General features: G+C 63.9%; 57 protein-coding genes (2 of these 57 only partly in view). 21 read left to right on the forward strand and 36 right to left on the reverse strand.

The annotated features are described in order from the left end of the window. Positions 1-145: the 5' portion of a hypothetical protein gene (locus AC1RT2_RS27240; RefSeq protein WP_493107026.1), read on the reverse strand. It extends 92 nt beyond the left edge of the window; the window shows 145 of its 237 coding nt (coding positions 1-145); its start codon is at positions 143-145; its stop codon lies off the left edge, out of view. A 97-nt stretch (positions 146-242) separates the two neighbouring features. Between AC1RT2_RS27240 and AC1RT2_RS27245 the strand changes: the two genes are divergently transcribed. After that, positions 243-854 carry a TetR/AcrR family transcriptional regulator gene (locus AC1RT2_RS27245; protein WP_493107028.1) on the forward strand — a complete coding sequence of 204 codons (612 nt, stop codon included), beginning with the start codon at positions 243-245 and terminating at the stop codon, positions 852-854. 7 nt (positions 855-861) lie between these two features. Here the strand turns inward: AC1RT2_RS27245 and AC1RT2_RS27250 are convergent, their stop codons facing one another. After that, complete coding sequence (locus AC1RT2_RS27250; RefSeq protein ID WP_493107030.1) at positions 862-1734, reverse strand: methylated-DNA--[protein]-cysteine S-methyltransferase; 873 nt, start codon at positions 1732-1734, stop codon at positions 862-864. Positions 1735-1803: 69 nt separating this feature from the next. Continuing rightward, the gene (locus AC1RT2_RS27255; RefSeq protein WP_444800147.1) at positions 1804-2304 is read right to left on the reverse strand and encodes a DUF2244 domain-containing protein; all 501 of its coding nucleotides are present in this window, start codon (positions 2302-2304) and stop codon (positions 1804-1806) included. A 75-nt stretch (positions 2305-2379) separates the two neighbouring features. Here AC1RT2_RS27255 and nth point away from each other — a divergent pair, with 75 nt between their 5' ends. Continuing rightward, positions 2380-3144 carry an endonuclease III gene (gene nth, locus AC1RT2_RS27260; protein WP_493107032.1) on the forward strand — a complete coding sequence of 255 codons (765 nt, stop codon included), beginning with the start codon at positions 2380-2382 and terminating at the stop codon, positions 3142-3144. Here nth and AC1RT2_RS27265 read toward each other — a convergent pair. Beyond that, on the reverse strand, positions 3134-3709 hold the full coding sequence (locus tag AC1RT2_RS27265) for a TetR/AcrR family transcriptional regulator (protein ID WP_493107034.1): 576 nt from the start codon (positions 3707-3709) through the stop codon (positions 3134-3136). The genes nth and AC1RT2_RS27265 overlap by 11 nt on opposite strands. A gap of 84 nt (positions 3710-3793) precedes the next feature. Between AC1RT2_RS27265 and AC1RT2_RS27270 the strand changes: the two genes are divergently transcribed. Next, complete coding sequence (locus AC1RT2_RS27270; RefSeq protein WP_493107036.1) at positions 3794-4219, forward strand: VOC family protein; 426 nt, start codon at positions 3794-3796, stop codon at positions 4217-4219. Here AC1RT2_RS27270 and AC1RT2_RS27275 read toward each other — a convergent pair. Continuing rightward, the gene (locus AC1RT2_RS27275; protein WP_493107038.1) at positions 4202-4927 is read right to left on the reverse strand and encodes a sulfate transporter family protein; all 726 of its coding nucleotides are present in this window, start codon (positions 4925-4927) and stop codon (positions 4202-4204) included. The two genes, AC1RT2_RS27270 and AC1RT2_RS27275, sit on opposite strands and share 18 nt — an antisense overlap. A 259-nt stretch (positions 4928-5186) precedes the next feature. On the opposite strand from AC1RT2_RS27275, the gene AC1RT2_RS27280 reads away from it, so the two are divergent. Then, positions 5187-7217, forward strand: coding sequence for a HAMP domain-containing methyl-accepting chemotaxis protein (locus AC1RT2_RS27280; protein ID WP_493107040.1), 2031 nt, complete (start codon positions 5187-5189; stop codon positions 7215-7217). Between the two features lie 19 nt (positions 7218-7236). On the opposite strand, the gene AC1RT2_RS27285 is transcribed toward AC1RT2_RS27280, so the two are convergent. Next, positions 7237-8298 carry a lysine-2,3-aminomutase-like protein gene (locus AC1RT2_RS27285; RefSeq protein WP_493107042.1) on the reverse strand — a complete coding sequence of 354 codons (1062 nt, stop codon included), beginning with the start codon at positions 8296-8298 and terminating at the stop codon, positions 7237-7239. Beyond that, positions 8295-9359, reverse strand: coding sequence for an EF-P lysine aminoacylase EpmA (epmA, locus tag AC1RT2_RS27290; RefSeq protein WP_493107044.1), 1065 nt, complete (start codon positions 9357-9359; stop codon positions 8295-8297). Before epmA ends, AC1RT2_RS27285 begins: the two co-directional genes overlap by 4 nt. Before the next feature lie 151 nt (positions 9360-9510). Between epmA and efp the strand changes: the two genes are divergently transcribed. After that, entirely contained in the window at positions 9511-10080 is a 570-nt protein-coding gene (gene efp / locus AC1RT2_RS27295) for an elongation factor P (RefSeq protein WP_069060425.1), read from the forward strand. A 124-nt stretch (positions 10081-10204) separates the two neighbouring features. After that, positions 10205-11197, forward strand: a complete 993-nt coding sequence (locus tag AC1RT2_RS27300; protein WP_493107046.1) for an adenosine kinase — start codon at positions 10205-10207, stop codon at positions 11195-11197. Here AC1RT2_RS27300 and AC1RT2_RS27305 read toward each other — a convergent pair. Beyond that, positions 11190-11729 (reverse strand): SH3 domain-containing protein, encoded by a 540-nt coding sequence (locus AC1RT2_RS27305; protein WP_493107048.1) that lies wholly within the window; start codon positions 11727-11729, stop codon positions 11190-11192. The two genes, AC1RT2_RS27300 and AC1RT2_RS27305, sit on opposite strands and share 8 nt — an antisense overlap. A gap of 180 nt (positions 11730-11909) precedes the next feature. Here AC1RT2_RS27305 and AC1RT2_RS27310 point away from each other — a divergent pair, with 180 nt between their 5' ends. Continuing rightward, entirely contained in the window at positions 11910-12914 is a 1005-nt protein-coding gene (locus tag AC1RT2_RS27310; RefSeq protein ID WP_069060422.1) for a 2-hydroxyacid dehydrogenase, read from the forward strand. Here the strand turns inward: AC1RT2_RS27310 and AC1RT2_RS27315 are convergent. Genes AC1RT2_RS27315 through recF form a run of 3 tightly spaced genes read right to left on the reverse strand, consistent with a single transcriptional unit; the run spans position 12911 to position 15269 of the window. Continuing rightward, a complete protein-coding gene (locus AC1RT2_RS27315) occupies positions 12911-13384 on the reverse strand; it encodes a GNAT family N-acetyltransferase (RefSeq protein ID WP_493107050.1) in 474 nt (157 codons plus the stop codon). The two genes, AC1RT2_RS27310 and AC1RT2_RS27315, sit on opposite strands and share 4 nt — an antisense overlap. Beyond that, entirely contained in the window at positions 13381-14148 is a 768-nt protein-coding gene (gene moeB / locus AC1RT2_RS27320) for a molybdopterin-synthase adenylyltransferase MoeB (RefSeq protein WP_493107052.1), read from the reverse strand. The genes AC1RT2_RS27315 and moeB overlap by 4 nt, the downstream gene beginning before the upstream one ends. Next, the gene (gene recF, locus AC1RT2_RS27325; RefSeq protein ID WP_493107054.1) at positions 14145-15269 is read right to left on the reverse strand and encodes a DNA replication/repair protein RecF; all 1125 of its coding nucleotides are present in this window, start codon (positions 15267-15269) and stop codon (positions 14145-14147) included. Before recF ends, moeB begins: the two co-directional genes overlap by 4 nt. A 251-nt stretch (positions 15270-15520) precedes the next feature. On the opposite strand from recF, the gene AC1RT2_RS27330 reads away from it, so the two are divergent. Further along, a complete protein-coding gene (locus AC1RT2_RS27330; protein WP_493107056.1) occupies positions 15521-16198 on the forward strand; it encodes an HAD family hydrolase in 678 nt (225 codons plus the stop codon). A gap of 25 nt (positions 16199-16223) precedes the next feature. Here AC1RT2_RS27330 and AC1RT2_RS27335 read toward each other — a convergent pair whose 3' ends face one another. The 6 genes from AC1RT2_RS27335 to mepA form a co-directional block, all read right to left on the reverse strand. After that, a complete protein-coding gene (locus AC1RT2_RS27335; RefSeq protein ID WP_069060419.1) occupies positions 16224-16859 on the reverse strand; it encodes a 2,3-bisphosphoglycerate-dependent phosphoglycerate mutase in 636 nt (211 codons plus the stop codon). 26 nt (positions 16860-16885) lie between these two features. After that, entirely contained in the window at positions 16886-17704 is an 819-nt protein-coding gene (gene dapB, locus AC1RT2_RS27340) for a 4-hydroxy-tetrahydrodipicolinate reductase (RefSeq protein ID WP_493107058.1), read from the reverse strand. A 98-nt stretch (positions 17705-17802) separates the two neighbouring features. Beyond that, positions 17803-19596, reverse strand: coding sequence for an ABC transporter ATP-binding protein (locus AC1RT2_RS27345; protein WP_493107060.1), 1794 nt, complete (start codon positions 19594-19596; stop codon positions 17803-17805). A 114-nt stretch (positions 19597-19710) separates the two neighbouring features. Next, positions 19711-20736: a glucokinase gene (locus AC1RT2_RS27350; protein WP_493107062.1), complete on the reverse strand. Its 1026-nt coding sequence runs from the start codon at positions 20734-20736 to the stop codon at positions 19711-19713. Positions 20737-20800: 64 nt separating this feature from the next. Next, positions 20801-21181, reverse strand: a complete 381-nt coding sequence (locus tag AC1RT2_RS27355; RefSeq protein ID WP_069060415.1) for a methylglyoxal synthase — start codon at positions 21179-21181, stop codon at positions 20801-20803. 83 nt (positions 21182-21264) lie between these two features. Further along, positions 21265-22332, reverse strand: a complete 1068-nt coding sequence (gene mepA / locus AC1RT2_RS27360) for a penicillin-insensitive murein endopeptidase (RefSeq protein WP_493107065.1) — start codon at positions 22330-22332, stop codon at positions 21265-21267. Between the two features lie 180 nt (positions 22333-22512). Here mepA and AC1RT2_RS27365 point away from each other — a divergent pair, with 180 nt between their 5' ends. The 5 genes from AC1RT2_RS27365 (at position 22513) to AC1RT2_RS27385 (ending at position 29425) form a co-directional block, all read left to right on the forward strand. After that, on the forward strand, positions 22513-24363 hold the full coding sequence (locus AC1RT2_RS27365) for an extracellular solute-binding protein (RefSeq protein ID WP_493107067.1): 1851 nt from the start codon (positions 22513-22515) through the stop codon (positions 24361-24363). A 244-nt stretch (positions 24364-24607) separates the two neighbouring features. Continuing rightward, positions 24608-25684, forward strand: coding sequence for a microcin C ABC transporter permease YejB (locus AC1RT2_RS27370; protein WP_493107069.1), 1077 nt, complete (start codon positions 24608-24610; stop codon positions 25682-25684). Next, positions 25684-26823 carry an ABC transporter permease gene (locus AC1RT2_RS27375; protein ID WP_493107071.1) on the forward strand — a complete coding sequence of 380 codons (1140 nt, stop codon included), beginning with the start codon at positions 25684-25686 and terminating at the stop codon, positions 26821-26823. Before AC1RT2_RS27370 ends, AC1RT2_RS27375 begins: the two co-directional genes overlap by 1 nt. Then, positions 26820-28454 carry an ABC transporter ATP-binding protein gene (locus tag AC1RT2_RS27380; RefSeq protein WP_493107073.1) on the forward strand — a complete coding sequence of 545 codons (1635 nt, stop codon included), beginning with the start codon at positions 26820-26822 and terminating at the stop codon, positions 28452-28454. The genes AC1RT2_RS27375 and AC1RT2_RS27380 overlap by 4 nt, the downstream gene beginning before the upstream one ends. Positions 28455-28465: 11 nt before the next feature. Further along, a complete protein-coding gene (locus AC1RT2_RS27385; RefSeq protein ID WP_493107075.1) occupies positions 28466-29425 on the forward strand; it encodes a 2-hydroxyacid dehydrogenase in 960 nt (319 codons plus the stop codon). 49 nt (positions 29426-29474) lie between these two features. On the opposite strand, the gene AC1RT2_RS27390 is transcribed toward AC1RT2_RS27385, so the two are convergent. The 3 genes from AC1RT2_RS27390 to AC1RT2_RS27400 all read right to left on the reverse strand — a co-directional run bounded on the left by AC1RT2_RS27390 (position 29475) and on the right by AC1RT2_RS27400 (position 32218). Then, on the reverse strand, positions 29475-30329 hold the full coding sequence (locus AC1RT2_RS27390; protein ID WP_493107077.1) for a C40 family peptidase: 855 nt from the start codon (positions 30327-30329) through the stop codon (positions 29475-29477). A gap of 22 nt (positions 30330-30351) precedes the next feature. Beyond that, positions 30352-30702, reverse strand: coding sequence for a MarR family transcriptional regulator (locus AC1RT2_RS27395; protein ID WP_160857971.1), 351 nt, complete (start codon positions 30700-30702; stop codon positions 30352-30354). Between the two features lie 124 nt (positions 30703-30826). Then, entirely contained in the window at positions 30827-32218 is a 1392-nt protein-coding gene (locus tag AC1RT2_RS27400) for a leucyl aminopeptidase family protein (protein WP_493107079.1), read from the reverse strand. Positions 32219-32376: 158 nt separating this feature from the next. Here AC1RT2_RS27400 and AC1RT2_RS27405 point away from each other — a divergent pair, with 158 nt between their 5' ends. Continuing rightward, the gene (locus AC1RT2_RS27405; protein ID WP_493107081.1) at positions 32377-33192 is read left to right on the forward strand and encodes a tetratricopeptide repeat protein; all 816 of its coding nucleotides are present in this window, start codon (positions 32377-32379) and stop codon (positions 33190-33192) included. A gap of 78 nt (positions 33193-33270) precedes the next feature. Here the strand turns inward: AC1RT2_RS27405 and AC1RT2_RS27410 are convergent, their stop codons facing one another. The 9 genes from AC1RT2_RS27410 to AC1RT2_RS27450 form a co-directional block, all read right to left on the reverse strand. Continuing rightward, positions 33271-34197 carry a type II secretion system F family protein gene (locus tag AC1RT2_RS27410; protein ID WP_493107176.1) on the reverse strand — a complete coding sequence of 309 codons (927 nt, stop codon included), beginning with the start codon at positions 34195-34197 and terminating at the stop codon, positions 33271-33273. 67 nt (positions 34198-34264) lie between these two features. After that, positions 34265-35275, reverse strand: a complete 1011-nt coding sequence (locus tag AC1RT2_RS27415; protein WP_493107082.1) for a type II secretion system F family protein — start codon at positions 35273-35275, stop codon at positions 34265-34267. An 18-nt stretch (positions 35276-35293) separates the two neighbouring features. Then, positions 35294-36766, reverse strand: a complete 1473-nt coding sequence (locus tag AC1RT2_RS27420; protein WP_493107083.1) for a TadA family conjugal transfer-associated ATPase — start codon at positions 36764-36766, stop codon at positions 35294-35296. Between the two features lie 27 nt (positions 36767-36793). After that, the gene (locus tag AC1RT2_RS27425; RefSeq protein WP_493107085.1) at positions 36794-38077 is read right to left on the reverse strand and encodes a CpaE/TadZ family protein; all 1284 of its coding nucleotides are present in this window, start codon (positions 38075-38077) and stop codon (positions 36794-36796) included. Positions 38078-38135: 58 nt separating this feature from the next. Beyond that, positions 38136-38807 carry a CpaD family pilus assembly protein gene (locus AC1RT2_RS27430; RefSeq protein ID WP_493107087.1) on the reverse strand — a complete coding sequence of 224 codons (672 nt, stop codon included), beginning with the start codon at positions 38805-38807 and terminating at the stop codon, positions 38136-38138. A 59-nt stretch (positions 38808-38866) separates the two neighbouring features. Further along, positions 38867-40393 carry a type II and III secretion system protein family protein gene (locus AC1RT2_RS27435; RefSeq protein WP_493107089.1) on the reverse strand — a complete coding sequence of 509 codons (1527 nt, stop codon included), beginning with the start codon at positions 40391-40393 and terminating at the stop codon, positions 38867-38869. 85 nt (positions 40394-40478) lie between these two features. Beyond that, positions 40479-41288, reverse strand: a complete 810-nt coding sequence (gene cpaB / locus AC1RT2_RS27440) for a Flp pilus assembly protein CpaB (RefSeq protein WP_493107091.1) — start codon at positions 41286-41288, stop codon at positions 40479-40481. A 190-nt stretch (positions 41289-41478) separates the two neighbouring features. After that, positions 41479-41991 (reverse strand): A24 family peptidase, encoded by a 513-nt coding sequence (locus AC1RT2_RS27445; protein WP_493107093.1) that lies wholly within the window; start codon positions 41989-41991, stop codon positions 41479-41481. Positions 41992-42089: 98 nt separating this feature from the next. Further along, positions 42090-42272 carry a Flp family type IVb pilin gene (locus AC1RT2_RS27450; protein ID WP_493107095.1) on the reverse strand — a complete coding sequence of 61 codons (183 nt, stop codon included), beginning with the start codon at positions 42270-42272 and terminating at the stop codon, positions 42090-42092. 427 nt (positions 42273-42699) lie between these two features. On the opposite strand from AC1RT2_RS27450, the gene AC1RT2_RS27455 reads away from it, so the two are divergent. The 7 genes from AC1RT2_RS27455 (at position 42700) to AC1RT2_RS27485 (ending at position 48141) form a co-directional block, all read left to right on the forward strand. Continuing rightward, a complete protein-coding gene (locus AC1RT2_RS27455; RefSeq protein ID WP_150130056.1) occupies positions 42700-43029 on the forward strand; it encodes a pilus assembly protein N-terminal domain-containing protein in 330 nt (109 codons plus the stop codon). A 123-nt stretch (positions 43030-43152) separates the two neighbouring features. Beyond that, on the forward strand, positions 43153-43764 hold the full coding sequence (locus AC1RT2_RS27460) for a TadE/TadG family type IV pilus assembly protein (RefSeq protein ID WP_493107097.1): 612 nt from the start codon (positions 43153-43155) through the stop codon (positions 43762-43764). Continuing rightward, positions 43764-44369 carry a TadE/TadG family type IV pilus assembly protein gene (locus AC1RT2_RS27465; RefSeq protein WP_493107099.1) on the forward strand — a complete coding sequence of 202 codons (606 nt, stop codon included), beginning with the start codon at positions 43764-43766 and terminating at the stop codon, positions 44367-44369. The genes AC1RT2_RS27460 and AC1RT2_RS27465 overlap by 1 nt, the downstream gene beginning before the upstream one ends. Before the next feature lie 101 nt (positions 44370-44470). Beyond that, entirely contained in the window at positions 44471-45700 is a 1230-nt protein-coding gene (locus AC1RT2_RS27470) for a phosphopentomutase (RefSeq protein WP_493107101.1), read from the forward strand. Positions 45701-45708: 8 nt separating this feature from the next. Next, complete coding sequence (locus tag AC1RT2_RS27475) at positions 45709-46665, forward strand: adenosine deaminase (RefSeq protein WP_493107178.1); 957 nt, start codon at positions 45709-45711, stop codon at positions 46663-46665. A 105-nt stretch (positions 46666-46770) separates the two neighbouring features. After that, positions 46771-47400 carry a uracil phosphoribosyltransferase gene (upp, locus tag AC1RT2_RS27480; RefSeq protein WP_069060394.1) on the forward strand — a complete coding sequence of 210 codons (630 nt, stop codon included), beginning with the start codon at positions 46771-46773 and terminating at the stop codon, positions 47398-47400. A 204-nt stretch (positions 47401-47604) separates the two neighbouring features. Continuing rightward, positions 47605-48141: a TIGR02281 family clan AA aspartic protease gene (locus AC1RT2_RS27485; protein ID WP_493107103.1), complete on the forward strand. Its 537-nt coding sequence runs from the start codon at positions 47605-47607 to the stop codon at positions 48139-48141. Here AC1RT2_RS27485 and deoA read toward each other — a convergent pair. The 7 genes in view from deoA to AC1RT2_RS27520 are tightly spaced (at most 3 nt apart) and all read right to left on the reverse strand, a layout consistent with a single transcriptional unit that may run on beyond the window. Beyond that, a complete protein-coding gene (gene deoA, locus AC1RT2_RS27490; protein ID WP_493107105.1) occupies positions 48131-49444 on the reverse strand; it encodes a thymidine phosphorylase in 1314 nt (437 codons plus the stop codon). The genes AC1RT2_RS27485 and deoA overlap by 11 nt on opposite strands. After that, entirely contained in the window at positions 49445-50203 is a 759-nt protein-coding gene (deoC, locus tag AC1RT2_RS27495) for a deoxyribose-phosphate aldolase (RefSeq protein WP_493107107.1), read from the reverse strand. Then, on the reverse strand, positions 50196-51008 hold the full coding sequence (locus AC1RT2_RS27500; protein WP_493107109.1) for a purine-nucleoside phosphorylase: 813 nt from the start codon (positions 51006-51008) through the stop codon (positions 50196-50198). The genes deoC and AC1RT2_RS27500 overlap by 8 nt, the downstream gene beginning before the upstream one ends. Beyond that, complete coding sequence (locus AC1RT2_RS27505; protein ID WP_493107111.1) at positions 51005-51397, reverse strand: cytidine deaminase; 393 nt, start codon at positions 51395-51397, stop codon at positions 51005-51007. The genes AC1RT2_RS27500 and AC1RT2_RS27505 overlap by 4 nt, the downstream gene beginning before the upstream one ends. Position 51398: 1 nt before the next feature. Continuing rightward, positions 51399-52370, reverse strand: a complete 972-nt coding sequence (locus tag AC1RT2_RS27510; RefSeq protein ID WP_493107113.1) for an ABC transporter permease — start codon at positions 52368-52370, stop codon at positions 51399-51401. 3 nt (positions 52371-52373) lie between these two features. Continuing rightward, positions 52374-53507, reverse strand: a complete 1134-nt coding sequence (locus tag AC1RT2_RS27515; protein ID WP_069060387.1) for an ABC transporter permease — start codon at positions 53505-53507, stop codon at positions 52374-52376. Further along, positions 53504-54721, reverse strand: partial view of an ABC transporter ATP-binding protein gene (locus AC1RT2_RS27520; RefSeq protein WP_493107115.1) — the 3' portion only. Its footprint extends 318 nt past the window's final position; the window shows 1218 of its 1536 coding nt (coding positions 319-1536); its start codon lies beyond the right edge, outside the window; the stop codon is at positions 53504-53506. The genes AC1RT2_RS27515 and AC1RT2_RS27520 overlap by 4 nt, the downstream gene beginning before the upstream one ends.

The raw sequence follows: 54721 nt of genomic DNA on the forward strand, positions 1-54721 counted from the left end.
CCGCCGTGCGCTGCCAGATCGTCCAGCCTTCGGTGAGCGGCAGGACGATATAGAGGATCGTGGTGATCAGGGGGTAGACGGGCACCAGCATGGCAAGTGCGAGGTGGAGTTTCGAAAGTTTGCGGTTGGAAGTCGAAGCGGTCATGGGAGGAGCCTTTATAGAACGGAACGTTTCGTTTATATAGAAACGAAACGTTCCGTTCAAGTGCTCGGCGTGCTAAAGCAATGAAAAAGGAAATGTCATGACCGAGGCAGACAGCAAGCCGGCACGCCGTTCGATCGGCGCCACGCGCAATCCGGACAGCCAGGCGGCCATTCTCGCGGCGGCCGAGGCCGTGCTGGTGGAAAACGGGCTCGGTGGCTTCTCCATCGAGGCGGTGGCGCGTCGCGCCCGCGCCGGCAAGCCGACGATCTATCGCTGGTGGCCCTCGCAGGCCGCGCTGCTGCTTGACGTCTATCACAGCCAGAAGCGCATCAATTTCATCTTCCCCGACAAAGGCAACGTGCGCGAAGACCTGCGCGCCTATCTTTCCGGCCTCATGCAGACGTGGCGGGAAGGTGCCAGCGGCGAACTTTTCCGCAGCGTGGTGGCCAAGGCCCAGGGCGAGCCTGCCGCGCTCGCAGCCCTTTCCGCCTACATGGCGGACCGTCGCAGCCAGAGCGGCAGGATCATCGAGAAGGCGCAGGCGCGCGGCGAGGTGCGTCCGGACGTGCAGCCCGAACTGATCACCGAAATCCTGTCGAGCTTCGCCTGGGGCCGTTTGCTGACCGAGCGGCTTGATGTCTCTGACGCGGAAATCGATGCCGTGGTCGATGCGGTTCTCCACGGCATTGTCGCGAAGCCGGTCGCCTGAGCCGGCGTCAGGCCTTGCCCGATTCCCAGCCCAGCATGGCGCGCTTGCGCGTCAGGCCCCAATGGTAACCGGTAAGCGCGCCACTCTTGCCGAGCGCCCGGTGGCAGGGCACCACGAAGGAAATGGGGTTTCGCCCGACGGCGGCACCCACGGCGCGCGAGGCGGTCGGCTGGCCGAGTTTTTCGGCGATCGACGAATAGGTGACGGCACAGCCCATCGGAATGCGCAACAGCGCCTCCCAGACGCGGACCTGAAAGTCCGAGCCGATCAAAACGACGCGCAACGGTTCTTCCGCATTCCAGCGCTCCGGATCGAAGATACGCTCCGCATAGGGGGCAGTTGCCTCGCTGTCCTCGGCATAGATGGCGTTCGGCCAGCGCGAGGACATGTCCTCGAAGGCGTCCATGCCGTTCGCCTCGTCGGTGAAGGCGAGGCCGGCAAGGCCGCGATCGGTGATCATGACGAGCGCGCCGCCGAAGGGCGAGGGGTGCAGGCCGTAGCGGATCGTCAGCCCCGCTCCGCGCGCCTTCCATTCGCCGGGCGACATGGCCTCGTGCGTGACGAACAGATCGTGCAACCGGCTCGGGCCGGAGAGACCGACCTCGAAACTCGTTTCGAGCAGCGGCAGGTCCTCCTGGCGCAGCAGGCGCTTGGCGTGGTCGAGCGTCACGGCCTGCAGGAACGCCTTCGGCGACAGCCCGGCCCAGCGGGTAAAGGTCTTCTGCAATTGCGTCGGCGACTGGTCGAGCCGGCCGGCGATGTCTTCCAGGCCCGGCTGATCGCGATAGTCCTCGGTGATCATTTCGATGACCCGGCGGACGGTCGCATAGTCGTCGCCCTCGGGCGTGATGTCGGTTTGCAAAGTCGCGGCAATGTTCATTGGTCTTCTCCTGTGCCGCCAGAAAAGCACGCCTGGGGCATGCTCGCCACCCGATTCCTGCCGGACTCGCTAGTAGCCGCGTTTGACCCGGGCAAGCGCGCCGGAAAAGGCGGAGGCGAAGCGTTCGCGATCGTCAAGGGGCAGGAATGTACCGACATCGGTCTCGCGGCCGTCGCCGCTGACATGCATGGCGGTGATGCCGATCTTCGGCTTGCGCGAGACAAGGAAGCGCGCCCAGAACGGATTGAAGACGTGTTCGGTCTCGCGGCCCGACGGGCTGATCTTGCGGATCGAGATGTTGGTGCGCGAGAGCGACACGACCTCGCGCGCCTTTGCCGCCCGGTTGTTCAGCCAGAAGGCACCGAAGAGGATGCCGAAATCGAGGCCGAAGAACAGCATGACGGGCCAGGCGCCGGAAATCAGGAAGACGGCCATATGGGCAAGGGTGAGCGCGCCCGCGATGATGAAGAATATGCGGTGTCCATTCCGCCCCAGCGAGCGGTAGGGGTGGAGTTCCGCGGAGAAGACCGGCAGGTCGTTCATCGTCATGTCGGCGTTGCCTTGCGTCATGACTGACGATTATAGAGCATGTTGCGCAAAAATGTGCAGCGGTTTTGCGATAACAACATGCGGCGATAGAGCATCATGGAAAACGGGACGATCAAAAAGAAGCCGAGCTCCGCCTCGCCCCGGCGCAAGGCGCCAGCGCGGCAGAAGAGCCTCTATTCGCAGGACGAGCTGAAGGAGATTTTCCGGCGCTTCTCCATCCAGCGGCCGGAGCCGAAGGGCGAGCTGGAACACGTCAATCCCTTCACGCTGGTGGTCGCCGTGGCGCTCTCCGCGCAGGCGACGGATGCCGGCGTCAACAAGGCGACGCGCGCGCTCTTTGCCATTGCCGACACGCCGGAAAAGATGCTGGCGCTCGGCGAAGAGAAGGTTCGCGACTACATCAAGACGATCGGGCTCTACCGCAACAAGGCGAAGAACGTCATCGCGCTCAGCCAGATGCTGATCGAGCGCTTCGGCGGCGAGGTGCCGCGCACGCGCGAAGAGCTCATTATGTTGCCGGGCGTCGGCCGCAAGACGGCGAATGTCGTGCTCTCTATGGCCTTCGGGCAGGCGACGATGGCAGTCGACACGCATATCTTCCGCATCGCCAACCGCCTGCTGCTGGCGCCCGGGAAAACGCCGGACGAGGTGGAGGATCGGCTGATCCGCATCATCCCGGACGAATATCTCTATCATGCGCACCACTGGCTGATCCTGCACGGGCGCTACTGTTGCAAGGCGCGCAGGCCGGAATGCGAGCACTGCGTCATCGCCGATCTCTGTCGATCGCCGGAAAAGTCCTGCGACGTGCCGGCGCCCCTGGTGGAACTGCCGGCGCAGCTCTACGGCCCTACGCCCTGACGAGGCCGTCGAGCAGGTCGGCGATCGCGCTTTGATAGATCGTGCGGTCGGCGCCCGTCTCGATGGCGATCGCCGCGCGGTCGAAGGCGGCGGAGAGCATTTCCGTCAGCGCCTGGAGCGTTGCGGTATTCGCCCCTGCTCCAAGGAAGTCCGATAGGCCTGCCTTCAGCGTCGCTTCGGCATTCTGCCGGTCGATCGCAACGACGCTTTCCAGCCCGAGCACCGCCGGCGCTTCGAGCAGGAGCAGGCGTGTGCGGCCAGGCTTGATCATGGCGTCGAAATAGGCGGACGCCCCGCGCAAGAGTGCCTCCCGCGGTGATTTGCTCCGCACCGCTCCCTCTTCGATGTGGGCCGCCACGGCTTCGCCTTCGCGCTCGAGAACCGCGCGAAACAGCGCTTTCTTGTCCTCGAAATGATGGTAGAGCGCGCCGCGTGTCACGCCCGCTTCCGCCACGATGTCGGGCGTCGCCGTCTCTGCGTAACCCTTTTCCACGAAGAGCCGCCGCGCAGCCTCGATCAAAGCGAGGCGTGTTGCCTCGGTGCGTTCCTTGTTGCTGCGAGCCATTTTCCCTCTTTACATACAAACTGCACGTATGTTAATTGATAAAAACATACAGATTGTATGTTTATTTTCGCGAAAGGGAAAGAGATGAAAACGACCAGCTACTATCCCGTGATCATGACCGACGACGTTGCCGGTACCGCCGCCTTCTACGAGACCCATTTCAAGTTCGAAGCCCTCTTCGACAGCGGTTGGTACATCCATCTCCAGTCCAAGGAAGACGAGAAGGTGACGCTCGCCGTGCTCGACGGCGCGCATTCGACGATCCCTGCCGTCGGCCGCGGCAAGGTCTCAGGCCTGCTGTTGAACTTCGAGGTGGAGGATGTCGATGCCGTCTACGACGCTCTGCGCGCCGCGCGCCTTCCGATCCTGCTCGATCTCCGCGACGAGGATTTTGGCCAGCGCCATTTCATCACCGCCGATCCGAACGGCGTGCTGATCGACGTCATTAAACCGATCCCGCCGAAGGGCGAGTATGTCGCGCTTTACGAAGCGTCAGTTCTGCCGCAGTGAGAAGCCTGGATCCTTGCGGCTCAAGGCCTTGTGGAGATGCACCATGAGGCCGGCGGCGAAGAGCGGGGTCAGCAGGTTGACGATCGGGACCGCGAGGAACGCGGCGATAAGCAGGCCGGCAAGAAGAACCGTGGAGGCGTGTTTAGCCCGAAACAGCCGCGCCTCCGCAGGGGTCCGGTAGCGCATCGCCGCGAACTCGAAAAATTCCCGGCCGAGCAGGTAGCCGTTGACCAGGAAGAAGGCGACGAGGTTGACGCCGGGAATGAACAGCAGGAACAGTGCGATGAGGTTGCCGAGGATGACGATACCGAGGAATTTGATCGAGCCTGCAATCGCCTGTCCAAGCGGCAATGCCGTGCCCGGTGTTTCCGTCGGGTAGTCGCGCTTCTCGATGACCTCGGCGACATCGTCGAGGAAGAAGCCGGCGATGATGGCCGTCACGGGCGCCAGCAGCAACGCGAGGCCCAGCGCCAGGCCAAGGCTTGCGATGATGCCGAAGACGAAGGTGAGCCAGCCGGCCCATTCCGGCAGGTCGGGCATGACGGCCCCTTGCAGCCAAGGCCAGGCGAAGGCGACAAAACTCTCCCGCAGGCCGAACCAGATGACGACGAGGGCGAGAAGCGTGAGCCCGATGACCTTCCAGAAGACGCCGCGCGTCTCGGGAGCGAAGAGATTGCTAAGCGAGAGCCGGGCAGCGTTGAAGATCATCGGTAACTCCTGTTGGCCTACAGCGACCTTTGCGCGCCATAAATGACGCGCAAAGGTCGCTGCGGTGCTTTTTACTGCGTGCATACCCCCGGAAATCGATTCCGATTTACGGGGGTATGCGGCAGGCATGTAGGGTGTGGAAAAGCGCCCGGCAAGGCAGGAGGTTATGGCCGCCCATTAAGCCTGCGTTAAATGACCCAACCTAGACTTTCGCGTACACGCACGACGCCGTGCGGCCCAAGAAAATCAGGGAACTGTCATGCGTAATGTCCGGATCAGCAGGCTCCTGCCCGCGCTCTTCGTCCTCATGGTCGTCTTGGGTGCCCTGCAAGGCGCCGTCGCCTTCCGCTCGCTGTCGACGATGACCGGTCATATCGAGCGTATCGGCGCGGAACGCATGCCGCAGATGAGCAGCATCCTGCAGCTGAGCCACGCCTTCTCCGAACTCAACGCGACCTATTCCGAACACCTGCTGTCGATGGACCCGGACGAGATCGGCCGCATCGAGGCGCGCATCAAGGAGCGCGCCGATGCCTTTGCCGGCATGGTCGACAGCTATGGCGCCGCCAACAGCGGCGATGCGGCGACGGTAACGGAAGTCGACAGCATCAAGGCGACGCTGAAGACCTATATCGACGAGTCGGCAAAGCTCATCCAGTTTTCCGCCATCGCCGCCAAGGGGCCGGCGCTGGAAGTCTACAAGGGGCCGATGCAGGCGAGTGCCGACGCGATCACCGCATCGCTCAACGATCTCGTCGCCCGCACGCAAAAGGTCACCGAAGAGACGATCCTTGCCGCGCATAGCGAGGAAGGCTCTGCCTTCGCCCTGACCTGGGCGTCGCTTGCCGTTGCGATGGGCATCGCGATCGCCGCCATCTTCCTGGTCAACCGCCGCGTGGTGAAGCCGCTGAATGGCCTCGGGGCGGCGATGAAGCGCTTGGCCGGCGGCGACACGACCGTCACGATCCCGCACGCCGACCGCACGGACGAAATCGGCGAGATGGCAGGCACCGTCGCCATCTTCCGCGACAATGCCGCCGAGCGCCAGCGCCTGGAACGTCAGAGCGAAGACGACCGCCGCCGGGCGGACGGCGAGCGCCAGGCCCGCGAGGCCGAGCGCACCCGCGACAGCGGCCGCGTGCAGGAGGCTGTCGCAAGCCTCGCCGACGCGCTCGGCAAGCTTGCTGCCGGCGACATGACGTGCCGCATCGAGCAGCCGTTCGATGGCGATCTCGACCGGCTGCGTGAGGATTTCAACGCCTCCGTCTCACGCCTCAGCGATGCGCTGCGCGAAGTCGGCGAGAATGCCCGGGCGATCGATGCCGGTGCCAGCCAGATCCGTGCCGCTGCCGATGACCTGTCGCGCCGCACCGAGCAGCAGGCCGCCTCCGTCGAGGAGACGGCCGCAGCACTCGAACAGATCACGACGACAGTCCGGGATTCGACCAAGCGGGCGGAAGAGGCGGGCGCGCTCGTCGGCCGCACCCGCTCCGGCGCCGAAAAATCCGGCGAGATCGTGCGCCGTGCCGTTGCCGCGATGCAGGAAATCGAAAAGTCCTCGAGCGAAATCACCAGCATCATCGGGGTCATCGACGACATCGCCTTCCAGACCAACCTGCTCGCGTTGAACGCTGGCGTCGAAGCGGCGCGTGCCGGCGAGGCCGGCAAGGGTTTTGCCGTCGTTGCACAGGAAGTCCGCGAGCTTGCCCAGCGCTCGGCCAAGGCCGCCAAGGAAATCAAGACGCTGATCAACACGTCCGGCGAGCAGGTGCGCACCGGCGTGTCGCTCGTCGGCGATACGGGCCGCTCGCTCCAGACCATCGTCACCGAGGTGCAGGAGATCAACAGCCACGTGCAGGCGATCGTCGAGGCTGCGCGCGAACAATCGACCGGCCTTCAGGAAATCAACACCGCCGTCAACGCGATGGATCAGGGCACCCAGAAGAATGCCGCAATGGTCGAGGAAACGACGGCGGCAAGCCACGGCCTCGCCTCGGAAGTGCAGGCGTTGAACGCGCTTATCGGCCGCTTCAACGTCGGCGGCAACACGGCGGCGGGCCACAGCAGGCAGGCCCCCCACCTCCACGTCGTGCCGTCCACTCCGGCGGCACCACCCATTGCCCCGGCGCCCACGCTCGTCCGCAAGTCGCCCGGCCAGTGGAACGTCAAGCCGGCCGGCAGCGGTGCGCGCCCGGTCAGCTCGCCGGCGCTCGCGCTCAGCGAAAAACTGGCCGGAGCACTCGGCGTTCGCCAGGACAAAGGGCCGGATGGCGACTGGGAAGAGTTTTGATAAATCGGTAGGCTAAGCGCTACGCTCCGCTGTCTTCCGGCGGATAGGCGTGCGTCTCGCCGCGGAAATCGCGCACGCGGAAACAGCCGTCATCCGCCTCTTCGGCGGCAAGCGAATCCGCCCTTACCTTGCCGTATCCGCCGGGAATATCGAGGATGTAGGTCGGCTGGCAGAGGCCGGAAACGCGACCGCGCAGGCTTTCCACCAGTGCCCGGCCTTCCGCGAGCGTCAGGCGGAAATGCGACGTGCCGGGCGCAAGGTCAGGGTGGTGCAGGTAGTAGGGTTTGATGCGGTTCTCGACGAAGGTGCGCATCAGCTCCGAAAGCACCGCCGCGTCGTCGTTGATGCCCTTCAGAAGCACCGTCTGGCTGATCATCACGATGCCGGCTTCGACGATCCGGGCGATGGCGTCGCGGGCATCCGGCGTGAATTCACGCGGGTGGTTGGCATGGAGCGCGACATAGGTCGTCTTGCCGGAGGCTTTCAGGGCCGCAATGAGGGCGGCATCGATGCGCGCGGGATCGACCACGGGCACGCGGGTATGGAAACGCACGATCTTCACATGCGGGATCGTCGCCAGGCGCTCCATGATGGCATGCAAGCGGCGTGGGGAGAGCACGAGCGGATCGCCGCCCGTCAGGATCACCTCCCAGATTTCCGGGCGTTCGGCGATGTAGGCGATGGCCGTATCGAGCGCCTTGGCGGACAGGGTACCGAGGCCCTCCGGCCCGACCATTTCGCGACGGAAGCAGAAGCGGCAATAGACCGGGCAGACATGCACCGCCTTCAGCAGCACGCGGTCGGGATAGCGATGCACGATGCCCTCGACGGGGCTGTGCGCAAGGTCGCCGATCGGGTCGGCGCGCTCCTCCGGCAGTGTCACGAGTTCGGCGGCATCGGGGATGAATTGCCGGGCGATCGGGTCGAGCGGATCGGTGGCATCCATCAGCGAGACAAGCGGCGGCGTGACGGCGACGGCATAACGCTCGGCAACGGCGGTGGCGTCGGCACGCTTCGCCTCGGCAATGAGGCCGGCGTCAACGAGTTCGGCGACCGTCGTCAGGCTGTGCGCCGCCGTCATGGTGCGGTCTCCGCAACGGGCGCCCAGATCACTTGGTCGATGCGCGCTGCCCCGGTCGCCAGCATGACCAGCCGGTCGAAGCCGAGCGCGATGCCGCTCGCCTCCGGCATAATGGCAAGGGCGGCCAAAAAGTCCTCGTCGAGCGGATAGGTTTCGCCGTAGACCCGCGCCTTCTCCGCCATTTCCAGCTCGAAGCGGCGACGCTGTTCGGCGGCGTCCGTCAGTTCGCCGAAGGCATTGGCAAGTTCGACGCCGCAGGCATAGAGTTCGAACCGTTCGGCAACGCGGCGGTCATGCGGCGCGGGGCGGGCGAGGGCGGCTTCCGCGACCGGATATTCGCACAGGATGGTGGCGCGGCCGAAGCCGAGTTCCGGCTCCACCTTCTCCACCAGCACGCGGCTGAACAGGTCGGCCCAGGTGTCGTCCTCTGCAACGCGCAGGCCCGCGACCTCCATGGCCGAGGCGAGGCGCTGCCGGTCCGTCGAACCATCGGGGTCGATCGAGGCGAGCAGGTCGATGCCGGCATGGCGTTGGAAGGCGTCCGCTACGGTCAGCCGCTCCGGGGCCAGGGTGGGGTCGCAGGTCGCGCCGCGGTATGTCAGCAACGCAGCTCCCGTGATATCGGCGGCAAGCGCCAGCATCTCCGCGCAATCCGCCATCAGCGCGTCATAGGTTTCGCCGGCCCGGTACCATTCCAACATGGTGAATTCCGGGTGGTGCAGTGGCCCGCGCTCGCGGTTGCGGTAGACATGGGCGAAGCAGGCGATGCGCGACTCGCCGGCCGCCAGAATCTTCTTGCAGGCGAATTCCGGCGAGGTGTGCAGGTAGAGCGGCGTTTCGGCACCGGAATGACCGATCGCGGCGGTCTGGAAGGCGTGCAGATGCGCCTCGTTGCCGGGCGAGACCTGCAGCGTCGCCGTATCCACCTCGACAAAATCGTGGCTGGCAAACCAGCCCCGCAACGCCGCCTGGATGCGGTTTCGCGCCATCAGGAACGGCCGGCGATCGGCATGGACGTCGGGCGTCCACCAGGGTGAGGGTTTTTGGCTTGTGGCGCGCATGTGACAGGTTTCTTCGGCCATACCGGCGGACAGACTGGTCTTTTGCCGGAATATAGGATAGTTGCGGCCCCGAATACGCTTTTTCAGCGTCCGGGAAGGCGTCTCAAGACGGTCCTCTACGACGCGATCCATCCACTTACAAGGAAGACTTATGGTAAAGATCATCGCCTCTTCCGTCCGCAAGGGCAATGTCCTCGAGGTCGAAGGCAAGCTCTATGTCGTGCTGACGGCGCAGAACTTCCACCCGGGCAAGGGCACGCCGGTCACCCAGGTCGACATGCGCCGCATTTCCGACGGCGTGAAGGTTTCCGAACGCTACCGCACGACCGAGCAGGTTGAGCGCGCTTTCGTCGAGGACAGCGAGCACAACTTCCTCTACCAGGACGGCGACGGCTTCCACTTCATGAACCCGCAGAGCTACGACCAGCTCACCATGTCGGTCGAGGATATCGGCGACCTGAAGGCCTATCTGCAGGAAGGCATGACGGTCGTGCTGTCGGTTTACGAAGGCGTGGCGATCGCCATCGACCTGCCGCGCCACGTCACGCTCGAGATCATGGAGACCGAGCCGGTCGTCAAGGGCCAGACCGCATCGTCCTCCTACAAGCCGGCGATCCTGTCGAACGGCATCCGCACGCTGGTGCCGCCGCATATCTCGGCCGGCACGCGCGTCGTCATCGCGACGGAAGACGGCTCCTACGTGGAACGCGCCAAGGATTGATTTGCCGAACGGCAAATTTTCAAGCCGCCTGCCGGAAAACGGTGAGGCGGCTTTTTTCTTTCAACTTGCGAAAAATCCGTTAAGACCAAATCCCGGCTCTTACTAACGGATACGGGAATCCCGCATGACCAAATTCGACGTGCTGACGGTTGGCAACGCCATCGTCGACATCATTGCGCGCTGCGACGAAAACTTCATCACGGACAATGGCATCATCAAGGGCGCGATGAACCTCATCGACGCCGAGCGCGCCGAACTGCTCTATTCCCGCATGGGCCCAGCGCTCGAAGCCTCCGGCGGCAGCGCCGGCAACACGGCATCCGGTGTCGCGAGCTTCGGTGGCCGCGCCGCCTATTTCGGCAAGATCGCCAAGGACCAGCTCGGCGACATCTTCATCCACGACATCCGTGCCCAGGGCGTGCATTTCGAGACGAAGCCGCTGGCCGGCCCGCCGCCGACCGCCCGCTCGATGATTTTCGTCACGCCCGACGGCGAACGCTCGATGAACACCTATCTCGGCGCCTGCGTCGAGCTTGGGCCGGAAGACGTCGAAGAAGATGTCGTGGCCGAAGCCAAGGTCACCTATTTCGAGGGTTATCTGTGGGATCCGCCGCGTGCCAAGGATGCGATCCGTGAATGCGCCCGCATCGCCCATGCCCATGGCCGCGAAGTCTCGATGACGCTCTCCGACAGTTTCTGCGTGCACCGCTACCGCAGCGAATTCCTGGATCTCATGCGCTCCGGCACGATCGACATCGTGTTCGCCAACAAGGCGGAAGCCTTGGCGCTCTACGAGACCGAGGATTTCGAGGAGGCGCTGACGCGCATCGCTGAGGATTGCCGCCTGGCGGCCGTGACGATGAGCGAGGAAGGTTCGGTCATCCTGACGAAGGGCGAGCGCACCAAGGTTGAAGCGATCAGCATTCCGAGCGTCGTCGATACGACGGGCGCGGGCGATCTCTATGCTGCCGGCTTCCTCTACGGCTATACGGCCGGGCGCTCGCTTGCCGATTGCGGCAAGCTCGGCAGCCTTGCCGCCGGCCTGGTCATCCAGCAGGTCGGACCCCGTCCGCTGCTGTCGCTGGCGGACGAGGCAAAGAAGGTCGGCCTTATTTAAAGGCCTCGCCCGGATAGGCGCCCCAGATCTCGTTCTGCGAGACCCAGCCCGCCGTGCCGTCCACTTCGGCACGGCACCAGTCGCCGTTGCATTCGCCGACCTTGACGACGACGCCAGGCTGGATTCTGGCGATGAGCGTCGAGTTCGGCATGCCTTCGCGGCGCATGTTCACATAGATGTCTTCGCCCTTGCCGCGCATCCATGGCGCGGTCACGGCGGTGCGCTCGCCCGAAAGCAGCGCCTGGTTGACCCAGCCCTCCGTGCCGTCGGCATCGCGAATGCGGCGCCAATTGTCATATTCCTGGATGATTTCGACCGGCACGCCGGACTTGAGATAACGCCAGGCCACGGCATAATCGACGCTCGGGCCGACGCGCAGGTTGACGCTCTTTGCCTTGAGGCTGACGAAGCGCGGCAGCGGCAGGCCGCTTGGCCCCTTGGCTGCCTGGGCATGGGCGGACTGCAGGCCCGCGACCGAAACGAGGATGCCCGCAAGGGCGACAAGACTGAGACGAACGACAAGGTTACGCATGGAGAACCCGCACAAACTGAAGAGGGCATCGGGCTGCCGAACCGGTGCGGAGTGGCAAATCGCGGGAACCGCTGTTTGGGCGGATTGTCTTCGCGACCGGGTCTGGTAGAAAATGCCCCTGATGAAGCAATCCTTGCCCAACTTGGTTAAGGACCCGTCAACAGGACGCCGGAACATCCCATGACCCAGAAGAAAAAACCGAAGGTCTATATCACCCGCCGCCTGCCCGAGGTCGTGGAGACCCGGATGCGCGAACTGTTCGACGCGGAACTCAACATCGACGACACGCCGCGCAGCCAGCCCGAGCTCGTCGCCGCGGTCAAATCGGCGGACGTCCTGGTGCCGACGCTGACTGACCGGATCGACGCCGCGCTCATCGAGCAGGCCGGGCCGCAGCTGAAACTGATCGCCTGCTTTTCCAACGGCGTCGATAATGTCGACGTGGAGGCGGCCGCCCGGCGCGGCATTACCGTCACCAACACGCCGAACGTCCTGACCGAAGACACGGCCGACATGACGATGGCGCTCATCCTCGCAGCCCCCCGCAGGCTTGCGGAAGGTGCGCGCATCCTGACGGACCGCAAGGGCGAATGGGCCGGCTGGTCGCCGACCTGGATGCTCGGCCGGCGCATCTGGGGCAAGCGCCTCGGCATCGTCGGCATGGGCCGCATCGGCACCGCCGTCGCCAAGCGCGCCAAGGCCTTCGGCCTGTCCATCCACTATCACAACCGCCACCGCGTGCGCCCGGACACGGAAGACGCGCTGGAAGCGACCTATTGGGACAGCCTCGACCAGATGCTCGCCCGTGTCGACATCGTCTCGGTCAATTGCCCCTCGACGCCGGCGACCTACCACCTGCTCTCCGCCCGCCGGCTCGAGCTGATGCAGCCGTCGAGCTACATCGTCAACACGGCGCGCGGCGGCATCATCGACGAAACGGCGCTGATCAAGTGCCTGCGCGAGGGCAAGATTGCCGGTGCCGGCCTCGACGTGTTCGAGAACGAGCCGGCGGTCAATCCGAAGCTCTTGAAGCTTGCCACCGAGGGCAAGGTCGTGCTGTTGCCGCATATGAGCTCGGCGACGCTCGAAGGCCGCATCGACATGGGCGAGAAGGTGGTGATCAACATCCGCACTTTCTTCGACGGCCACCGCCCGCCGGATCGCGTGCTGCCGAGCCGGGTCTAGGCGAGTGTCTTGCGCATCTCGATCGAGGTGGGCCGGGTAAAACCGGGATGGGCATTTTCGGCCGTCCTGACGAAGCCCCACCGCGCAAAGACGGCATGATTTTCGACAAGTTCGATGCGCGTCTCTAGGCGAAGCGCCGGCAGATGCCGTTCGCGGGCGAGCGCCTCCGCTGTTTCCAGCAACAGCCGCCCGATGCCCCTGCCTTGAAAGGCCGGCCTGACCGCAAGCTTGCCGATGTAGAGCGATCCGGCCTCCGGACGACAGAAGATGCAGCCGAGCAGCGTTTCGCCCTGCAGAGCCACGGAGGCGATTTCCGCGCGTGCCTTGGCGGCGAGCGAGGCTGCTGTCATCCGGTGTGCGGAAGACGGCGGATCGATGATGCCGTCCATGTAGGCGAAGGCGTCAAGGACGAGCGACAGCAGATCATCCCAGCGGCCGAAATAAGGATCGATCCGGATGATCTCCGTCATGTGCCGGTGGTTCGCCGCCGGGCATATTTCAGCGTCTCGAACCTTGCTGCCAGCCCGTCATAGAGCATCAGGCGGCCGACCAGCGGCTCTCCGGCACCGGTGACGAGCTTGATCACCTCCATTGCCATCAGCGTGCCGATGACGCCCGTCAGCGCGCCGACGATGCCGGCTTCCGCGCAGGCCGGCACGACGCCCGGCGGCGGGGCGGACGGGAAAAGATCGCGGTAGCCGGGGTTAAGGCGGCCATCCGCGGATTGCTCATAGGGTTTCAGCACGGTCAGCGAGCCATCGAACCGGCCGACGGCGCCGGTGATGAGCGGAATGCGCGCGGCTTCGGCCGCGTCGGCGGAGGCATAGCGCGTGTCGAAATTGTCCGAACCGTCGACAAGGATGTCGTATCCGGCAAGCAGTGACGCAGCGTTGTCCGTTGTCAGCCGCTCGGCGATACCGCTAAAGCGCACATGCGGATTGAGGCGGGTGACGGCGGTCTCGGCGCTGGCAATCTTCGCCATGCCGATGCCGGCGGTGTCGTGGATGATCTGGCGCTGGAGATTGGAGAGCGACACCGTGTCGTCGTCGAGCACGCCGATATGGCCGATGCCGGCGGCGGCGAGATACTGGATGACGGGTGCGCCGAGGCCGCCGGCGCCGATGATCAGCACGTTCGCCTGCTTGAGCTTCTGTTGGCCGGCGCCGCCGATTTCGGCGAGCACGATGTGGCGGCGGTAGCGGTCGATCTCTGCCGCGCTCAGGGGATCGGTCATGTCACAATGCCTCCATTCGAGACGGTGAGAAACTGCGCGCGGCCGCCGAGCGCGTCGAACATCGACCGGTCGGTGCCGGTCATGAAGGCCTGGCCGCCGAGTGCGTCGACCCGGTCGAACAGGGCGGCGCGCCGGCCCTCGTCGAGATGGGCGGCGATCTCGTCGAGCAGCAGCACCGGGGCATGGCCGGTCATGCCGCCGACGAGGCCGGCATGGGCGAGGATGAGGCCGACGAGCAGCGCCTTCTGCTCGCCCGTTGAGCAGCGCTCCGCCTCCATGTCCTTCTCGCGGTGGCGGATGAGGAGGTCGGCGCGGTGCGGGCCATCCAGCGTGCGGCCGGCGGCCGCGTCGCGGTAGCGCCCGCTTCGCAGCATGTCGAGATAGATGTCTTCGATCTCGTAGGCGGGCCGTTGCCATTCGTCGTCGAGAAAGCCGGAAAGCCGCATCGTTGCGGAGGGGAACGGCCCGTCGTCGCGCGCCGCCTCCACGAGACCGGACAGCAGGCCGACGAGTTCGTAGCGGGCATGCGCCATGGCGATGCCGAGTTCGGCCATCTGCTTTTCCAGCGCCGTCAGCCAGGCGGGGTCGGGTCGTGGCTCAGAGAGCAGCCGGTTGCGGCCGCGCATGGCCTTTTCGAAATCCGCCGCGCGCCGGCCGTGTTCGGGATCGAGCGACAGCACGAGCCGGTCGAGGAAGCGGCGGCGGTCGGCGGAGGGGCCGGTGAACAGGCCGTCCATGGAGGGCGTCAGCCATACGACGCGCAGATGGTCGAGCAACTCGTCGACGGTGCGGGCCGGTGTACCGTTCAGCCGGAGCTTTCGCGCCTGCCCCTCGTCGCCGCCTTCCGTGCCGGTGCCGATATCGACCTCGTCCATCATGCCGTCGACCGTCGCGAAGATGGAGAAGCCGGCCTCGGCGCCGGCGCGCACGACGTCGCCATAGGCGGCGCGGCGCAGGCCGCGACCGGGCGAGAGCAGGGAGACCGCCTCCATCAGGTTGGTCTTGCCGGCACCGTTCTGCCCGGTCAGCACGACATGCCGGCCGTCGAGCGGCAGCGACAGGCCCGCATAGTTGCGGAAATCCGTGAGCTTGAGGCGGGAGAGCGAAACCTTGTGCGGCATGGGGCCAGAGCTAGAGCATTTTTCCGCCAAGGGGAATCACCTCCCGGCGCATAAATCGGGCAACAACAGAAAGATGCGGCAACCTGTCGAGCCGCGTCAGGGCCATAGATGGGTGTTGTGCACGGCGAAGGCAAATGCCGGTCGACGGACACGATGGCGTGAGAGCGGTTGCCTGTGCGGCCGGGAGGGGGTAATCGAAAGATCCCGCCCGCGCGTTCCGCATCCTCCCCTTCCAGTTCGCAGGTCATCCCTTGTCTTCTTCCGCTCGCCCCGTTTTCGACCGCACCTTCTCCGCCTTCCTCTTCGACATGGACGGCACGATCATCAACTCCATCCCGGCGACGGAGCGGGTGTGGAGCAACTGGGCGCGCAAGCACGGTCTCGACGTCGCGACCTTCCTGCCGACCATGCACGGCGTGCGCGGCATCGATACGATCACGCGCCTCGGCCTGCCGGGCGTCGATCCGGTCGCGGAAGCAAAGGAGGTCGAGCAGCAGGAGATGGACGACGTCGAGGGTATCGTGCCGATTTCCGGCGCGATCGATTTTCTGAAGTCGCTTCCGGCCGGCCGCTGGGGCATCGTCACCTCCGCGCCGGTGGCGCTCGCCCGTCGCCGCCTCATGGCAACCGGCATCCCGTTGCCCGAGGTCATCGTGACGGCGGACGATGTGACCAAGGGCAAGCCGGCGCCGGATGGCTACCGGCTGGGCGCACAAAAGCTCGGATTTGATTCGGCCGATTGCCTGGTTTTCGAAGACGTGCCGGCTGGGATTCTTGCGGGCGAAGGGGCCGGCGCCCATGTCGTCGTCATGACGGCGACGCACCATCACCCGATCGAAACGGGCCATCCGCTGCTGCAAAACTACGATGGCGTGAGCGTCGAGCAGGACGCCGACGGCAAGCTCAGGCTGCTGCGCGCCGCAGGCTGAGCCGCGGCGCGCGACGTTTGAAGGCTTAGTGCGCCCCCGACATGTCGCCGAGCACGTCCTTCGATGCGACGGTGGAGTCGGCATTCAGCGTGTAGACCATCGGCACGCCGGTCGCGAGGTTGAGCTTCAGGATCTCTTCCTTCGTCAGCTTGTCGAGCACCATGACGAGCGAACGCAGCGAGTTGCCGTGCGCGGCAACGAGCACCTTTTCGCCGCGCAGTACGCGGGGCAGGATTTCCGTGAGATAGTAGGGCCAGACGCGGGCGCCTGTGTCGCGCAGGCTCTCGCCGCCCGGCGGCGGCACGTCATAGGAACGGCGCCAGATATGGACCTGCTCCTCGCCCCATTTTTCGCGGGCATCGTCCTTGTTGAGGCCGGAAAGGTCGCCGTAGTCGCGTTCGTTCAGCGCCTGGTCGCGGATCGTCTCGAGGCCCTGCTGGCCGATCTCGTCGAGAATGAGCGTCAGCGTCTTCTGGGCGCGGGAGAGGTCCGACGTGAATGCGATGTCGAACTTGATGCCGGTCTCGGCGATCGCCTTGCCGCCGGTCTTGGCCTCTTCGACGCCGAGCGCCGTCAGGTCCGGATCACGCCAGCCGGTGAAGAGATTTTTCAGGTTCCATTCGCTCTGGCCGTGGCGAACGAGGACGAGGGTTCCGCTCATATGGTCTGTCTCCCGAGTGTTGGATTTCAGTTGAGCCCGAGCACGTCGAGCATGGAATAGAGGCCGGGTTTCCTGTCGCGCGCCCAGAGCGCCGCCTGCACCGCGCCGCGCGCAAAAATCGAGCGGTCGGTCGCGCTGTGCGACAGCGTCACCATCTCGCCTTCGCCGGCTATCATCACCGAGTGGTCGCCGATGACCGAGCCGCCGCGCAGCGTCGCAAAGCCGATCGTGCCGGCGGGGCGCGGGCCGGTATGGCCGTCGCGCACGCGCACGGAATTCTCGGCAAGTGAAATGCCGCGGCCCTTGGCGGCGGCATTGCCGAGCAGCAGTGCGGTGCCGGAGGGCGCGTCGACCTTGTGCTTGTGGTGCATTTCCAGCACTTCGATGTCCCAGTCGGTAGGGCCAAGCGCCCGCGCGGCGGTTTCCGTCAGCACGCCGAGCAGGTTGACGCCGAGGCTCATATTGCCGGACTTGACGATGCGGGCATGGCGGGCGGCGGCCTTGATCTTCTCGTCATCCGCGGCCGAGCAGCCGGTGGTGCCGATCACATGCACGATGCGCGCCTGGGCGGCGAGGCCGGAAAATTCGATAGATGCCGCCGGTGCGGTGAAGTCGAGCACGCCTTCTGCCGCGACGAAGGCTTCCAGTGGCTTGTCGGTGATCTTGACGCCGATCGGGCCGAGGCCGGCCAGTTCCCCGGCATCACGGCCGATGAAGGGCGAGCCCTCGCGTTCGATCGCGGCAAACACCTCCGCGCCCTCGATGGCATGGATCGTCCGGATCAGCGTCTGGCCCATGCGGCCCGCAGCGCCCACGACGACCAGCTTCATTGCGTTGCCGCTCATTGTCCCGTCCCTACTGTCTGGAGCGCATGCACGCTCCTTACTTTTGTTTTCACGCAATCCCGAACGCAAAACCGCGCAACGCTTTTGCTGGAACTGCTCTACTTGCCGGTGATGCCTGCCGGTGCCTGGAGGCTGTTGAGGCGAGCGTAAAGGCCGTTGTCGCGGCCCGCAAGCGCCTCATGCGAGCCCTCCTCGGCGACCTTGCCGTCCTGCATCACGATGATCTTGTCGGCGCGCACGACCGTCGACAGCCGGTGCGCGATGACGACGACGGTGCGCCCGCTCATCGCTTCGTCCAGCGCCTTCTGCACGGCCTGTTCCGATTCGGTGTCGAGTGCCGAGGTTGCCTCGTCGAGCAGCAGGATCGGCGCATTGCGGACCAGCGCGCGGGCGATCGACAGCCGCTGGCGCTGGCCGCCGGAAAGCGTCACGCCGTTTTCGCCGACGGGCGTCTCGTAACCGAGCGGCTGGGCAAGGATGAAATCGTGCGCATAGGCGTGGCGCGCGGCTTCCTCGATGTCCGCGTCCGTCGCGTCCGGGCGACCGTAGCGGATGTTGTCGCGGATCGTGCCTTCGAACAGGTAGGGCTGCTGCGAAACGTAGGCGATGGCGTTCCTGAGCGACTGCTTGGTGACATGGGCGATGTCCTGGCCATCGATCAGGATCTCGCCCTCTACCGGATCGTAGAAGCGCGGAATGAGGCTGATCACCGTCGACTTGCCGGCGCCGGATGGGCCGACGAGCGCGGTCGTCTTGCCGCCCTCGGCGGTGAAGGTCACGCCCTTCAGGATCGTCTCGGTCTCCGAATAGCCGAAGCGCACATTCTGGAAGGTGATCGTGGCGTCGGAGATGTCGAGCGGCTTGGCATCTGCACGGTCCGCCTGGCGCGGCTGCAGGTCGAGGATCTCGTAGATCATCCGGGCGTTCACGACTGCGCGCTCCATCGAGACCTGCAGGCGGGCAAGGCGCTTGGCCGGGTCATAGGCCATCAGCAGGGCCGTCACGAAGGAGAAGAAGGCACCCGGCAGCACGCCGCCATAGATCGAGCGGTAGGCCGCATAGGCGAGCACGCCGGAAATGGCAAAGCCGGCGAAGGTTTCGGTCATCGGCGCGGTGCGCTCGGTCAGCCGCGCGATGCGGTTGGAGCGGCTCTCGGCCCGGTCGATGATGCCCTCGACCTTCGTCCTGAGCTGGCCCTCCATGGTGAAGGCCTTGACGATGGCGATGCCCTGGATGGTTTCCTGCATGGCGCCGAGAACGTGGCTGTTGAGCTCGACGGATTCGCGTGTCGCGCTGCGCAGGCGCCTGGAAACATAACGCAGGCCGAGGATCAGCGGCGGCGCGATGACGAAGACGATCAGCGTCAGCAGCCAGTCCTTGGAGATCATCACGCCGATGAGGGCGACGAGGGTCAGGAAATCGCGGGCGACGGAGGTCACCGTCATATTGAGCACGTCGCGGATGCCCGTGACGTTCTGGCTGATCTGGGCGGCAAGGTAGGCCGAGCGCGACTCGTTGAAAAAGCCGACGCTGAGCGCCATCAGATGCGAATAGAGGCGTCGCTGGTAACGCGCGACGATGTTGTTGCCGATCTTCGACAGGATGACGGCCTGGAAATAGGTGGCAAAGCCGCGCAGCACGAAGGCAATGAAGATCGAGACGCAGATGATGGCGACGAGGTCGGCGCGCTTGTTGGCGAAGGCCTCGTTGACTACCGCTTCCATGATCCAGGCGGTAAAGCCGGTCGTGCCGGCAACGACGGCCAGGCAAAGAATGGCGATCACATAGCCGCGGACGTGCTCGCGGCCATTTTCGGCGATGATGCGCTTGAGCACGGTGGCGACGGTGTCGGAGCTGACATGGGGGCGCTCGGTTCGACTCTTATCGGCCAATAATCTGACTTTCCTGCACGGTCTCGACCGGCCTGAGCCGATCTGTTGGCCGCTCTATAGGACGCCGGCCCCCCTTTGGCGAGTCCGCGACGCCCCGAAGCGCCGTCCGGTGCCTCACCTTTTCCAGTGGCGTCCCTCGGTTGCAACACCAAAACGGTCCGGCATGCGCGCGAAGGCGGCAAGACCGGCCAGGGCCGCGACCGGGTGGGTGACCACATATGTCGGGATCGATTTCAAGAGCGCGCTGTGCGGTGCCTTGTCCTCGAAAGCGGCGCGGAACTCCGGTCCGCGCAGCGCGGGCAGGATTTTTTGCGAGATGCCGCCGGCGAGGAACACGCCGCCTTTCGCCATGAAGATCATCGCCATGTCGCCGGCGACGCGGCCGAGATAGGTCGAAAACAGCGAGACGGTCTCGATTGCCGCGCGGTCCTCCTGCGCCAGCGCCTTGGATGTCACGTCGGCAGGCGTGGCGAGCGGCGCGTCGACGCCGTCGGCGGCGGATATGGCGCGGTAGATGTTCATGATGCCGCGGCCGCACAGCAGCTGCTCGGCGGAGATGCGGCCCTCGATCGGCTCCAGGAACGGCCAGATCTGGTAGTCGCGCTCGCTGCGTGGGCCGACATCCACATGGCCGCCCTCGCCGGGAACCGGGAACCAGGTGTGGCGGGCATGGACGAGGCCGGCAACGCCGAGCCCGGTGCCGGGGCCGAGCACGGCGCGCGAGGCGGCGTTGCGCTCGATGCCGGGGCCGATTTTTTCGCGGTCGCCCTCGCCGAGCGAGGCGGTGGCAAGCGCCTGCGCCTCGAAATCGTTGACGAGCAGCACATCCTCGAAGCCGAGATTGGCGATCATGTCGCGCGGCCGCACCACCCAGGGGCAGTTGGTCAAGGGCACTTCGTCGCCCTCGATCGGGCCGGCGAGCGCCAGGATCGCCGAGCGCGGCTGGACCGAGCTCTTGTCGAGGATGCACTGCTGGAGCGCATCGTCGATATTGGCAAAGTCGGCAGTCTGGACGATCGGAAACTGTTTCGGCTCGGCGAAGACGTCGACCAGCAGCGCGAAACGCGCATTGGTGCCGCCGATATCGCCGACGAGGATGGGGAAGGGGAGGTTCGTTTCGTTGTCGCTCGGCCTTGCCATCAAGCTGTCCCGTTCTTTTCGCGTGGATGTGCTGCTTTTCGCCTATCTGCGGCAAAGGTTGCCGTCAATCGCCGGCAAAGTCGAGCAGGTGTTCGGCCGTCGCGCGGTTCAGCGCCATCGGAATGTCGTAGACGATGGCAAGCCGCATCAACGCCTTGACGTCCACGTCGTGCGGCATGGGGGTGAGCGGATCGACGAAGAAGATCAGGAGATCGACCTCGCCGGTCGCGATCAGTGCGCCGATCTGCTGGTCGCCGCCGAGCGGGCCGCTCTTCAGCCGGGTCACGTCGAGGCTGGGGCAGGCTTCCAGCACCCGGCCGCCGGTCGTGCCGGTGGCGACGATTCTTGCCTGCGCCAAGACCTTTTCGTTCTGCAGCGCGAAGGCCGCCATGTCGTCCTTCTTTTCATCATGCGCGATGAGCGCGATGCATTTCTGGCGCGACATGGGCGTTCCCCGAAGGTTTTAAATCGATTTGAACGCCTTATACAAAAGCGGCGGAGCCTTGAAAAGCCCCACCGCCGGATCGCCTATTGAAGCGGGCGCGGAATTGGGATCGGCACGATGGCGGGCAGCGTGGTGTCGGCGGCAATGACCGATTCGATCGTGCGGCCTGCACTTCCGCCGCCGCTGGAGAAGGCGAGCGCCGTCGAGGTGCCGCCATTGCCCTGATAGGTCACCTCCTGCTCGGAGGCCGGCGAGGCGCCGGCGAGCACCGTGCCGCACGCCTTCGGCAGGTCCGAGAGCTTGAGGTACCAGGGCTTGACGGGCTTGGCGTCCTTCTTCGGTTTGGGCTTTGCCCATGGCTCCTTGGTGAACCACCAGTCAAGCGAGGCATCGCAGCCGTCGCCGGCTGCCACCTTCGCCTGCGGCTTGCAGCCCGCGACCCCTTCCGGGCACTTGATGCGGATGTGGAAGTGCTCGTCATGGCCGTAGATCGGCCGCACCTTGCCGAGCAGCGAACGGTCGCCCTGCCAGGTGTCGCAGAGTTTCTTCTTGATCGCCGGATTGACGAAGACGCGCTCGACCTGCGGATAGCTCGCCGCCTTCATGACAAGGCGGGCATGGGTGGAGGTCCAGCGCCGCGAATCGACCGTCAGGAACTTGCTCTTGTCGAGCATGGAGGTGAAGGGCAGTTCGTCGCGCTCCTGTGCGGACAGCCGCCGGTCGGGCATCGGCGTGAACCAGATGTCGGCATCGAGGCCGACCTGATGCGAGGCATGGCCCGACAGCATCGGTCCGCCGCGCGGCTGCGAAATATCGCCGAGCAAAAGCCCCGGCCAGCCGAGTTGCTGTGCGTCCTGGGAGAACTCTTCCAGAAGCGCGATCATCTGCGGATGGCCCCAGCGCCGGTTGCGCGATAAGCGCATCGCCTGCCAGGCCGGGCCGTCCGTCGGGATGGCCACCGCGCCGGCAATGCAGCCCTTGGCATAGGAGCCATAGGAGGCCGTCGCCATCTTGGCCGGCAGCCGTTTTGATCCGAAAAGCTCCTTGGCGGGTCGTTCCTCGGCAGCCAATGGCTGGGCAAGTGCGGTCAGCGCAAGGCCGGCGGCGATCAGGCAGGTGGTCAGGCGGGAAATCAGGGTATGCACGGGCATTGTCCGGTCTCGAAGTCGCAATCGTTGCGAAAGGTTAAAGGATCATCCTTTCGCGGAAGTGAATCGGTGCCCCGAATAGGCGCGGCAAAAACAGCCGCTTTGATGGCAGGCCTGTCATTTGCCCGGATTTTGCCTATTCTCTGCTGCAAGCTCCGGCGAAATCACGGAAAGGGAATTGGCATGCACTCAGCCTTCGGGAGAACCTTGTTCACAGCGGCGCTGGCTATGTCGCTGGCGGTCGCGACCGGCGCGAAGGCCCAGGAAGCGAAAGAACCGGTCTGGCGCAGCGGCATCTCGACGATCGGCGAGCTGAAGCACCCGAACGGTTTTGAGCGCTTCGATTACGTCAATCCCGATGCGCCGAAGGGCGGCGAACTGAAACTCTCCGAAAGCGGCACCTACGACACGTTCAACCCGGTCCTTTCGAAGGGCGAACCGGCGACTGCTGTTACATCACTCGTCTTCGATACGCTGCTAAAATCCGCCGAGGACGAGATCACCGCCTCCTACGGCCTGCTGGCCGAGGGCGTTTCTTATCCGGACGACATTTCGTCTGCCACCTTTCGGCTTCGCGCGGAGGCGAAGTGGGCGGACGGCAAGCCGGTGGCGCCGGAGGATGTGGTCTATTCCTTCGACATGGTGAAGGAGCACCATCCGCTGTTCGCCAACTACTATCGCCATGTAGTGTCAGCCGAAAAAACCGGCGAGCGTGATATTACCTTCCACTTCGACGAGAAGAACAACCGCGAACTGCCGAACATTCTTGGCCAGTTTCCGATCATTCCCAAGCATTGGTGGGAAGGTCAGGACGGCAAGGGCAACAAGCGTGATATCAGCAAGACAACGCTGGAGCCGGTTATGGGCTCCGGGCCGTACAAGATAGCGTCATTTCAGGCCGGCGGTTCCATCCGCTTCGAGCGACGAGACGATTACTGGGGCAAGGACCTCAACGTGAATGTCGGTCAGCACAATTTCGGCACGATCACCTACACGTTCTTCAACGACAAGACAGTTGAGTTCGAGGCTTTCCGCGGCGGCAACGTCGACTTCTACCGAGACAACAGCGCTAGCAATTGGGCGACTCGCTATGATTTTCCGGCCGTGAAGGATGGCCGCGTGGTGCGCGAGGCGATCGAGAATCCGCTACGTGCCACCGGCATCATGCAGGCCTTCGTGCCGAACCTGCGCCGCGACAAATTCAAGGACCAGAGGGTGCGTGAGGCATTGAACTACGCCTTCGACTTCGAAGATCTGAACCGCAACCTCGCCCACAATGCTTACCAGCGCGTCGACAGCTACTTCTGGAACACCGAGCTTGCCTCCTCCGGCCTGCCCCAGGGCCGCGAGAAGGAGATTCTGGACGAACTGAGGGACAAGGTTCCCGCCGCCGTCTTCACCACGCCCTACACCAACCCCGTCAATGGCGATACGCAGAAGGTGCGCGAAAACCTGCGCAAGGCACTCGCCCTCTTTAAGGAGGCCGGCTACGAGCTGAAGGGAAATAAGCTGGTGAATTCGAAGACCAGCGAGCCTTTCGGCTTCGAGATTCTTCTTTCCAACCCCTCCTTCGAGCGCACGGTTTCGCCCTTCGTCAACAGCGTAAAGAAGATCGGCATCGATGCCCGCATGCGCACCGTCGACGCCTCGCAATACACCAACCGCGTTCGAAGCTTCGATTATGACATGATCTATGGCATCTGGGCGCAGACCCTGGTGCCGGGCAACGAGCAAAGCGACTACTGGGGTTCGGCCTCGGTCGACCAGCCGGGATCGAAGAACTATGCCGGCATTGCTGATCCGGCGATCGACGACCTGATCAAGAAAATCATCTTCGCGTCTGACCGGGACGAGCTGATCGCGACGACCCGTGCGCTAGACCGCGTGCTGCTGGCGCATCACTACGTCATACCGCTTTTCTACTCCAAGGCGCAGCGCGTCGCCTACTGGAACCACCTGACCCATCCGCAAGAACTGCCCTACTACGGCATTGGTTTCCCGGATGTGTGGTGGTCGAAAAATGCCGCGAAATGAGCCGGGGCTTGCGCCGCAAGGCCGGCTGGGCTCCATATAGCGACGACGAATCACCCCCGCCGCGCGTCGGCGGGGCCTGCCGGTCTGCGGAACATGCAACGGCGAAACGGGAAGGGTTGGGCTTGACCGACTGGACATCCACGCGGCGTGCGAAAGCACATCCGACAAGAGTGCGAAGCGGTTTTGTGCCCGAAATTGCACCGACGCAAAAAGACTTGCGACAGATGCTGGCGGGGATCCGCTGATGGGTGCCTATATCCTGCGTCGCATCCTGCTGATGATCCCGACGATCCTCGGCATCATGGCAATCTCCTTCGCCATCGTGCAGTTCGCGCCGGGTGGCCCGGTCGAGCAGGTGATCTCCGACCTGACCAGCCAGAGCTCTGGCGACCGGCTTTCCGGCGGCGGCGAAATGCTGCAGAGTACCGGCCAGGATGGCGCCTACCGCGGCTCTCAGGGGCTTGATCCGGAATTCATCGCCAAGCTGGAAAAGCAGTTCGGCTTCGACAAGCCGCCGCTCGAACGCTTCGTCACGATGATGTGGGATTATCTCCGCTTCGATTTCGGCGAGAGCTTCTTCCGCAACACCTCCGTGATCGACCTTATCGCCCAGAAGATGCCGGTCTCCATCTCGCTCGGCGTCTGGATCCTCATCCTGTCCTACGCGATTTCCATTCCGCTCGGCATCCACAAGGCGGTGAAGGACGGGTCGGCCTTTGACGTGTGGACCTCCGGCATCATCATCGTCGGCTATGCGGTGCCGAGCTTCCTCTTCGGCATCCTGCTGATCGTGCTTTTTGCCGGCGGCTCGTTCTTCGACTGGTTTCCGCTGCGCGGCATTGTCTCGGACAATTTCGACAGCCTCGCCTGGTGGCAGAAGCCGCTCGACTATTTGTGGCACATGACCCTGCCGCTGATCACGCTGCTGCTCTCGGCCTTCGCCACGACGACGCTTCTGACGAAAAACTCCTTCATCGACGAGATCAAGAAGCAGTACGTCACAACAGCGCGCGCCAAGGGCCTGACCGAGAACCAGGTGCTCTATGGTCACGTCTTTCGCAACGCCATGCTGATCATCATCGCCGGTTTCCCCGGCGCCTTCATCTCGGCCTTCTTCACCGGATCGCTGCTCATCGAATACATCTTCTCGCTCGATGGCCTCGGCCGCCTCGGCTATGAATCCATCATGAAGCGGGACTATCCAATCGTCTTCGCCACGCTCTTCATCTTTTCGCTGATGGGCCTCGTCGTCAGTCTCATCTCCGACCTTCTCTACACCTGGGTCGATCCGCGCATCGATTTCGAGCGGAGGGATGTGTGATGAGTGCCGTTACCGATGCAAAACCCGTAGCACCGTCGCGCAAGGGCTTACTCAATCCGACCAATCTGCGTCGCTGGGAAAACTTCAAGGCGAACCGCCGCGGCTACTGGTCGCTCTGGATCTTCCTTGTCATCTTCGTCCTGAGCCTGTTTGCCGAATTCATCGCCAATGACCGGCCGATCATGGCGTCCTATAAGGGCGAACTGCTCTTCCCCGTGGTCATCGACTATCCGGAAGAAAAGTTCGGCGGCTTCCTGGCGGAAACGGACTACGCCTCGGATTTCATCAAGGAAGAAATCAATGCGAACGGCTGGATGATCTGGCCGCCGATCCGCTATTCCTACAGCACGACCAATTCCAACATTCCCCGTTCCGCGCCGACCAAGCCGTTCTGGCTGATGGACGAGACAGAGCGTTGCTCCGGTTATCCGGGCGGCGCAGCGGACCCGAACTGCAACTGGAACAGCCTCAACTGGCTCGGCACCGATGATCAGGCGCGCGACGTGCTCGCCCGCGCGATCTACGGGTTTCGCATCTCGGTGCTGTTCGGCCTGGCGCTCACCATTGCCTCGGCCATCGTCGGGGTCACGGCCGGCGCCATACAGGGCTATTTCGGCGGCTGGACCGATCTCCTGCTGCAGCGCGTCATCGAAATCTGGTCTTCGATGCCTGTGCTCTACATCCTGCTGATCATCGCCTCGATCCTGCCGCCCGGCTTCTGGATCCTGCTCGGCATCATGCTGCTGTTTTCCTGGGTCGGCTTTGTCGGCGTGGTGCGCGCGGAATTCCTGCGCGCCCGTAATTTCGAATATGTGCGCGCGGCGCGTGCGCTTGGTGTCGGCAACATCACGATCATGGTCCGGCATCTCCTGCCAAACGCGATGGTCGCGACGCTGACCTTCCTGCCGTTCATCCTCTCCGGCTCGATCACCACGCTGACCTCGCTTGACTTCCTGGGCCTCGGCATGCCGCCTGGCGCGCCGTCGCTGGGTGAACTGATCGCGCAGGGCAAGAACAATCTTCAGGCCCCGTGGCTCGGCTTCACCGCTTTCGCCGTCATGTCCATCATGCTGTCGCTGTTGATCTTCGTCGGCGAAGCGACGCGTGACGCCTTTGATCCGAGGAAGACCTTCCGGTGAGCGCTCCCGAAACCATCCTCTCCGTCCGCGATCTCTCGGTCGCCTTTCACCAGGGCGGCAATACGTCGGCCGCGGTCGACCATGTCTCCTTCGACATCCGCCGCGGCGAGGTCGTGGCGCTGGTCGGTGAATCCGGCTCCGGCAAGTCGGTGACGGCCAATTCGATCCTGCGGCTGCTGCCCTATCCCGCAGCCAGCCACCCGTCCGGCGAGATCATCTTCAACGGCAAGGACCTGCTGAAGGCCTCGGATGCCGAGCTGCGCAACGTGCGCGGCAACGACGTCACGATGATCTTCCAGGAGCCGATGACCTCGCTCAACCCGCTGCATTCGATCGAGCGGCAGATCGGCGAGATTCTTGAGTTGCATCAGGGCATTGAGGGAGCGGCCGCACGGGTTCGTATTCTCGAACTGCTCAATCAGGTCGGCATCCGCGAGCCGGAAAAGCGCCTGGCCGCCTATCCGCACGAGCTGTCCGGCGGACAGCGCCAGCGTGTCATGATCGCCATGGCGCTTGCCAACCGCCCGGAACTGCTGATCGCCGACGAGCCGACCACGGCGCTCGACGTCACCGTGCAGGCGCAGATCCTGGCACTCTTGAAAAACCTCAAGGAAGAGCACGGCATGTCCATGCTCTTCATCACCCACGATCTCGGCATCGTCAAAAAATTTGCCGACCGGGTCTGCGTGATGACCAAGGGCAAGATTGTCGAGACGGGCCCGGTGGAGGAAATCTTCTCCAACCCGCAGCACGCCTATACGCGCCACCTGCTCGCCTCCGAGCCGAAGGGCCTGCCGCGACCGGGCGATGACAGCCAGCCGATCATCATGGAAGCAGAGGACGTCAAGGTCTGGTTCCCGATCAAGGCCGGCTTCCTGCGTCGCGTCGTCGACCATGTGAAGGCGGTGGACGGCATCGATCTCACGCTGCGCGCCGGCCATACGCTCGGCGTGGTCGGCGAATCCGGCTCCGGCAAGACGACGCTCGGCCTTGCGCTGACCCGCCTTATCGCATCGAAGGGTCGCATCGCCTTTGTCGGCCAGGACATTGCCAGCCACTCCTTCGGCGAGATGCGGCCGCTGCGGCGGCGCATGCAGATCGTCTTTCAGGATCCCTTCGGATCGCTGTCGCCGCGCATGTCGGTCGCCGACATCGTGGCGGAAGGCTTGAAGATCCACGAGCCGTCGCTGTCGGAGGCCGAGCGCGACCACCGCGTCGCCTCTGCGCTGGAAGAAACCGGGCTCGACCCGACGACCCGCTGGCGCTATCCGCACGAATTTTCCGGCGGCCAGCGCCAGCGTATCGCGATTGCCCGCGCCATGGTGCTGAAGCCGGAATTCGTCATGCTCGACGAACCGACCTCGGCACTCGACATGAGCGTGCAGGCGCAGGTCGTCGAGCTGCTGCGTGATCTCCAGGTGAAGCACAATCTCGCCTATCTCTTCATCAGCCACGACCTGAAGGTCGTGCGCGCGCTTGCCAATGACATCATCGTCATGCGCGGCGGGCGCGTGGTGGAGAAGGGGTCGGCGAAGGACGTCATCGAACGGCCGAGCGAGGCCTATACCAAGGCGCTGATGGCCGCTGCCTTCAATCTCGAGGCCGTTCGAAGCGAGACAATCAGCCAATAGCAGGAACCAGCATGCAGACGAAAAGCCCGGTCATCATCGATCTGAAATTCGATCAGGAGCAGGTTGCGGCAGCCCTCAAGGGCGCCTTTCCCGATCGCGAGGTGATCAACCTGTTGCATCCGGCAAGCCGCAAGCGCGATCTCTCCAGCATCGACTATGCCGTGGTGTGGAAGCCGGGCGCCGATCTCTTTTCGCGTGCAAAGGACCTCAAGGTCGTCTTCTCCGGCGGCGCAGGCGTCGATCATGTGCTGACGCTGCCCGGCCTGCCGGACGTTCCGCTCGTCCGTTTCGTCGACGAGACGCTGACGACGCGCATGAGCGAATGGATCGTCATGCAGTGCCTGCTGCACCTGCGCCAGCACCAGGCCTACGAGGCGCAACGCCAGACGCGCGTGTGGCGCGAGCTCGTTCAGCCGGAGGCCAAGGAACTCACCGTTGGCGTCATGGGTTTCGGCGTGCTCGGGCAGGATGCGGCGGCGAAGCTGAAGGCGCTCGGCTTCAACGTCATCGGCTGGTCGCGCAGCCGCAAGCAGGTCGACGGTTTCGAGACCTTCGATGCGAGCGGCCTCGACGCGTTCCTTGCGAAGACGGATATTCTCGTTGGACTCTTGCCGCTGACGCCCGACACCAAGGGCATCTTCAACACCGGCCTCTTCACCCGTCTCAGCCGCAAGGGGCCGTTCGGTGCTCCGGTCTTCATCAATGCCGGCCGTGGCGGCAGTCAGGTGGAAGCGGATATCGTCGCCAGCCTCAATGACGGCACGCTGCGCGGCGCCTCGCTCGATGTCTTCGAACAGGAACCGCTGCCGCTCGAAAGCCCGCTCTGGTCGATGGACAAGGTGTTCATTACGCCGCATGCCGCCGCCGCTTCGGACGTTGCAGCACTCTTTCGCCACGTCGCGGCCCAGATCGAACGTCTCGAGAGCGGTAAGCCGCTGGAATATCTCGTAGATCGAAGCGCGGGTTACTGAGCGCACGCGTCCTCGACCCGGGATGCCGGATCGGGTCTGGCTTGCGGAATCAGGGCCGGCGGTAGCCCGTCGGCTGCTGATAGAGCCAGCCGATGCGCTTGATGGCGGCCTCCAGCCCCTCGCGCGCCACGCTCATCGTGTGGCCGTTGGCATGGAGAATGGTCTTCTCGTCTTCCATGATCGCCACATGGCCCTTCCAGAAGACCAGGTCGCCGCGACGCAGCGCGTCGCGTTCGATCGGCGTGCCGAGGCCGGCGGCCTGCATGTCGGAATCGCGCGGCGCCGTCCGGCCCGTCATCATCATCGACAGCTGCACGAGAGCCGAGCAATCGAGGCCGAAGCCGGAGCGCCCGCCCCAGAGATATGGCGTTTCAAGGAAGCGGGAAGCGATGGCGACATAGTCGTCGCCCGCAGTCTCGCCGATGGCCAGGCAATGGCCGGCGGCGACGGACTGCCCACCCCCCAGCGTGAGATATCGCGTGCCGCGCGTTTCACTTTCGCCGAGGACTGTTAGCCGGCTTCCAATCGACAGGGCAAAGGCGGCGGGCGTTTTGAGGTCGGGGCCGGAATAGGCGAAGGTGCGCGGTACTGCGACGACGTGGGTCGCGGCGGTGTTGCCTGCATCGAGTGCCGTGTCCGGCAGATAGCCGACATAGCCGTCGAAATCGGACTTAACCCAGGCCCAGCCATCCGCCCGGTCGAGGACACGCACGACTTCGCCAAACAGCAGCTCCGTATCGATGCCGGCGCTGCTCTCCGGCCGGGGTCGAAGGGCTGCGATGGGCAGGACCACGCGCGCCGGCGTGCCCGTCACGTAGCGGTCTGCCGTGACGGTGCCGCGCAGGGCCTCGTCGGCGAGATCCGGACGGTAGGCGTTGAGGCGACGGTCGGGCAGGGCGTTCATCGGTCTGGTCCTACGGTTTGGCTCAAGCGGTCTGGGCGCGGCCCCGGGCGATGATGAGATCGCCCAGGCGTTCGAGATAGAGCGCGCCATCCACGGTGCGCTTGATGATGACATTGCGGCGGTCGCGGTCGTCGCGCATGCGGGTGACGAGGCCGAGGTCCCCCATCGTGTCCAGCGCGCGGGTGATGACCGGCTTGGTGACGCCGAGTTTGGACGCCAGCCCCCGCACCGTATGCGGCGGTGGCACGAGGTAGATTTCGAGCAGGATGGCGAGCTGGCGCAGCGTCAGGTCACGACCATCCTGCTGCACCTGCTGCGACGTCACCTCGTGCCAGAGGCCGAGCGCCTGCGATGGGGTCAAATCTACCGGCACAGCTCCTCCGGGCCTGAAAAAGCCTGTCCGCCTTCCAGGAAGGCATTCCAAGCCTATTTTCCCGCGCTTGCGTTAGCGTTTCGTTACGCTACCGTATCGTTTCCCCGAAGGAAAGCGGCTCGTGTCAGGCGGCCGCCCTGCGCAGATGGTGGTAGAGCGCGCGGATCGCCTGCGCCTCGCCGCCGACCGGCGAATGCGGCCGCTCCGCCTGCGCCCAGCCATAGATGTCGAAATGCGCCCAATGCTTGTTGCGCGTGACGAAGCGTTTCAGGAAGAGGGCCGCGGTGATCGAGCCCGCCATGCCGCCCGAAGGGGCGTTGGTGAGGTCGGCGATACGGGCGGACACGTCCTTGTCGTAGCCCATGTAGAGCGGCATGCGCCACATCGGATCATCGACGGTCAGGCTCGCCTCGGTGAGGTCATGGGCAAGGTCGTCGTCGTCGGTGAAGAACGGCGGCAGGTCCGGCCCGAGCGCCACGCGGGCAGCCCCGGTCAATGTTGCCATGTCGATGATGAGATCGGCATCCTCCTCGTCGGCATAGGCGAGCGTGTCGGCAAGGATCAGGCGGCCCTCGGCGTCGGTGTTGTCGATCTGTACCGTCAGGCCCTTGCGGCTCCTGTAGATGTCACCGGGGCGGAAGGCGTTGGCGGAGATCGAATTCTCGACGACGGGAACCAGCACGCGCAGGTCCACCTTCAGCTTGGCGTCCATGATCATCAAGGCAAGGCCCATGACGTTGGCCGCACCGCCCATGTCCTTCTTCATGAGAAGCATGGAGGAGGCAGGCTTGATGTCGAGGCCGCCGGTATCGAAGGTGACGCCCTTGCCGACGAGTGTCACGCGCTTGTGGCCCTTCTTGCCCCAGCGCAGTTCGAGCAGGCGTGGCGCCTGCGCCGAGGCGCGGCCGACCGTGTGGACGAGCGGGAAGTTCTGCTTGAGCAGGTCGTCGCCGGTGACGATCGAGACCTTGGCCTTGTAGTGTTCGCCGAGCGCGCGGAAAACGTCCTCCATCGCTTCCGGCCCCATGTCGTTGGTCGGGGTGTTGATAAGGTCGCGGGCAAGGAAGACACCGGCAAGCTGTCGCTTGATGTCGGTGGCATCCGCGTCACTCGGAATGAGCAGCGTCGGCGCCTCCGAGGTCGAGGCCTTGTAGCGCTCGAAGCGGTAGCTGCCGAGGCCGTAGCCGAGCGCCAGGCGGTTTGCCGTCAGCGGCGCGGTCTCGATATGCCAGTCGCCGGCCGGCAGCGCGCGGGCGAGCTTGCCGGTCAGGAAGGGGGCGTCGGACGGGTTCTTGCCAAGACCGAACAGGGCGCCGCCGAGATGCCCATCCGCCGTGGGCACCATCAGGAGCGCACCGGAATCGGCCTTGAAACCGGCCTTCTTGGCCCAGTCGAGCGCGATCGGGTCGATCGTCCCGGTCTCGATATGGGCGGGTGTGATGGCGAAGATCGGCAGCGTCTTGCCGTTCTTCGTGTTGAAGGGAGAGGGCCGGTCGATGAACTGGAAGGGGGCCATGTCGGAACCTTTGGGCAAGCGTTGGAGCAAAACCAGCGGAAGTGCTCTCGAATCGGGCAATTAACACTCTGTTAGGGTTAACAGATTATTGCTTGAGCGGAGATTGCGGCGTGATTCCTAACCGCCGCGGCACGCGGAAATCGCTTCGGGGACTGATCATGGCTGCTTCCGTCACACATTCATCGCTTCGTTCGCGGTTTTTGCGCGGTGCTGCCCTTGTTGCGGTTGCCGTTGCGGTGGCGGGCTGTGCGGGCAAGAGCAACCTTACCACCGGCTCCATCCCGAAACTGTCGAAGCCGGTCGGCGAGATGAACGCGACGGAACTGCGCGGTGCCGCGGAGACGATCGGCCGCGCCTATGAAAAGAACCCCAAGGACCGCGCCGTCGGCATGAACTATGCCAACGTGCTGCGCATGAACGGGCGCAACGACCAGGCGCTCGCCGTCATGCAGCAGGTGGCCATCAACAATCCAAACGACCGCACCGTGCTCGCCGCCTACGGCAAGGCGCAGGCTGCCGCCGGCCAGCTCGAGCAGGCGCTGAACACCATCCTGCGCGCCCAGACCCCGGACCGGCCGGACTGGCGGCTGAAATCGGCGGAAGGCGCGATCCTCGATCAGCTCGGCCGCGCCGGCGATGCCCGGGAGCGCTATCGCGAGGCGCTCGACATCAACCCGAACGAATCCTCGATTCTCTCCAATCTCGGCATGTCCTACCTGCTGGCCAGGGATCTGAAGACCGCCGAGACCTACCTGCGCAACGCGGCAGCCCAGCCCGGCGCTGACAGCAGCGTGCGCCAGAACCTCGCGCTTGCGATCGGCCTGCAGGGTCGTTTCCAGGAAGCGGAAACCATTGCCCGGCAGGAACTGACCGCCGAACAGGCCGAGGCGAACGTCACTTATCTGCGCTCCATGCTGACGCAGCAGAATTCCTGGAAGAAGCTCGCCGCCGACGACAGCGGCAACACGAACTGAACCCGAAGTGCCTCCCAAGCACAAACTTAGCCCCGGCCGATAGTCTCGACCGGGGCTTTTTCTTGAGTGCTGGTTCGATCAGAACCGGTCGGAGACCTGGATGCCGGCGGGGCCGAGAATGACGGCGACCAGTACGGGCAGGAAGAACAGGATCATCGGCACGGTGAGTTTCGGCGGAAGGGCGGCCGCCTTCTTTTCCGCCTCGTTCATACGCTGGTCGCGGCATTCCTGCGCAAGCACGCGCAGCGCCTGGGCGAGCGGCGTGCCGTAGCGCTCCGCCTGGATAAGCGCTTGCGTCACGGCCTTGACCGTGTCGAGACCGGTGCGCGTGCCGAGGTTTTCGTAAGCCGCGCGCCGTTCCTGAAGAAAGGAGAGTTCCGCCGTCGTCAGCACCAGTTCTTCGGCAAGCTCCGGTGACGCCATGGCGATTTCGTCGGCCACGCGCTTGAAGGCGACTTCGATGGAAATACCCGATTCCACGCAGATCAGCATGAGGTCGAGCGCATCGGGCCAGGCCCGGCGGATCGATTTCTGCCGCTTGCCCACCTGGTTGGAGACGAAGATGTTCGGCGCGTAGAAGCCGATATAGGCGATCACCACCGTTGCCAGGACCCGCATCGGGAACGGTTTGTCGCTGAGAAAGCCGAGGTAGAAGATATAGAAGGCGCCGACGGCGAAAAAGACGAAGGGCAGCACGAAACGTGCGAAGAGGAAGACGTTGAGCGCGTTCTGGGAGCGATAGCCGGCCTGGCGCAACCGGTTCATCGTGTTGGCATCGACCAGCGCGCCACGCAGGTTGAGCCGGTCGACGACGCGGCGCACCGAGACGTTATGCTGCGCGCGTAGCGATGCCTTGCTTTGTACGCCCTCGGCATTCAGGCGCGCCCGTTCGCGCGCCCGCATCTGGTCGCGTTCGAGCGAGACGGATTTCATGCGCTTTTCGAGGTCGCTGCGGTCGAAATAGGGGGCCGCCAGCGTGTAGAAGGTCGCGAGAACCGCGACCATCACGAAGGCCGGCAGCAGGACGGCGGGGTCTGTAAGCGTTGCGACGAGATCGGACACGCGTGCCCCCCTAGATGTCGAAATTGATCATGTTGCGCATGACCATGATGCCGATGGACATCCAGAAGGCCGAAAGGCCGAGGATGAGGTGGCCGCGCGAATCCGTGAACAGGATCATGATGTAGTCGGGCGAGGTGAGGTAAACGAGGGTGGCGACGATGAAGGGCAGTGCCCCGATGATCGCGGCCGAGGCCTTTGCTTCCATCGACAGCGCGGCGACCTTGGAGCGCATCTTGCGCCGCTCGCGCAGCACGCGGGAAAGATTGCCGAGCGCTTCGGAGAGGTTGCCGCCAGCCTGGCTCTGGATGGCGATGACGATGGCGAAGAAATTCACCTCTTGCAACGGAATGCTGGCGAACATGCGCGCGCAGGCCTCCGGCACGCTGAGGCCGACCTGCTGGGATTCCACGATCCGTCGGAACTCGGTCTTCACCGGCTCCTGGCCTTCCGCGGCGATCAGGCGCAGCGCATCCGTCAGCGGCAGGCCGGACTTGATGGAGCGGACCATCACGTCCAGCGAGTTGGGGAATTCCTCCAGGAACTTGTTCAGCCGCCGCTTGACCAGGAAACCCACGACCCAGCGCGGAAAACCGGCCGCCGCGATGAAGGCGATACCCAGGCACACGAGGATGTCGGCACCGGCGAGAAAACTGAGCACGAGGGTAAAGAGGCCGAACAGGGCGCTGAACAGGTAGAATTGCGTGACACTGATGGAATGACCGGTCTGGCCGAGTTTCCCTTTCAGCGATGTGGCTGCCCGCTTGGTCTGATCCTGCTGCTTCTTTTCGAGGTCCTTCAGCGAATCCTGCACCGATTTGCGGCGCTTCGACATTTCCTGCATGCGGTCGCGGGCCGCCTTCGCCTTGGACTGGTCGGTTTCCGCCGACTGCACCCGCCGCACACGGCTTTCGGTCTTCTTCGCCGCCTCGATGCGCGAGAAGAGAATGCCATAGGCAAGGCCAGCGGTGGAGAGCGCCGCCAATGCGAAGATCGCCACGATGGTGATATCCAGTCCGAACATCCGCGCCCCGCCTGCCCCTTATGGCTTTTCCATTGCGTCGAGCGTGGCCGCCAGGCGCTTGTCCTCGTTGAAATATCGCGCGCGATCCCAGAAATGCGGCTTGCCGATGCCCGTGCCCGAATGTTTGCCGAGAATGCGGCCGTTCGCGTCCTCACCGTCCATTTCGAAGCGCATCAGGTCCTGGGTGACGATGACGTCGCCTTCCATGCCGACCACTTCGGTGATGTGGGTGATGCGGCGCGACCCGTCGCGTAGGCGCGAGGCCTGGATGATGACGTCGATGGAGCCGGCAATGATTTCGCGCACGGTCTTGGCCGGCAGCGTATAGCCGCCCATGGCGATCATCGATTCCATACGGGAAAGGCATTCGCGCGGCGTGTTGGCGTGGATCGTGCCCATCGAGCCGTCGTGGCCGGTGTTCATCGCCTGGAGCAGGTCGAACACTTCCGGCCCACGCACTTCCCCGACGATGATGCGTTCGGGGCGCATACGCAGGCAGTTCTTGATGAGATCGCGCATGGTGATCTCGCCTTCGCCTTCGATATTCGGCGGGCGGGTTTCGAGACGCACGACATGCGGCTGCTGCAGCTGCAGTTCGGCCGAATCTTCGCAGGTGATGACGCGCTCGTCGCGGTCGATATAGTTGGTCAGGCAGTTGAGCAGCGTCGTCTTGCCCGAGCCGGTACCGCCGGAAATGACGAGGTTGCAGCGCACCCGGCCGATGATCTGGAGCAGCGTCGCGCCTTCCGGCGTGATCGAGCCGAACCGGACCAACTGATCGAGTGTCAGCTTGTCCTTCTTAAACTTACGGATGGTGAGCGCGGTGCCGTCGATGGCGAGCGGCGGGGCGATGACGTTGACGCGGGAGCCGTCCGGCAGGCGCGCGTCGCAGATCGGGCTCGATTCGTCGACGCGACGGCCGACCTGGCTGACGATGCGCTGGCAGATCGAGAGCAGCTGCGCATTGTCGCGGAAGCGGATTTCCGATTCCTGCACCTTGCCGGCCACTTCGATATAGGTCTTGCCCGCACCATTCACCATGATGTCGGCAATGTCGTCGCGCGCCAGCAACGGCTCCAGCGGTCCGTAGCCGAGAACGTCGTTGCAGATGTCGTCGAGCAGTTCTTCCTGCTCGGAAATCGACATCGCGAAGTTCTTGATCGTGATGATGTCGTTGACGATGTCGCGGATTTCTTCGCGCGCACTCTCTGTATCGAGCTTGGCGAGCTGCGACAGGTCGATCGTGTCGATGAGCGCGGAGAAGACCTGGCTCTTCGTATCGTAATAGTCTTCCGTGCGGGGCGTGCGCCGCCGGGCCTGGGCCGCCGGTGCCGCTGATGGCGGCGGGGCCGGCTCGAAAACGGGTTGTGCGGCCGGCGCCGTGGCGACCGGCCGTTCTGCCGTCAAGGTCGAGGCGGCCGCATGCACGGCCGGGATCGTCTGACCCAAGCCGCTCTTGCCGGAACCTTCATTGCCGCGTTTGCCGAACATGCCACTTCATCCAGTCTGTTGCGTCGCTTACTTGCGTCCGAGCAGCCCGAGCATCTTGCCGAGGCCGGCCTTCTTGGGTTTCTTGATTGTCGCACGGCCCGTCACGATATGGGCGAGCTGCGCGAAGGTTTCCGCCGTCGGCGATTTTCGGTCCATCTCTGCGATCATGCGGCCGCTGTTGGCGGCGGTGCCGAAGAGCTGCGCGTCGAAGGGAATGATCGCAACCGGCTCGATGCCGAGCGGCTCGCAGAAGTCGCTGGGCGAGATTTCCGGCCGCTTCGGCAGGCCGACCTGGTTGAGCACCAGATGCGGCGGCTTGTCGTTCGGTCGAAGCTTCTTCAGCGCGTCGAGCATGTTTTTTGCGTTGCGCAGGTTGGCGAGATCAGGCGTGGCCGTGATGACCAGCTCGTCCACCTCGGACAGCAGCGTGCGCGTCCATTCCGACCAGGCATGCGGCACGTCGAGCACCGATACCGGCGCGCTGCGCTGCAGCACTTCCATGATCGGCTGGAACGAGCCGCGCTCGAGATCGTAGGCCCGGTCGAGCATCGAGGGGGCCGCAAGCAGCGAGAGATGGTCGGAGCACTTCGTCAGCAGGCGGTCGAGAAACACCTCATCGAGCCGCTCCGGCGCGTAGATCGCCTCGGAAATGCCCTGCGGCGGGTCCTGATCGAAATCGATATTGGCGGTGCCATAGGGCAGGTCGAGGTCGGCGAGGATGACTTCGGTCTGGAACAGGTTGGAAATGTCGAAGGCGCAATTGTGCGCGATCGTCGAGGAGCCGCAGCCGCCCTTGGCGCCGATGAAGGCGACGGTGCGGCCAAGCGGCTCGGCATCCGGATCGATGAAGATTGCGGCCATGGCGTTCAGCACCTCGGCCATGCCGACGGGACCGACCATGTATTCGGAAATGCCGTTGCGGATGAGATCGCGGTAGAGCGGGATGTCGTTGTAGCGGCCGATGATGACGACCTTGGTGCTCGGATCGCAGACCTCGGCGAGCGGGGCCAACTCCTCCATGATGCCATGCGGCTCCGTCGAGGTTTCGAGGATCAGCAGGTTCGGCGTCGGCGCGGAGGCGAACGTGTTGGCGGCCGCCGTGATGCTCGCGCTCGAGATCCGAAGGCTTGCCTTGGACATGCGGCGATCCTGGCTGCAGCGTTCCATGGTACGCAGCATCGCCTCGCTTTCGCAGAAGGCGTGCACGGAGATGCGCGGCAGCGGGCGCACGGCCTCGAGCTCGGTCGGTCGGACGGCCTCGTCCGGGTGCTCTTCGGCGGGCCGCTCAATGGTGTAGTTGATCGTGCTCATCGTCATGTCCGTTGCTGGTGCCCGGCGGACCGGATGGATAGCTGCTTTCCAATGTCGCTCATCGCAGTAGTGGCTGCCCGTTCTCGCGGTAGTCCTGAATCACGACTGTGCGTTGCTCCGCATCGATCGGCGTCATGCCGCGCGGCTGAACGAGGTCCATCGGGTTTGCGACCTGCGCGGCCAGGTTGGCCTGCGTGGCGCAGCCGAAATTGTGGTAGTTCCGGTTTTCCATCGTGTTCGCGACGAGGTCTTCCGGCCAGGCGCCACAGGGACCAGCCTTCGCCGTGATCGCGAAGAAGACGAGGCGTACCGGCGCGGCATCGCCGTAGCCGCTCGCATCATAGCTCGTCTCGATCAGCCGGTCGCGCTTTATGCCGGCGGCCGTCAGGGTCGCGCGGATGTCCTTGCGCAGGTAGTTTGCGGTCGCGGCATTGGACGAGCCACGCGGCAGCATGATCTGCACCGCGCCGGTCGACTTGGCGGCGCGATCACCGGCGAAACCGCGGATATTGTCGCGCATCGCAAAGGTCAGCTGCCGGTCGCCGGTGGCGATGGGAAGGTCCATCGTCTGGGCGGTTTCCGTCAGCACGATCGGATGGCGCGTGCGATAATCGTCCGGAATCGAGCCGGTCGTATTCTTGTCCGGGTTGGTGCCGCAGCCCGAAAGCGCAACGGTGGAAAGGGCAAGCATCGCGGCGAGTGCTGCGCGTGCTGGCAGGGTCTTGTGCATGAAGCGCATCCTTGCGGGGAGGGGCGTGTGGCTGTTCGTGTCGCGCATCTCTCTCCCCGTCATTTGTAGATGAAGCCAATGGAGCCGTGGTAATTGCCCGAGGGCATCGCCTCTTCCTTGCGGCCGTAGATCTTGTTCACCTTGCCGAGGAAGAAGCTCGCGGCATCGTTGGTCGCATTGAAATTGTCGTCCGGGCGTGAAATCGCGCTACGTGCGACCGGGCGCACCAGATAGGGCGTCGCGATGATGACCATTTCGGTTTCGTTGCGCACGAAATCCTTCGAGCGGAAGAGCGTACCGAAGATCGGGATCTTCGACAGGCCCGGCAGGCCGGACATTGCCTGGCGGATGTCATCCTTGACGAGGCCCGCGATCACGATGGAGCCACCCGAAGGCAATTCAACGCTGGTCGTCGCCTCACGGCGGCGGATGCCGAGTATCGTCAGGGCGGGCACGGCAGCGTCGCTATACGGGTTGGGCTTAAGCCTACTCAAGAGAGAAGGCACAGGAACTTGCCCCAAAGACGTTCCTGAACCTTCAAACGTCGGCTCGGAAACCTCGGTCTCGATACGCAGGCTGATTCGGCCGGGCGACAGGACGACCGGCCGGAAATTCAGACGGATACCGTACTCAACTTGAGAATATGTACGGCTTAGAGTTTTTTCTCCAGTATCTTCATCCCTATCGATCCCGCCTTCGGTCGGTAGGCGGAAATCACCGCCGACATAAAAACGTGCTTCTTCGCCGGAGATAGCCGTCAGACTCGGTTCGGCCAGCGTGCGCATGACGCCTGCCTGCTCCATCGCGCTCACATAGCTCGCAATACCAAGCCCGCCGATGGTCCCGCCAAACGTCCCATTCGAGAGCCAGTCGGCGGCACCGCCGAGATTGGTCGGATTTCGGAACGAAATGCCGCCGTTCGAGCCTTGGAGCGCGCCGTTGAAACCAAGCTGCTTCAGCACTTGGCGGCTGACCTCGGCGACCGTGACCTTCAGCGTCACCTGGTCCTCGCCATCGATCTTCAGCATGTTGACGACCTGCGAGCGCTGGCGCACTTCGCCGAAGATCGCGGCGTCGCCGTTGTTGCCCTGCGCGGTGATGTTGCGGGTCGTCGCCTCGCCGCCCCGCAGGAAGATTTCCGCCAGCCGCACGGCCTGGGCGGAATCCTGCGGTGTGCGCACGGTGCCATTCAGCACGATGTTGTCCGAGATGATTTCGACCTGGATATCGGAATCTGCAATGAAGCGCCGCAGATTGGCCTGGAGGCCGTCGATGTCGCGTTCGACGGTGAGGTCGATGCTGATGATCTCCTCGCCGTTCGGCCCGAAGACGAAGATGTTGGTCTGGCCCACTTCCTTGCCGAACAGGTAGATGCGCCGCGACGTCCGCGTCACGGCATCCGCCTTGCCCGGATCGGCGACGAGAATGTCATGCGCGTCGGTCGGCAGGTCGACGACGATCGCCTTGTTGAGGCCAAGCTTGACGGCCTTGCGCGCACCCGGGCCGCTGTCGTCGATGCGGATGATCGAGGCGGTCGCCGCTTCGGCGGGCGCGATGGCGGTGCCGCCGACAAGGGTTACGGGCATGCCCGAAAACGCCAGGCAGAAGCTCAATCCGCCGGCGACAGAGGCCCGAAAAGTTCTGGTTGTTCCAAACACGGTCAGCTCCTGGTCACTTCTGGGCTGCGGATGTGCCGCCGTTAACGATTTCACCGGTCTTGATCACCTGGACCAGGGGCATGCCGTCGCTGCCGCTCAACAGATAGTCGGCAGCACCAGTATCGGCTTCCTGTGCATCCGCGACGCTGCGCAGCGCCAGCGAGAGCCGCTCGGCCATCTGTTGCGCAACGGTGATCACCTTGGTCTGGTCCGGCGTCAGTTCGAGCGTGGCGGTGGTGCCGATGGCCGATTTGGACCCATCCGGATTTTCCTGGATCTGCTGGTCGATCGCGAGCACACGAACATTGGTGAGCACGGTTTCCGTGAGATAGGAGTTGGTCTCGTTCTTGCGCACCATGATCACGTCGACACGGTCGTTCGGCAGAATGAAGCCGCCGGCGCCCGTCGCCACGGAGATTTCCGTCGCGACCGCGCGTTTGCCGGATGGCAGAAGCGACGACATGATGCGGTTGCTCGAATCGGCGATCTTTTCCTGGCGGATCGGTTCGCCGTTGAAGATCGGCATGCGGGCGATCGCGCCATCAAGGCTTTCCAAGGCGTCTGGCCGGTTCTGGTCCGTGATGAAGCCTTCGACGACCGAGCCCTCCGGCCAGGCGGTCCAGGCCATGACTTCGGGATTGAGCCGCGCGCCGACAGGCAGGCTTTCCTTGGCGACCAGCACATTGATGGAGGGCTCGCGCTCCACCACGGGCTCCGACTGGATGATCGTGGGGCCACCGCTGGCGAGCTGCAGGGCAAGCAAGCCCGCAACACCAGCCGAGACGACGGCCACTGCCAGAATAATGATTCGCGCCGGTTTCATGTGTGTTCCCTGGACTGCGGACTCTTCTATCCGCCCACATTGACCGGCAATGGTGTAATTATGGTTAATAACCGGCTTACAGCTATGGTTAACGCCAGGTTTCACTATGCACGCAAAACGCAGGAAGGCACCGGACACGATCTTGCGCCGGTGGGCGTTTTATGCCGCGATTCAGCGCTGGTGAGGTGACTCAGCCCAGTTTGCCGAGTGCGGCCATCATGAGGGGAGAAGAGGCGTAGGTGGCGAAGGCGGCTGCACCGATCGCGATGCCATAGGGCACCTTCCCGCCTTCCAGCAGGTGGTTCGGCACGGGCAGGCGCGACGCGAGGATCGCGTGTGCGTTGGAACGCAGAGCGAGAATGCCGAGCGTCAGTACGCCACCGAAGAAGGAGACGCAGACGAGAAAATCGAACAGCGACATCGACAGTCCGAACCAGACGGCACTGGCAGTCAGAAGCTTGGCATCCCCCCCGCCCATGATGTTGAAGGCGAAGAGCGCAAAGCAGGCGGCGAAGACAAGAAGACCGGCGGCCAGATGCAGAGTGATATCGGTCAAGCCGAGGCCGGCAAGCGGGGCAACGATGACAAAGGCGGCGAGAAGGATCGCCGGCACACGGTTCGGGATCGTCATCGTGAAAAGATCGGTGAAGGCGGCGAGCGCCAGGCACAACGGGAAGACCACGAAAATCAGAGCCTGCGTCATGCCGATTGCCTTCGATGGTTGTTCTGGCGGTGCCCCGAACGATGAAGCCGCCTTCCGGTGGATGGCGGCTTCATTTTCAGGAAATGATGTTCCTGGACTTACGTCGGATTCTGCGAACCCGAGAGCTTGGTGTTCAGGAAGTTGAACTGCGCGTTCAGGCCCTTGCCGAGGGCGGTTGCACCGGTGATCAGGGCAACGGAAATCAGGGCAGCGATCAGGCCGTATTCGATGGCGGTTGCGCCAGATTCGTCCTTCATAAGGCGAGCGAAAATCTTGGTCATGGTATTCTCCTAGCTCCACGATGTTGGTTCAGCACGTCCGCCAACTGTTTCCGTTGTTCGGATGACTGCAACCTACAGGCAGTCGATTTCCATCGGCTTAAGGAAATGGGTTAATGCAGCCCTAACGCCAACCTACCGGATATATGGTCAACAACAGGTAAAGCACCTTACGCGCGCGCGTTTCGCGCGTACTTTTCGGTGTTCTAGCCCGTTTCTGGGTGGACAGGCCTGCCTGGGGTGTTTCGGCCGCTGTGGATAAATCTGCAATGTGAGTGAGTGACTTAAAGCTTCGTTCACCATTCACGGCGATGCTGTTGGGGATTGATCGTCGGGATGAATGTTTATGGGACGCGACTGGACCTTCGTTAAGGGTGCGCTGAGGTTTGCCACTGCCGCATTCGTGGTGGGTGCGACGGCTGCCGGCGCCATGGCCGAAGAACCGCTGATGCGCGTCTACATGGATCATGCCCGTGTGCTGCGGCTCGATCGGCCCGTCAGCAAGGTGATCATCGGCAATGCCGAGGTCGCCGATGCGACCGTGGCCGATGCACGCACCATCGTCCTGACGGGCCGCAGTTTCGGAACGACCAATCTGGTTCTTCTCGACGCCGACGGAAACGCGATCATCGACGAGCGTATTCTCGTGTCGATCGACGAAGGCAACACGGTGCGTGTCTTCCGGCAGACCGATAGATCCGTGCTGTCCTGTACGCCAAACTGCGAGGAACACTCGACCCGCGCCGCGACGGGCGGCTGAGGACCTGTTTCGCTTCGGGCGTTCGAATATGGGAAACCGTTCAATTCTTCGGCCTCGCACACACGAAAAATAAACAGTCTGCCGTTTACTCTCGCCGTGTCCAGTATTTGGGAACGGATCGCGATGTCGCTCGATCAAGACACAACAGTTCGCCGACGGCCGATGAAGGGTCTGATCGGTCGCTTCTTCGCTCGCCGCGACGGCGCGACGGCGATTGAATTCACCATCCTCACGCTGCCTTTCTTCCTTATTGTCTTCGCCTCGGTCGAAACGTTCGTCGCCTTTTCCGCCGAGCAGCTTCTTGCCAGCGCGACCGATACAATGGCGCGCAAGATCCGCACCGGCGAGATCACCTACAATCTTGGAAGAAAAGACACGGACAAGACCAAGGAAGAGTTCCGCGCGGCCTTCTGCCAGGAAATCGCCATCATGCTGAAGTGCTCGGCGGATGAGCTGAAGGCGCCCAACAAGCTCTGGCTGGATGTGCGCACTTTCAAGACTTTCGCGGAAATTCCGAAATCGGTTCCGCTGACGGGCAAGGATCTCGATACGACCGCGTTCCAATTTGCCCCGGGCGGCAAGAAGTCGATCAATATCGTGCGTGCCTACTATCGCTGGGATACCGTCACCGACATCATCCGCCCCTATCTCTCCACCATCAGGTCTGCTGACGGTAGCAAGCAGAACTACCTGATGGTCTCGACAGCCGTTATCCAGAACGAGGACTATCCGTGATGCGTACGGTCTTTTCACCTGTGCTCGTCGGCAAGAGGGTGACCTTGCAAGGACGGAGCCTGCTGCGCCGCTTCGGCCGGGACCGGCAGGGAGCGGGCGCCATCGAATTCGCAATCGTCGCGCCGCTTCTGATCATGGCCTATGTCAGTGCATTCGAGATTTCCGTCGGCATCAACATGTCGAGCAAGGTCAGCCGTGCGGCCAGCACCGTCTCCGACCTGTTGACGCAGGAGTCTGCAACAACGGCGGACACGTTAGATACGATGAAAGAGGTCACAAAACGCGTCATTGCACCCTTCAAGCAGACTGACGGATACACGCTGAAGATCACCGGCGTCGCCGTCGACGCGGATGGCAAGGCGACCGTCGCGTGGTCGCGCGATCAGGCCAAGGGGGAGCCCTATACCAAGGGAACGGCCGTCGTCTTGCCGAGCAACATTCAGGGTGCCAAGAGCCTGTTCTTCGTGCGCACGGAGCTGTCCGTGCCCTATACCATATTGCTCATGGCGCCCAATCTCTCGTCCAGGCTCAGCTCCTTCCCACTTGCCAAGACGAGCTACTTCGGCCTGCGCAAAGGCAAGACGATCGCTTGCTCGGGTTGCTGAGTCAGGCACGCACGTCTGCCGATTTCGCTTGAACCTCTCGCCGCGCCTGTGTCATGTCACGCAGTCCATCCGCCGTTTCGGCGACATGCGATAGGTGATCCATGGCGCGAGCCTTCCTCTTCGTTCTCGACTCCTTCGGTATCGGCGGCGGGCCGGATGCGGACACGTTCGGCGACCTCGGCGCAGACACCCTCGGCCACATTGCGGAATTCTGCGCAGCCGGTGCGGCCGACAGACCGGGTCTCCGGCAAGGGCCGCTGAAACTTCCCAACATGTCGGCGCTTGGCCTTCTGCACGCTGCCCGCGCAGCCACCGGCCGCTTCCCAGACGGCATGGACGTGCCGCAGCGCGTCTTCGGCTACCATGGGGCGGCGAGCGAAGTCTCGAACGGCAAGGATACGCCATCAGGCCATTGGGAGATCGCCGGCACGCCCGTGGTCTTCGACTGGGGCTACTTCCCGGCGGACGGCGATGCCTTCGAGCCGGAGCTGGTCGACGCGATCTGCTCGGCTGGCAATGTGCCGGGCATCCTCGGCAATTGCCATGCGTCCGGCACGGATATCATCGCCCGGCATGGCCTGGAGCATCGGCGCACCGGCAAGCCGATCTGCTATACCTCCTCCGATTCGGTCTTCCAGATCGCTGCGCATGAAGGCTCCTTCGGCCTCGACCGGCTTCTCGCCCTCTGCCAGATCGTGCGAAAGATCCTCGACGAGCGGCCGGGCGGGCGTATCGGCCGGGTCATCGCGCGGCCCTTCGTCGGCGAGACGCCGGAGACCTTCGAGCGCACCGGCAACCGGCGGGACTATTCCGTGCTGCCCCCGGAGCCGACGCTGCTCGACCGGCTGACGGAAGCCGGCCGCACGGTGCACGCCGTCGGCAAGATCGGCGACATCTTTGCCCATCAGGGCATCGGCACGCTTACCAAGGCGAACGGCAACATGGCGCTGTTCGACGCGACGCTCAGCGTCATGGACGAAGCCAAGGATGGCGATCTCGTTTTCACCAATTTTGTCGATTTCGACATGCTCTACGGCCATCGGCGTGATGTGCCCGGCTATGCCGCCGCGCTCGAAGCCTTCGACCGGCGCCTGCCGGAAGTGGACCGCAAGCTGAAGCCCGGCGATGTCGTCATCCTCACCGCCGACCACGGCTGCGACCCGACCTGGCGCGGCACGGACCACACACGCGAACGCGTGCCGATCCTGAGTTTCGGCCCCGGTATCCGTTCGCGGCTTATCGAAACCCGTAAGACCTTCGCCGATATCGGTGAAAGCATCGCCCGCCATCTCGGCATCCCGCCAGGCCCGCACGGAAGGAGCTTTTTGTGACGAAAATCATGCCCAAGGCGGAGCTGCACTGCCATATCGAGGGCGCGACATCGCCAGCACTGGCTCTGGCGCAGGCCGCGCGCTACGGCATCGACACCTCCGCCTTCATCCGCGACGGCGCCTATGCCTGGCAGGATTTCACCAGTTTCGTGCAAAGTTACGATGCGACGGCCAATCTCTTCCGGACGGAAGAAGATTACGCGCTGCTCGCCGAAACCTATCTCACCGAGATCGCCGAAGCCGGCGCCATCTACAGCGAGCTGATCGTCTCGCCCGATCAGGGTGACGCCGTCGGCATCGGCGCCGATGCCTATGTCCGCGGCCTTGCCGAAGGCGCCGAACGCGCCAAGACGAAGACCGGCATCGAGACACGCCTTCTCATCGTCGGCATCCGCCATTTCGGCCCGGAACGCGTGGTCAAGGCGGCGGAATATGCCGCGCGCCGGCCGCATCCACTGATCACCGGCTTCAATCTTGCCGGCGAGGAACGTATGCACCGCGTCGCCGATTTCACCCGTGCCTTCGACATTGCCCGCGACGCCGGCCTCGGTATCACCATCCACGCCGGCGAACTTTCCGGCGCTTTCAGCGTGCGCGACGCGCTGGATCATGTCCGTCCCTCGCGCATCAGCCATGGTGTGCGCGCGATCGAGGATGCGGACCTGGTGAAACGACTGGCGGATGAAGGCGTGGTGCTCGAAGTCTGCCCCGGCTCGAATGTCGCGCTGAGCGTCTTTCCGAATTTCGAAAGCCATCCGCTGCGCGCCCTCCACCAGGCCGGCGTGCGCGTCACGCTCAATTCCGACGATCCGCCGTTCTTCCACACCTCGCTCGCCCGCGAATACGAGGTCGCCTCAACCGTCATGGGCTTCAGCGACGCGGACATTCTCGGCATGACGCGCACCGCCATCGAAGCGGCTTTCGTCGACGAACCGACGCGGCAGAAGCTGCTTTCGGCGCTATAACGGGCAAGCCGGCTGGGGATGTTGCCTGAGGCCGGCTCTCTTCTCTTGCGGGCCTCTGCCGTTCCGTGGAAAAAGGAACGTTCACTTTATTTCGGAAGGTTGGCCATGGACGGCGTCACAGTCATCGATCACCCGCTCGTGCAGCACAAGCTGACCATCATGCGCAAGAAGGAAACGTCGACCGGCAGTTTCCGCCGCCTGCTGCGCGAGATCTCCACGCTGCTCTGTTACGAGGTCACGCGCGACCTGGAACTGACCACCGCGCGCATCCAGACGCCGCTCGAAGAGATCGACGCGCCGGTGCTGGAAGGCAAGAAGCTCGTCTTCGCCTCCATCCTGCGCGCCGGCAACGGCCTGCTCGAAGGCATGCTGGAACTGGTGCCGTCGGCCCGCGTCTCGCATATCGGCGTCTATCGCGATCACGAGACGCTCGAAGCGGTCGAATATTTCTTCAAGGCGCCGGACAGCATCGACGAACGCCTGGTCATCGTCGTCGACCCGATGCTGGCCACCGGCAATTCGGCGATTGCCGCCATCGACACGCTGAAGAGCCGTGGCGCGACGAACATCCGCTTCCTCTGCCTGCTCGCCGCCCCGGAAGGCATCAAGAGTTTTCGCGCGCACCATCCGGACGTGCCGGTCTACACCGCCTCCATCGACCGCCAGCTCAACGAGAAGGGCTATATCGTGCCCGGTCTCGGCGATGCCGGCGACCGGATGTACGGCACCAAGTAACACCTCTCCTCCGTCATGGTCGGGCTTGACCCGACCATCCATTCACGCCCACCTCGCGGAGGGTGGGTGACGGTGGTGGCCGGTTAACTGCTTGTTCACCAAGCCAAACGAAGATCGTGGAGAGGGGCGCCGTCGAGCGCCCCTTTTGCCGTCCGTTAGCCGGATGCGTGTTATTTCGGGACAGATCTTTTCGGAGACCCGTTCATGTCCGTCCGCAGCCTTGCTTTTCTTGCCGGTGCCGTCCTCGTCACCGCCGCCTTCGTACCCGACGTTGCGAAGCGCTATCTCGAATCGGCCGGCGACCAACCCGCCGCGAAGGTCGAGACGGTTTCCGTACCGGTGGGGCAGGGCGGTGCGCGCTATACCGGCAATCGCAGCGCGGTGATCGATGCGGATCCGAGCGGCCATTTCACCGGCGTCTTCACCCTCAACGGCCGCAAGGAACAAGGGCTCGTCGATACGGGTGCCAGCATGGTCGCCATCAACGTCTCGACCGCGCAGCGCATCGGCATCGATCGCGCCGACCTCGATTTCCGGTATGCCGTGGACACCGCCAACGGCAAGGCGCGCGCCGCCTATATCCGTCTCGACAGGATCGAGATCGGCCCGGTGCGGCTGGAAAACATCGGCGCCATGGTGCTGGATGACAAGGCGCTTTCCAGCACGCTGATCGGCATGAGCTTTTTGAAGAGCCTGTCGTCCTACAAGGTCGAAGACGGCAAGCTGCATCTCACCCGCTGATGCGTGTCAGGATATCGGGTGCCGGAGGCGGGGTCTCCGGCGCAATCCGGTAGATTTCGGCAAGTCGCGCTGAAGCACGGGCCGCATCCGCCGCGTTTGCCGCATGCACCCGGCCGATCTCGTCGCCCTTCTCCACCTTCGTGCCGAGAGGCAACAAGCGGTCGAAACCGACGCGGTGGTCGATCGCATCGTCGGGTCTGCTGCGTCCGCCGCCAAGCTCTATGACGGCGAGGCCGACGCCACGAGTGTCGCAGGACACCAGATAGCCGGCTTTGGAAGCCGTCACGGCAAGAATGATCGGCGCCGGTTGCAAATAGGCCCCGGCCTTCTCCATGAGGTCGGCAGGGCCGCCCAGCGTGTGCACCATGCGGCCAAAGGTTTCCGCCGCAGCACCGCTGGCAAGCGCCCATGCCGCCTTTGCTTCGGCCGCCGTCGCGTCTTTTTCCAACCCGGACAGAACCAGCATCTCCGCCGCGAAGGCAAGCACGATGCGCTCCAGCCGCATGCCGGTCTTCTCGCCCTTCAGGAAGGCAATGCAATTGGCGATCTCGACCGCGTTACCGGCGGCGTCCGCCAGCGGCTGGTTCATGTCGGTGATGAGGGCGGAGGTTTTAACGCCGGCACCATTCGCCACCTCGACCAGCGAGCGGGCGAGTGTCTCGGCTTCGGAGATTTCCGTCATAAAGGCCCCGTTGCCGACCTTCACGTCGAGCACCAGCGATTGCAGCCCGGCGGCGAGTTTCTTCGAGAGAATGGAGGCGGTGATCAGCGGCACCGAATCGACCGTCGCCGTCACGTCGCGGATCGCGTAGATGCGCTTGTCGGCGGGCGCAAGGGCGGTCGTCTGGCCGATGATGGCGCAGCCGATATCCTTCACCGTGCGACGGAAGAGATCGGCGGACGGCATGATCGTATAGCCGGGGATCGATTCCAGCTTGTCGAGCGTGCCGCCGGTATGGCCAAGCCCGCGGCCGGAGATCATCGGCACGGCAAGCCCGCAGGCCGCTGCTATCGGCGCCAGCATCAGCGAGACGTTGTCACCGACGCCGCCGGTGGAATGTTTGTCGGCGATCGGCCGGTCGATATGCGACCAGTCGAGCACGTCGCCCGAATCGCGCATGGCAAGCGTCAGCGCCACCGTCTCGTCGCGTGCCATGCCCTTGAACCAGACGGCCATGGCGAAGGCCGCCACCTGCCCCTCGGAGACGCTGCCATCCGTCACACCGGCGACGAAGCGCGCGATTTCCTCACGGCTGAGAGGCTCGCCACTGCGCTTGCGGCGGATCGTCTCCTGCGGGAGCATTCAGTAGCTCGCTGGTGCCGACGGCGCGGCCTGGCCGCCGAGCACGGCGAGAATGTCGCCGAGCAGGCCGGAGGCACCGAAGCGGAAGGTCTTGGGCGTCGCCCAGCCTTCGCCGAGGATGGAGGCCGCAAGTGCCAGATACTCGCCCGCATCCGTCACGGTGCGCACGCCACCCGCCGGCTTGAAGCCGACCGGCTTGCCGCTGGTCTTGATGGCATTCAGCATGATCTCGGCGGCCTGCAAGGTCGCGTTGACGGAAACTTTGCCGGTCGAGGTCTTGATGAAGTCGGCGCCGGCGGCAATCGCGAGGTCGGACGCCTCGCGGATCAGCGCGGGGTCCTTGAGTTCGCCGGTTTCCAGAATGGTCTTGAGGATGACGGGCGGCGTGCAGGCCGCCTTTACGGCTTTCACCATTTCCGTGACGGCCCCTTCGTCGCCGGCAATGAAGTCGCGATAGGGGATGACGAGGTCGATCTCGTCTGCGCCATCGGCGATCGCCTGTTTCGTCTCCGCCAGCACATCGGAAACCACCAGACCGCCGGAAGGGAAGTTGACGACGGTCGCGATCTTCACGGCATGGCCCTTGCCGAGAATGCCGCGCGCCTGCGCGACGAAGCGCGGCCAGATGCAGATGGCAGCCGTCGTGCCAAAGGGTGTCTGCGCCTGCGCGCAAAGCTTTTCGATCGCGGCGGCATCGCAATTGTCCGTAAGATCCGTCAGGTCGAGCAGCGAGAGTGCCCTTTTCGCGGTGTCATGCATGGTCGTTGCCTCCGCCCGCGATCATTTCGGCGAGAATGGCGGCAAGCCGCTTTCCGCCGATCGGGGCCATGTCCTTGGTTTCGTGATGGCTGAGTTCGCCGCCCGTCATGCCGGCGCCGAAATTGGTGATGACCGAGGCGGCCGCGACCTTGAGGCCGAGATGGCGGGCGATCAGCACTTCCGGCACGGTCGACATGCCGACGGCATCCGCGCCCAAGACGCGCGCCATGCGGATTTCCGCCGGGGTCTCGAAGTTCGGGCCGGAGAACCACATGTAGACGCCGGATGACAGCGGGATATCGAGCTTTTTCGCCGCTGCATCCATGCGGGCGGCGAGGTCCGCGTCATAGGCATTGGTCATTCCGACGAAACGATCGTCGCTGTCGAGGCCGATCAGCGGATTGGCGCCGGAAAAATTGATGTGGTCGGAAATCCGCATTACCGAGCCTGGCGGCATGTCCTCGCGCACGGAGCCTGCCGAATTGGTGAGGATCAGCGAGGTGACGCCGAGCCCCTTCAACACCTCGATCGGCGTGCGCATGGCATTGGCATCGCCGCTTTCATAATAGTGCACGCGTCCGGAAAGCATGATGACCGGTTCAGTACCGAGATAGCCGATGACCAGCTCGCCGGCATGGCCGGACACGGAGCTGACCGGAAAACTCGGCAGGTCGGCATAGGGGATGCGGAGCGCGTTCTGCACGGCATCGACCAGCGAGCCGAGGCCGGAACCGAGCACGATGCCGTAGCGTGGCAACACGCCGCCGAGGCGGGCGCGCAGCAGTTCTGTCGTTGCCGCGCTCATCCGAGCACATCCGTCGCAAAGCTGTGCGGCAGCAGTTCTTCCATGGTCATGGTCTTCTTCACGCCGGACTCGTCGCACAGATAGATCGGCGTGTTCGCGGTGGCGAACTCGGCGATCTTCTGCCGGCAGCCGCCACAGGGCGGGCAGAGCGGCAGCTTTTCGGCAATTACTGCCATCTCGACGATCTTCTTGTTGCCGGCCATGATCATATGGCTGATCGCCGTCGGCTCGGCGCACCAGCCCTGCGGAAACGACAGGTTCTCGATATTGGCGCCGGCATAGATTTTTCCGTCCTCGGCGCGGATCGCCGCGCCGACGGGGAACTTGGAATAGGGCGCATGCGCGAAGGCCATCGCCGCGCGCGCCGCCTCGAAGAGGTCGTGGGACATATTATCGCTCCTTGACGTAGGGCATGCCGCCGGCCTTCGGCGGAATGGCCTTGCCGATGAAGCCTGCAAGCAGGATCACGGTCAGGATATAGGGCAGTGCCTGCATGAACTGTACCGGCACCTTGCCGATCAGCGGGAAGGCGTAGCCCTGGTAGCGGATGGCGAAGGCATCGAGGAAGCCGAAGAGCAGGCAGGCGAAGAGGATGTTCTTCGGCCGCCACTTGGCGAAGATCAGGGCGGCGAGTGCGATATAGCCCTTGCCGGCCGTCATGCCCTTGGTGAAGCCGGCATTCGCTGCAAGCGAGAGATAGGCGCCGGCAATGCCGCAGAGAATGCCGCAGCAGATGACCGCGCGGTAGCGCAGCCAGATGACCGAGATGCCGGCGGTGTCTACGGCACCCGGATTTTCGCCGACGGCGCGAAGGCGAAGCCCGAAGCGCGTGCGGTAGAGGATCCACCAGCTCGCCGGCACCATCAGGAAGGCGAGATAGGTCAGCGGCGAATGGCCGGACAGCAGGCCGGAATAGAGCGGACCGAGGATCGGCACCTCACGCAGCGCATCGGCAAAGGGCAGCTTGATCGTGCCGAAGCGGCCGCTTTCCATCAGTGCAGGCGTGCGCCCACCCTGGCGGAACCAGGCTTCGCCGAGGATGACGGTGGAGCCGGCCACGACGAAGTTGATGGCAACGCCCGAGACGATCTGGCTGCCACGCTGGGTGATCGATGCATAGCCGTGCACCAGTGAGAGCAGCACCGAGACGAGGATGGCGGCCCCGAGGCCCATCGCCACGGACTGCGTGATGTAGGCGACGGTGCCGGCGGCAAAGGCCGCCCCCAGCATCTTGCCCTCGAGCCCGATGTCGAAGACGCCGGCGCGTTCGGTGAAGAGGCCGGCAAGGGCGGCAAGGATCAGCGGCGTCGAGACGCGGACGGTGGACTGCGCGAGTTCGATGAAGACCTGAAAGAAATCCATGGCTCAGGCTCCCTTCGTTGCGGCGGCTTGGCGGCCCTTGGGCGACAGCCCGAAGATGATCCGCGTGATGGCCGGGCGGAACATATGTTCGAGCGCGCCGGCAAAGAGGATGACGAGACCCTGGATGATGACGATCATGTCGCGCGAGATGGAGGGCATCTCGAAGGAGATTTCCGCCCCGCCCTGGTAGAGCATGCCGAAGAGCAGCGCGGCGGGGATGATGCCCGCCGGATGCGAGCGGCCTATCAGCGCGACGGCGATGCCGACGAAGCCCGCGCCCTGCACGAAATCGAGCTGCATGCGGAACTGTTCGCCCATGATCGGGTTCAGCGCCATCATGCCGGCAAGCCCGCCGGAGATCATCATGGTGATGACGATGATCTTCGCTTCCTTGATGCCGGCGTAGCGTGCGGCGGCCGGGCTGTGGCCCATCGTGCGCATCTCGTAGCCGAGCCGGGTGCGCCAGATCAGCACCCACACGCCGAAGGCCGCGAGAAGCGCCAGCAGAAAGGAGATGTTGAAGGGGGCGTTGCCGACGGACAGGCCGAAGATTGACATCAGCCAGTCGAGTTTCGGCAGTTGCCCGCCGGTCTCGAAGGTGCGGGTTTCGAGTGACATGGAGCCGAGCGGCTTGAACACCCGGTTGAGCAGGTAGTTCATCAGGCTGGCGGCGATGAAGTTGAACATGATCGTCGTGATGACGATATGGCTGCCGCGCTTGGCCTGCAGCCAGCCGGGGATCATTGCCCACAGCGCACCGAAGAACGCGGCGCCGATGACGGCGATCGGGAAGAGCAGGTACCAGGGCAGCACGCGGTCGAAGGAAAGACAGGCAAGCGCCACCCCGATGCCGCCGATATAGGCCTGGCCTTCGCCACCGATATTGAACAGGCCGCAATGGAAGGCGACGGCGACGGCAAGACCGGTGAAGATGAAGGTCGTCGTATAATACAGCGTGAAGCCGATATATTCGCCGCGCCCGAAGGCGCCGTTGATCATGTGATAGGCGGCCTCCAGCGGGCTTTCGCCGACGATGAGCACCACGAGACCGGAAATCAGGAAGGCGGCGGCGAGGTTGACCAGCGGGATCAAGCCATATTCGGCCCAGCCCGGCAGTTTCGCGTGAGGAACACTCATTCCGCAGCCTCCTTCCGGCCTTCAACACCGGCCATCAAGAGGCCCAGTTCTCCTTCGGTGGCGTCCGGCATGCGCTCGCCGACGACGCGGCCGGCAAACATCACGAGAATCCGATCCGACAGCGCGCGGATCTCGTCGAGTTCCACGGACACGAGCAGCACCGCCTTACCCTGATCGCGCATCTCGATGATGCGCTTGTGAATGAACTCGATGGCGCCGACATCCACGCCGCGCGTCGGCTGGCCGATGATCAGCACATCCGGCCCGCGTTCCATCTCGCGCGCCAAAACGATCTTCTGCTGGTTGCCGCCGGAGAAATTGGCGGTCTTCAGCCTTGGGTTCGGCGGGCGGATATCGTAGGCGGCGATCTTCTCCTCTGCATCGGCGCGGATCGCGTCGATGTCGAGCAGCAGGCCTTTGCGGTATTTCGGGTCGTCGTGATAGCCGAGGATGGCGTTCTCGCTTTCCTCGAATTTCAGCACCAGCCCGACATGGTGGCGATCTTCCGGCACATGGGCGAGGCCGCGCTTGCGCAGCTCAGCCGGGTCGACATGGCCGGTGACGTCGATGGCGCTGCCATTGAGCGACACGGTGCCGGATTTGGCGCGACGGATGCCGGAAATCGCCTCCAGCAGTTCCGACTGGCCGTTGCCGGCCACACCCGCAATGCCTACGATCTCGCCGGCCCGGATGTCGAAGGACACATCGTCCACCATCGTCACGCCGCGGCTGTCGCGCACCGTGAGATTCTTGACCGAGAGCTTGACGTCGGCAGGTTTCGCCTCGCCCTTTTCGACGCGCAGCAGCACGCGGCGGCCGACCATCAGTTCGGCGAGCTCTTCGACCGAGGTCTCCTTCGTCGTGCGCGTCGCCACCATTTCGCCGCGGCGCATGACGGAGACCTCGTCGGTGATCGCCATGATCTCGCGCAGCTTGTGGGTGATGAGCAGCACCGTCTTGCCCTCGGCCTTCAGCTGCTCGAGGATGCGGAACAGGTGGTCGGCTTCGGCCGGCGTCAGCACGCCCGTCGGCTCGTCGAGAATGAGGATGTCGGCCCGGCGATAGAGCGCCTTGAGGATTTCCACGCGCTGCTGGAGACCGACCGGCAGTTCCTCGATGATCGCGTCCGGATTGACCTCCAGCGCATATTCCTTTTCGAGCCGCTTCAGCTCGGCACGCGCCTTGGTGATGCCGGCGTTCAGAATCTGGCTCTC

It is taken from the genome of Shinella sp. GW821-FHT11G07 (genome assembly GCF_058808115.1).

Excerpts from the sequence above, each read along its gene's own strand:
- dapB (WP_493107058.1), bottom strand. The coding sequence starts at position 17,704 with ATGAGCGGCAACGCAATGAAGCTGGTCGTCGTGGGCGCTGCGGGCCGC.
- AC1RT2_RS27270 (WP_493107036.1), top strand. The coding sequence starts at position 3,794 with ATGAAAACGACCAGCTACTATCCCGTGATCATGACCGACGACGTTGCC.
- mepA (WP_493107065.1), bottom strand. The coding sequence starts at position 22,332 with ATGCCCGTGCATACCCTGATTTCCCGCCTGACCACCTGCCTGATCGCC.
- AC1RT2_RS27375 (WP_493107071.1), top strand. The coding sequence starts at position 25,684 with ATGAGTGCCGTTACCGATGCAAAACCCGTAGCACCGTCGCGCAAGGGC.
- AC1RT2_RS27350 (WP_493107062.1), bottom strand. The coding sequence starts at position 20,736 with ATGGCAAGGCCGAGCGACAACGAAACGAACCTCCCCTTCCCCATCCTC.
- AC1RT2_RS27435 (WP_493107089.1), bottom strand. The coding sequence starts at position 40,393 with ATGCCCGTAACCCTTGTCGGCGGCACCGCCATCGCGCCCGCCGAAGCG.
- AC1RT2_RS27315 (WP_493107050.1), bottom strand. The coding sequence starts at position 13,384 with ATGACGGAGATCATCCGGATCGATCCTTATTTCGGCCGCTGGGATGAT.
- AC1RT2_RS27275 (WP_493107038.1), bottom strand. The coding sequence starts at position 4,927 with ATGATCTTCAACGCTGCCCGGCTCTCGCTTAGCAATCTCTTCGCTCCC.
- AC1RT2_RS27405 (WP_493107081.1), top strand. The coding sequence starts at position 32,377 with ATGGCTGCTTCCGTCACACATTCATCGCTTCGTTCGCGGTTTTTGCGC.
- AC1RT2_RS27470 (WP_493107101.1), top strand. The coding sequence starts at position 44,471 with ATGGCGCGAGCCTTCCTCTTCGTTCTCGACTCCTTCGGTATCGGCGGC.
- AC1RT2_RS27390 (WP_493107077.1), bottom strand. The coding sequence starts at position 30,329 with ATGAACGCCCTGCCCGACCGTCGCCTCAACGCCTACCGTCCGGATCTC.
- AC1RT2_RS27510 (WP_493107113.1), bottom strand. The coding sequence starts at position 52,370 with ATGGATTTCTTTCAGGTCTTCATCGAACTCGCGCAGTCCACCGTCCGC.
- AC1RT2_RS27475 (WP_493107178.1), top strand. The coding sequence starts at position 45,709 with ATGCCCAAGGCGGAGCTGCACTGCCATATCGAGGGCGCGACATCGCCA.
- AC1RT2_RS27430 (WP_493107087.1), bottom strand. The coding sequence starts at position 38,807 with ATGCACAAGACCCTGCCAGCACGCGCAGCACTCGCCGCGATGCTTGCC.
- AC1RT2_RS27515 (WP_069060387.1), bottom strand. The coding sequence starts at position 53,507 with ATGAGTGTTCCTCACGCGAAACTGCCGGGCTGGGCCGAATATGGCTTG.
- AC1RT2_RS27265 (WP_493107034.1), bottom strand. The coding sequence starts at position 3,709 with ATGGCTCGCAGCAACAAGGAACGCACCGAGGCAACACGCCTCGCTTTG.
- cpaB (WP_493107091.1), bottom strand. The coding sequence starts at position 41,288 with ATGAAACCGGCGCGAATCATTATTCTGGCAGTGGCCGTCGTCTCGGCT.
- AC1RT2_RS27400 (WP_493107079.1), bottom strand. The coding sequence starts at position 32,218 with ATGGCCCCCTTCCAGTTCATCGACCGGCCCTCTCCCTTCAACACGAAG.
- recF (WP_493107054.1), bottom strand. The coding sequence starts at position 15,269 with ATGCCGCACAAGGTTTCGCTCTCCCGCCTCAAGCTCACGGATTTCCGC.
- AC1RT2_RS27500 (WP_493107109.1), bottom strand. The coding sequence starts at position 51,008 with ATGAGCGCGGCAACGACAGAACTGCTGCGCGCCCGCCTCGGCGGCGTG.
- AC1RT2_RS27255 (WP_444800147.1), bottom strand. The coding sequence starts at position 2,304 with ATGACGCAAGGCAACGCCGACATGACGATGAACGACCTGCCGGTCTTC.
- AC1RT2_RS27455 (WP_150130056.1), top strand. The coding sequence starts at position 42,700 with ATGGCCGAAGAACCGCTGATGCGCGTCTACATGGATCATGCCCGTGTG.
- AC1RT2_RS27485 (WP_493107103.1), top strand. The coding sequence starts at position 47,605 with ATGTCCGTCCGCAGCCTTGCTTTTCTTGCCGGTGCCGTCCTCGTCACC.
- deoC (WP_493107107.1), bottom strand. The coding sequence starts at position 50,203 with ATGCATGACACCGCGAAAAGGGCACTCTCGCTGCTCGACCTGACGGAT.
- AC1RT2_RS27335 (WP_069060419.1), bottom strand. The coding sequence starts at position 16,859 with ATGAGCGGAACCCTCGTCCTCGTTCGCCACGGCCAGAGCGAATGGAAC.
- AC1RT2_RS27355 (WP_069060415.1), bottom strand. The coding sequence starts at position 21,181 with ATGTCGCGCCAGAAATGCATCGCGCTCATCGCGCATGATGAAAAGAAG.
- AC1RT2_RS27245 (WP_493107028.1), top strand. The coding sequence starts at position 243 with ATGACCGAGGCAGACAGCAAGCCGGCACGCCGTTCGATCGGCGCCACG.
- moeB (WP_493107052.1), bottom strand. The coding sequence starts at position 14,148 with ATGACCGATCCCCTGAGCGCGGCAGAGATCGACCGCTACCGCCGCCAC.
- AC1RT2_RS27300 (WP_493107046.1), top strand. The coding sequence starts at position 10,205 with ATGACCAAATTCGACGTGCTGACGGTTGGCAACGCCATCGTCGACATC.
- AC1RT2_RS27420 (WP_493107083.1), bottom strand. The coding sequence starts at position 36,766 with ATGTTCGGCAAACGCGGCAATGAAGGTTCCGGCAAGAGCGGCTTGGGT.
- AC1RT2_RS27250 (WP_493107030.1), bottom strand. The coding sequence starts at position 1,734 with ATGAACATTGCCGCGACTTTGCAAACCGACATCACGCCCGAGGGCGAC.
- nth (WP_493107032.1), top strand. The coding sequence starts at position 2,380 with ATGGAAAACGGGACGATCAAAAAGAAGCCGAGCTCCGCCTCGCCCCGG.
- upp (WP_069060394.1), top strand. The coding sequence starts at position 46,771 with ATGGACGGCGTCACAGTCATCGATCACCCGCTCGTGCAGCACAAGCTG.
- epmA (WP_493107044.1), bottom strand. The coding sequence starts at position 9,359 with ATGCGCGCCACAAGCCAAAAACCCTCACCCTGGTGGACGCCCGACGTC.
- AC1RT2_RS27285 (WP_493107042.1), bottom strand. The coding sequence starts at position 8,298 with ATGACGGCGGCGCACAGCCTGACGACGGTCGCCGAACTCGTTGACGCC.
- AC1RT2_RS27445 (WP_493107093.1), bottom strand. The coding sequence starts at position 41,991 with ATGACGCAGGCTCTGATTTTCGTGGTCTTCCCGTTGTGCCTGGCGCTC.
- AC1RT2_RS27305 (WP_493107048.1), bottom strand. The coding sequence starts at position 11,729 with ATGCGTAACCTTGTCGTTCGTCTCAGTCTTGTCGCCCTTGCGGGCATC.
- AC1RT2_RS27410 (WP_493107176.1), bottom strand. The coding sequence starts at position 34,197 with ATGGTCGCGGTTCTCGCGACCTTCTACACGCTGGCGGCCCCCTATTTC.
- deoA (WP_493107105.1), bottom strand. The coding sequence starts at position 49,444 with ATGCTCCCGCAGGAGACGATCCGCCGCAAGCGCAGTGGCGAGCCTCTC.
- AC1RT2_RS27280 (WP_493107040.1), top strand. The coding sequence starts at position 5,187 with ATGCGTAATGTCCGGATCAGCAGGCTCCTGCCCGCGCTCTTCGTCCTC.
- AC1RT2_RS27450 (WP_493107095.1), bottom strand. The coding sequence starts at position 42,272 with ATGACCAAGATTTTCGCTCGCCTTATGAAGGACGAATCTGGCGCAACC.
- AC1RT2_RS27425 (WP_493107085.1), bottom strand. The coding sequence starts at position 38,077 with ATGAGCACGATCAACTACACCATTGAGCGGCCCGCCGAAGAGCACCCG.
- AC1RT2_RS27460 (WP_493107097.1), top strand. The coding sequence starts at position 43,153 with ATGTCGCTCGATCAAGACACAACAGTTCGCCGACGGCCGATGAAGGGT.
- AC1RT2_RS27365 (WP_493107067.1), top strand. The coding sequence starts at position 22,513 with ATGCACTCAGCCTTCGGGAGAACCTTGTTCACAGCGGCGCTGGCTATG.
- efp (WP_069060425.1), top strand. The coding sequence starts at position 9,511 with ATGGTAAAGATCATCGCCTCTTCCGTCCGCAAGGGCAATGTCCTCGAG.
- AC1RT2_RS27385 (WP_493107075.1), top strand. The coding sequence starts at position 28,466 with ATGCAGACGAAAAGCCCGGTCATCATCGATCTGAAATTCGATCAGGAG.
- AC1RT2_RS27505 (WP_493107111.1), bottom strand. The coding sequence starts at position 51,397 with ATGTCCCACGACCTCTTCGAGGCGGCGCGCGCGGCGATGGCCTTCGCG.
- AC1RT2_RS27370 (WP_493107069.1), top strand. The coding sequence starts at position 24,608 with ATGGGTGCCTATATCCTGCGTCGCATCCTGCTGATGATCCCGACGATC.
- AC1RT2_RS27415 (WP_493107082.1), bottom strand. The coding sequence starts at position 35,275 with ATGTTCGGACTGGATATCACCATCGTGGCGATCTTCGCATTGGCGGCG.
- AC1RT2_RS27465 (WP_493107099.1), top strand. The coding sequence starts at position 43,764 with ATGCGTACGGTCTTTTCACCTGTGCTCGTCGGCAAGAGGGTGACCTTG.
- AC1RT2_RS27310 (WP_069060422.1), top strand. The coding sequence starts at position 11,910 with ATGACCCAGAAGAAAAAACCGAAGGTCTATATCACCCGCCGCCTGCCC.